This window comes from Vibrio sp. RE88, assembly GCF_013113835.1.
GTDB lineage: Bacteria > Pseudomonadota > Gammaproteobacteria > Enterobacterales > Vibrionaceae > Vibrio.
The window spans coordinates 114,619-172,289 of record NZ_VTYQ01000005.1 but is presented as its reverse complement, the minus strand read 5'-3'; the positions used below and the strand labels follow the sequence as shown (position 1 = coordinate 172,289).

The 57,671-nt window shown below is 45.8% G+C and carries 56 protein-coding genes and 2 tRNA genes (1 of these 58 running past the window's edge); 37 read left to right on the top strand and 21 right to left on the bottom strand.

From position 1 onward, the window contains the following. Positions 1-63 precede the first annotated feature (63 nt). Together F0265_RS13345 and cysS are read right to left on the bottom strand one after the other, a co-directional pair. Positions 64-642: a thymidine kinase gene (locus tag F0265_RS13345; protein WP_171749256.1), complete on the bottom strand. Its 579-nt coding sequence runs from the start codon at positions 640-642 to the stop codon at positions 64-66. Between the two features lie 71 nt (positions 643-713). After that, positions 714-2,096, bottom strand: coding sequence for a cysteine--tRNA ligase (gene cysS / locus F0265_RS13340; RefSeq protein WP_171749255.1), 1,383 nt, complete (start codon positions 2,094-2,096; stop codon positions 714-716). A gap of 203 nt (positions 2,097-2,299) precedes the next feature. On the opposite strand from cysS, the gene F0265_RS13335 reads away from it, so the two are divergent. The 4 genes from F0265_RS13335 to F0265_RS13320 all read left to right on the top strand — a co-directional run bounded on the left by F0265_RS13335 (position 2,300) and on the right by F0265_RS13320 (position 5,392). Beyond that, positions 2,300-2,794, top strand: coding sequence for a peptidylprolyl isomerase (locus F0265_RS13335; protein WP_006962924.1), 495 nt, complete (start codon positions 2,300-2,302; stop codon positions 2,792-2,794). A gap of 56 nt (positions 2,795-2,850) precedes the next feature. Then, on the top strand, positions 2,851-3,597 hold the full coding sequence (lpxH, locus tag F0265_RS13330) for a UDP-2,3-diacylglucosamine diphosphatase (RefSeq protein ID WP_171749254.1): 747 nt from the start codon (positions 2,851-2,853) through the stop codon (positions 3,595-3,597). Positions 3,598-3,661: 64 nt separating this feature from the next. Continuing rightward, positions 3,662-4,879: an EAL and HDOD domain-containing protein gene (locus F0265_RS13325; RefSeq protein WP_171749253.1), complete on the top strand. Its 1,218-nt coding sequence runs from the start codon at positions 3,662-3,664 to the stop codon at positions 4,877-4,879. Positions 4,880-4,894: 15 nt separating this feature from the next. After that, on the top strand, positions 4,895-5,392 hold the full coding sequence (locus F0265_RS13320; protein WP_171749481.1) for a YchJ family metal-binding protein: 498 nt from the start codon (positions 4,895-4,897) through the stop codon (positions 5,390-5,392). Between the two features lie 66 nt (positions 5,393-5,458). Here F0265_RS13320 and F0265_RS13315 read toward each other — a convergent pair whose 3' ends face one another. Next, positions 5,459-5,746: a DUF1315 family protein gene (locus tag F0265_RS13315; RefSeq protein WP_171749252.1), complete on the bottom strand. Its 288-nt coding sequence runs from the start codon at positions 5,744-5,746 to the stop codon at positions 5,459-5,461. Positions 5,747-5,853: 107 nt separating this feature from the next. Here F0265_RS13315 and F0265_RS13310 point away from each other — a divergent pair, with 107 nt between their 5' ends. Continuing rightward, positions 5,854-6,675, top strand: a complete 822-nt coding sequence (locus F0265_RS13310; RefSeq protein ID WP_171749251.1) for a DUF2989 domain-containing protein — start codon at positions 5,854-5,856, stop codon at positions 6,673-6,675. 53 nt (positions 6,676-6,728) lie between these two features. Here the strand turns inward: F0265_RS13310 and msrB are convergent, their stop codons facing one another. Beyond that, entirely contained in the window at positions 6,729-7,133 is a 405-nt protein-coding gene (gene msrB / locus F0265_RS13305; protein WP_171749250.1) for a peptide-methionine (R)-S-oxide reductase MsrB, read from the bottom strand. Between the two features lie 335 nt (positions 7,134-7,468). Between msrB and gap the strand changes: the two genes are divergently transcribed. The 10 genes from gap to F0265_RS13255 all read left to right on the top strand — a co-directional run bounded on the left by gap (position 7,469) and on the right by F0265_RS13255 (position 17,526). Further along, positions 7,469-8,464: a type I glyceraldehyde-3-phosphate dehydrogenase gene (gap, locus tag F0265_RS13300; protein WP_171749249.1), complete on the top strand. Its 996-nt coding sequence runs from the start codon at positions 7,469-7,471 to the stop codon at positions 8,462-8,464. 154 nt (positions 8,465-8,618) lie between these two features. Next, positions 8,619-9,503: a D-hexose-6-phosphate mutarotase gene (locus F0265_RS13295; RefSeq protein WP_171749248.1), complete on the top strand. Its 885-nt coding sequence runs from the start codon at positions 8,619-8,621 to the stop codon at positions 9,501-9,503. 242 nt (positions 9,504-9,745) lie between these two features. Continuing rightward, positions 9,746-11,782, top strand: a complete 2,037-nt coding sequence (locus tag F0265_RS13290) for a methyl-accepting chemotaxis protein (RefSeq protein WP_171749247.1) — start codon at positions 9,746-9,748, stop codon at positions 11,780-11,782. Positions 11,783-11,901: 119 nt separating this feature from the next. Further along, on the top strand, positions 11,902-12,756 hold the full coding sequence (gene rlmA / locus F0265_RS13285) for a 23S rRNA (guanine(745)-N(1))-methyltransferase (protein WP_171749246.1): 855 nt from the start codon (positions 11,902-11,904) through the stop codon (positions 12,754-12,756). A gap of 52 nt (positions 12,757-12,808) precedes the next feature. Continuing rightward, positions 12,809-13,735, top strand: a complete 927-nt coding sequence (locus F0265_RS13280) for a ChaN family lipoprotein (protein WP_171749245.1) — start codon at positions 12,809-12,811, stop codon at positions 13,733-13,735. A gap of 201 nt (positions 13,736-13,936) precedes the next feature. Further along, positions 13,937-14,293, top strand: a complete 357-nt coding sequence (locus tag F0265_RS13275; RefSeq protein WP_171749244.1) for a hypothetical protein — start codon at positions 13,937-13,939, stop codon at positions 14,291-14,293. 420 nt (positions 14,294-14,713) lie between these two features. Next, positions 14,714-16,291: an alkaline phosphatase gene (locus F0265_RS13270; protein ID WP_171749243.1), complete on the top strand. Its 1,578-nt coding sequence runs from the start codon at positions 14,714-14,716 to the stop codon at positions 16,289-16,291. A 126-nt stretch (positions 16,292-16,417) separates the two neighbouring features. Next, positions 16,418-16,723: a ribbon-helix-helix domain-containing protein gene (locus tag F0265_RS13265; RefSeq protein WP_171749242.1), complete on the top strand. Its 306-nt coding sequence runs from the start codon at positions 16,418-16,420 to the stop codon at positions 16,721-16,723. 85 nt (positions 16,724-16,808) lie between these two features. Then, positions 16,809-17,204 (top strand): VOC family protein, encoded by a 396-nt coding sequence (locus F0265_RS13260; protein ID WP_171749241.1) that lies wholly within the window; start codon positions 16,809-16,811, stop codon positions 17,202-17,204. 37 nt (positions 17,205-17,241) lie between these two features. Further along, entirely contained in the window at positions 17,242-17,526 is a 285-nt protein-coding gene (locus tag F0265_RS13255; protein ID WP_171749240.1) for a putative quinol monooxygenase, read from the top strand. Between the two features lie 49 nt (positions 17,527-17,575). On the opposite strand, the gene F0265_RS13250 is transcribed toward F0265_RS13255, so the two are convergent. The 3 genes from F0265_RS13250 to F0265_RS13240 form a co-directional block, all read right to left on the bottom strand. After that, positions 17,576-19,177: a mechanosensitive ion channel domain-containing protein gene (locus F0265_RS13250; protein ID WP_253809474.1), complete on the bottom strand. Its 1,602-nt coding sequence runs from the start codon at positions 19,175-19,177 to the stop codon at positions 17,576-17,578. 220 nt (positions 19,178-19,397) lie between these two features. After that, entirely contained in the window at positions 19,398-19,838 is a 441-nt protein-coding gene (locus tag F0265_RS13245; protein WP_043008763.1) for a YcgN family cysteine cluster protein, read from the bottom strand. A 147-nt stretch (positions 19,839-19,985) separates the two neighbouring features. After that, entirely contained in the window at positions 19,986-20,393 is a 408-nt protein-coding gene (locus tag F0265_RS13240; protein ID WP_171749238.1) for a DUF2850 domain-containing protein, read from the bottom strand. Positions 20,394-20,655: 262 nt separating this feature from the next. On the opposite strand from F0265_RS13240, the gene F0265_RS13235 reads away from it, so the two are divergent. Beyond that, positions 20,656-20,904, top strand: a complete 249-nt coding sequence (locus F0265_RS13235) for a YkgJ family cysteine cluster protein (protein WP_080748865.1) — start codon at positions 20,656-20,658, stop codon at positions 20,902-20,904. A 34-nt stretch (positions 20,905-20,938) separates the two neighbouring features. On the opposite strand, the gene F0265_RS13230 is transcribed toward F0265_RS13235, so the two are convergent. From F0265_RS13230 to F0265_RS13215, 4 genes are all read right to left on the bottom strand, one after another. Then, the gene (locus F0265_RS13230) at positions 20,939-22,138 is read right to left on the bottom strand and encodes a NupC/NupG family nucleoside CNT transporter (RefSeq protein ID WP_171749237.1); all 1,200 of its coding nucleotides are present in this window, start codon (positions 22,136-22,138) and stop codon (positions 20,939-20,941) included. Positions 22,139-22,359: 221 nt separating this feature from the next. After that, positions 22,360-23,307 (bottom strand): LysR substrate-binding domain-containing protein, encoded by a 948-nt coding sequence (locus F0265_RS13225; RefSeq protein ID WP_171749236.1) that lies wholly within the window; start codon positions 23,305-23,307, stop codon positions 22,360-22,362. Between the two features lie 50 nt (positions 23,308-23,357). Next, positions 23,358-24,329, bottom strand: a complete 972-nt coding sequence (locus F0265_RS13220; RefSeq protein ID WP_171749235.1) for a lytic murein transglycosylase — start codon at positions 24,327-24,329, stop codon at positions 23,358-23,360. 61 nt (positions 24,330-24,390) lie between these two features. Then, a complete protein-coding gene (locus tag F0265_RS13215) occupies positions 24,391-24,672 on the bottom strand; it encodes a YcgL domain-containing protein (RefSeq protein ID WP_006962948.1) in 282 nt (93 codons plus the stop codon). A gap of 162 nt (positions 24,673-24,834) precedes the next feature. On the opposite strand from F0265_RS13215, the gene minC reads away from it, so the two are divergent. The 3 genes from minC to minE are packed head-to-tail and all read left to right on the top strand — an operon-like array spanning position 24,835 to position 26,593. Next, positions 24,835-25,497 carry a septum site-determining protein MinC gene (gene minC, locus F0265_RS13210; RefSeq protein ID WP_171749234.1) on the top strand — a complete coding sequence of 221 codons (663 nt, stop codon included), beginning with the start codon at positions 24,835-24,837 and terminating at the stop codon, positions 25,495-25,497. Positions 25,498-25,516: 19 nt separating this feature from the next. Beyond that, the gene (gene minD, locus F0265_RS13205; RefSeq protein WP_043008773.1) at positions 25,517-26,329 is read left to right on the top strand and encodes a septum site-determining protein MinD; all 813 of its coding nucleotides are present in this window, start codon (positions 25,517-25,519) and stop codon (positions 26,327-26,329) included. Beyond that, entirely contained in the window at positions 26,330-26,593 is a 264-nt protein-coding gene (minE, locus tag F0265_RS13200; RefSeq protein WP_006962951.1) for a cell division topological specificity factor MinE, read from the top strand. Positions 26,594-26,796: 203 nt separating this feature from the next. Here the strand turns inward: minE and adhE are convergent, their stop codons facing one another. Further along, positions 26,797-29,499, bottom strand: coding sequence for a bifunctional acetaldehyde-CoA/alcohol dehydrogenase (gene adhE / locus F0265_RS13195; protein ID WP_171749233.1), 2,703 nt, complete (start codon positions 29,497-29,499; stop codon positions 26,797-26,799). Between the two features lie 637 nt (positions 29,500-30,136). Here adhE and F0265_RS13190 point away from each other — a divergent pair. Both F0265_RS13190 and F0265_RS13185 read left to right on the top strand, forming a co-directional pair. Then, a complete protein-coding gene (locus F0265_RS13190; RefSeq protein WP_171749232.1) occupies positions 30,137-30,775 on the top strand; it encodes a YchE family NAAT transporter in 639 nt (212 codons plus the stop codon). A gap of 51 nt (positions 30,776-30,826) precedes the next feature. After that, positions 30,827-31,669 carry an ion transporter gene (locus F0265_RS13185; protein ID WP_171749231.1) on the top strand — a complete coding sequence of 281 codons (843 nt, stop codon included), beginning with the start codon at positions 30,827-30,829 and terminating at the stop codon, positions 31,667-31,669. 96 nt (positions 31,670-31,765) lie between these two features. On the opposite strand, the gene asd is transcribed toward F0265_RS13185, so the two are convergent. Further along, positions 31,766-32,881 carry an aspartate-semialdehyde dehydrogenase gene (gene asd, locus F0265_RS13180; protein ID WP_171749230.1) on the bottom strand — a complete coding sequence of 372 codons (1,116 nt, stop codon included), beginning with the start codon at positions 32,879-32,881 and terminating at the stop codon, positions 31,766-31,768. Positions 32,882-33,329: 448 nt separating this feature from the next. Here asd and nhaC point away from each other — a divergent pair, with 448 nt between their 5' ends. Continuing rightward, entirely contained in the window at positions 33,330-34,763 is a 1,434-nt protein-coding gene (gene nhaC, locus F0265_RS13175) for a Na+/H+ antiporter NhaC (protein ID WP_171749229.1), read from the top strand. A gap of 47 nt (positions 34,764-34,810) precedes the next feature. On the opposite strand, the gene F0265_RS13170 is transcribed toward nhaC, so the two are convergent. Then, positions 34,811-35,239: a VOC family protein gene (locus F0265_RS13170; protein ID WP_171749228.1), complete on the bottom strand. Its 429-nt coding sequence runs from the start codon at positions 35,237-35,239 to the stop codon at positions 34,811-34,813. 295 nt (positions 35,240-35,534) lie between these two features. Here F0265_RS13170 and F0265_RS13165 point away from each other — a divergent pair, with 295 nt between their 5' ends. Continuing rightward, the gene (locus F0265_RS13165; RefSeq protein WP_345775869.1) at positions 35,535-36,059 is read left to right on the top strand and encodes a class I SAM-dependent methyltransferase; all 525 of its coding nucleotides are present in this window, start codon (positions 35,535-35,537) and stop codon (positions 36,057-36,059) included. Between the two features lie 60 nt (positions 36,060-36,119). Here the strand turns inward: F0265_RS13165 and F0265_RS13160 are convergent, their stop codons facing one another. Together F0265_RS13160 and yejK are read right to left on the bottom strand one after the other, a co-directional pair. Further along, positions 36,120-37,352 (bottom strand): Hpt domain-containing protein, encoded by a 1,233-nt coding sequence (locus F0265_RS13160; protein ID WP_171749226.1) that lies wholly within the window; start codon positions 37,350-37,352, stop codon positions 36,120-36,122. Between the two features lie 109 nt (positions 37,353-37,461). After that, positions 37,462-38,463 carry a nucleoid-associated protein YejK gene (gene yejK, locus F0265_RS13155; RefSeq protein ID WP_006962961.1) on the bottom strand — a complete coding sequence of 334 codons (1,002 nt, stop codon included), beginning with the start codon at positions 38,461-38,463 and terminating at the stop codon, positions 37,462-37,464. Between the two features lie 85 nt (positions 38,464-38,548). Here yejK and F0265_RS13150 point away from each other — a divergent pair, with 85 nt between their 5' ends. From F0265_RS13150 to F0265_RS13140, 3 genes are all read left to right on the top strand, one after another. After that, on the top strand, positions 38,549-38,773 hold the full coding sequence (locus tag F0265_RS13150) for a YejL family protein (RefSeq protein ID WP_006962962.1): 225 nt from the start codon (positions 38,549-38,551) through the stop codon (positions 38,771-38,773). Between the two features lie 27 nt (positions 38,774-38,800). Further along, entirely contained in the window at positions 38,801-40,606 is a 1,806-nt protein-coding gene (locus F0265_RS13145; RefSeq protein WP_171749225.1) for a DUF3413 domain-containing protein, read from the top strand. 53 nt (positions 40,607-40,659) lie between these two features. Further along, positions 40,660-40,736: transfer RNA gene (locus tag F0265_RS13140), tRNA-Pro, on the top strand. Between the two features lie 158 nt (positions 40,737-40,894). On the opposite strand, the gene F0265_RS13135 is transcribed toward F0265_RS13140, so the two are convergent. Beyond that, positions 40,895-42,808, bottom strand: a complete 1,914-nt coding sequence (locus F0265_RS13135) for a methyl-accepting chemotaxis protein (protein WP_171749224.1) — start codon at positions 42,806-42,808, stop codon at positions 40,895-40,897. A 425-nt stretch (positions 42,809-43,233) separates the two neighbouring features. On the opposite strand from F0265_RS13135, the gene nrtS reads away from it, so the two are divergent. The 4 genes from nrtS (at position 43,234) to F0265_RS13115 (ending at position 46,082) form a co-directional block, all read left to right on the top strand. After that, positions 43,234-43,479 carry a nitrate/nitrite transporter NrtS gene (gene nrtS / locus F0265_RS13130; protein ID WP_171749480.1) on the top strand — a complete coding sequence of 82 codons (246 nt, stop codon included), beginning with the start codon at positions 43,234-43,236 and terminating at the stop codon, positions 43,477-43,479. Then, positions 43,476-44,405 (top strand): methyl-accepting chemotaxis protein, encoded by a 930-nt coding sequence (locus F0265_RS13125; protein WP_171749223.1) that lies wholly within the window; start codon positions 43,476-43,478, stop codon positions 44,403-44,405. Before nrtS ends, F0265_RS13125 begins: the two co-directional genes overlap by 4 nt. Before the next feature lie 37 nt (positions 44,406-44,442). After that, the gene (locus F0265_RS13120) at positions 44,443-45,162 is read left to right on the top strand and encodes an EAL domain-containing protein (protein WP_171749222.1); all 720 of its coding nucleotides are present in this window, start codon (positions 44,443-44,445) and stop codon (positions 45,160-45,162) included. A 170-nt stretch (positions 45,163-45,332) separates the two neighbouring features. Continuing rightward, positions 45,333-46,082 (top strand): antibiotic biosynthesis monooxygenase, encoded by a 750-nt coding sequence (locus F0265_RS13115; RefSeq protein WP_171749221.1) that lies wholly within the window; start codon positions 45,333-45,335, stop codon positions 46,080-46,082. Between the two features lie 61 nt (positions 46,083-46,143). On the opposite strand, the gene F0265_RS13110 is transcribed toward F0265_RS13115, so the two are convergent. Next, complete coding sequence (locus F0265_RS13110; protein WP_171749220.1) at positions 46,144-48,198, bottom strand: ATP-binding protein; 2,055 nt, start codon at positions 48,196-48,198, stop codon at positions 46,144-46,146. Between the two features lie 166 nt (positions 48,199-48,364). On the opposite strand from F0265_RS13110, the gene F0265_RS13105 reads away from it, so the two are divergent. The 4 genes from F0265_RS13105 (at position 48,365) to F0265_RS13090 (ending at position 53,516) form a co-directional block, all read left to right on the top strand. Then, positions 48,365-49,720 carry a sigma-54 dependent transcriptional regulator gene (locus F0265_RS13105; protein ID WP_171749219.1) on the top strand — a complete coding sequence of 452 codons (1,356 nt, stop codon included), beginning with the start codon at positions 48,365-48,367 and terminating at the stop codon, positions 49,718-49,720. Positions 49,721-50,010: 290 nt separating this feature from the next. After that, a complete protein-coding gene (locus F0265_RS13100; protein WP_171749218.1) occupies positions 50,011-51,021 on the top strand; it encodes a TAXI family TRAP transporter solute-binding subunit in 1,011 nt (336 codons plus the stop codon). Positions 51,022-51,052: 31 nt separating this feature from the next. Beyond that, positions 51,053-53,179, top strand: coding sequence for a TRAP transporter permease (locus F0265_RS13095; protein ID WP_171749217.1), 2,127 nt, complete (start codon positions 51,053-51,055; stop codon positions 53,177-53,179). 246 nt (positions 53,180-53,425) lie between these two features. Next, positions 53,426-53,516 (top strand) — tRNA-Ser (locus F0265_RS13090). 177 nt (positions 53,517-53,693) lie between these two features. Here the strand turns inward: F0265_RS13090 and F0265_RS13085 are convergent. Both F0265_RS13085 and F0265_RS13080 read right to left on the bottom strand, forming a co-directional pair. After that, positions 53,694-54,176 carry an NUDIX domain-containing protein gene (locus F0265_RS13085; protein WP_171749216.1) on the bottom strand — a complete coding sequence of 161 codons (483 nt, stop codon included), beginning with the start codon at positions 54,174-54,176 and terminating at the stop codon, positions 53,694-53,696. Between the two features lie 9 nt (positions 54,177-54,185). Further along, positions 54,186-55,112, bottom strand: a complete 927-nt coding sequence (locus tag F0265_RS13080; protein WP_171749215.1) for a histone deacetylase — start codon at positions 55,110-55,112, stop codon at positions 54,186-54,188. A 258-nt stretch (positions 55,113-55,370) separates the two neighbouring features. Here F0265_RS13080 and F0265_RS13075 point away from each other — a divergent pair, with 258 nt between their 5' ends. The 3 genes from F0265_RS13075 (at position 55,371) to F0265_RS13065 (ending at position 57,506) form a co-directional block, all read left to right on the top strand. Next, entirely contained in the window at positions 55,371-56,051 is a 681-nt protein-coding gene (locus F0265_RS13075) for an SDR family oxidoreductase (RefSeq protein ID WP_171749214.1), read from the top strand. A 121-nt stretch (positions 56,052-56,172) separates the two neighbouring features. Then, positions 56,173-56,706, top strand: a complete 534-nt coding sequence (locus tag F0265_RS13070; RefSeq protein WP_171749213.1) for a YbhB/YbcL family Raf kinase inhibitor-like protein — start codon at positions 56,173-56,175, stop codon at positions 56,704-56,706. Between the two features lie 14 nt (positions 56,707-56,720). Next, positions 56,721-57,506 carry an AraC family transcriptional regulator gene (locus F0265_RS13065; RefSeq protein WP_171340693.1) on the top strand — a complete coding sequence of 262 codons (786 nt, stop codon included), beginning with the start codon at positions 56,721-56,723 and terminating at the stop codon, positions 57,504-57,506. On the opposite strand, the gene F0265_RS13060 is transcribed toward F0265_RS13065, so the two are convergent. Next, positions 57,503-57,671, bottom strand: the end of a protein-coding gene (locus F0265_RS13060; RefSeq protein ID WP_171749212.1) for a DNA topoisomerase III. Its footprint extends 1,796 nt past the window's final position; the window shows 169 of its 1,965 coding nt (coding positions 1,797-1,965); its start codon lies off the right edge, out of view; it ends in the stop codon at positions 57,503-57,505. The two genes, F0265_RS13065 and F0265_RS13060, sit on opposite strands and share 4 nt — an antisense overlap.

Sequence of the window (57,671 nt, the reverse complement as noted above, 5' to 3'; positions counted from 1 at the left end):
TAGTCGAATACAACAAAAAACGGAGCTTGAAGCTCCGTTTTTTGTTGTATTGCGTTTGCGCTCCTATTTACCAAGCGCTTCTTTGTAATGCTGGCGACACACTGATACATAGCGATCGTTACCACCAATCGCAACCTGATCACCTTCAGCAATGGCATTACCGTGCTCATCCGTACGGATAACCATATTCGCCTTGCGTCCACAGTGACAAATGGTTTTTAGCTCAATCAGCTTATCAGCCCAAGACAACAAGTATTTACTGCCTTCAAATAGCTCGCCCAGAAAATCCGTTCTCAAGCCATAACACAGTACTGGAATAGTCAGCTTATCTACTACTTCTGTCAGCTGATAAACCTGCTCTTTAGTCAAAAACTGGCACTCATCAACTAAAATACAGTGGCGCTTTTCCACCTCGTTTAAGGCGGCAATATCCTGATAAAGATCAGAGTCAGGACGGAACAATTGAGCATCCGACTGTAAACCGATACGAGAGCTCACTTTACCGACGCCGTATCTGTCATCCAATGCAGCGGTAAAAATCACGGGCGTCATGCCTCGTTCTTGGTAGTTAAATGAGGATTGAAGAAGAGTGGTGGATTTACCCGCGTTCATCGCAGAGTAATAGAAGTACATCTGAGCCACTGATTGCTACCCGTATAAATATATAAATAAAAAGAAAAAGGGCTGAATCAACAGCCCTCAATAAAATTCAGTTACTTACGGCGCCAAGTCGTCCCTTCTGGGCCATCTTCAAGCACGATTCCCATCTCGGTTAGCTTGTCACGTGCCATATCGGCATTTGCCCAGTCTTTAGACGCACGCGAGTCATTACGCAGTTTGATAAGCGCTTCAATCTCAGCCACTTCATCATCATTACCTGCATCACCTTTTAAGAACGCTTCTGGCTCTTGGTGAAGGATACCAATCACATCCGCCAATTCACGCATTAATGAACCCAACGCACTCGCCTGCTCTAGGTTATCGTTCTTAACGCGGTTGATCTCGCGGGCCATATCAAATAGCACGGAGTAGGCTTCAGGCGTATTGAAGTCATCGTTCATGGCTTCGGTAAAACGCTTAACGTACTCTTCGCCACCAGCAGCAGGCACTGTTAGGTCTAAACCACGTAGCGAGGTGTATAGACGCTCAAGAGACGCACGTGCCTGATTGAGGTTTTCTTCACTGTAGTTCAACTGGCTACGGTAATGCCCTGACATTAGGAAATAGCGAACCGTTTCTGCGTCATAATGACTAAGCACGTCACGAATGGTAAAGAAGTTACCCAGTGACTTCGACATCTTCTCTTTGTCGACCATCACCATGCCACTGTGCATCCAAGTATTCACGTATTGAGTGTCGTGCGCACAGCAAGACTGAGCGATTTCATTTTCGTGATGCGGGAATTGGAGATCCGAGCCACCACCATGAATATCGAAGTGATTACCTAGAATTGATGAGTTCATTGCTGAACACTCAATATGCCAACCTGGACGACCCGCGCCCCATGGCGATTCCCATGTTGGCTCGCCTGGCTTAGACATTTTCCACAGCACAAAGTCTAGCGGACTGCGTTTCGCGCTTTCTACATCGACGCGCGCACCAGCCTGAAGCTGATCTAAATCTTGCTTAGATAACTTACCGTATTCGTCAAACTGGCCAACTTCAAACATGACGTCACCGTTGTCAGCAACGTATGCAAAACCGCGCTCGATCAGTTTTTCCACTAGCTCGATAATTTCAGCAATAAATTCTGTCGCACGTGGCTCAACATCTGGGCGCTTCATATTCAAAGCGTCAAAGTCAGCGTGCATTTCACCAATAAGGCGCTCTGTTAAAGAGTCGCAGCTCTCGCCGTTTTCATTGGCGCGCTTGATGATCTTATCGTCGATATCGGTGATGTTACGAACAAACGTCAGATCATAGCCGAGGTAACGCAGGTAGCGAGACACTACATCGAAAGAAACGAATGTACGACCATGACCGATGTGACAGAGATCGTAGATGGTTACTCCACAGACATACATGCCAACTTTGCCAGCATTGATTGGTTTGAATTCCTCTTTCTGTCTTGTGAGTGTGTTATATATCTTTAACATGATCTCTATCTAATTATTTAGGTGAAACAAAATAGTGGCTCAGTATACCAATATGCTTACCTTCAGGTCATCCCTGAAATGTGCAAAAAGCCACCACCAAACTCATTATTCACCTCTAGAGAGCCACTTTTCACGTATAAAAGTGGCAAAAGTTAATATAGAATTCAGTTTTTAAGTCAAAGTCATAAATAAAGGACATCATCATGATCACCCTTCACACTAATTTTGGTGACATCAAAGTTGAGCTAAACGAAGAGAAAGCACCAGAAACATGCGCGAATTTCCTGCAGTACTGCCGTGATGGTTTCTACGACAACACGCTATTCCACCGTGTTATCGACGGTTTCATGATCCAAGGTGGCGGCATGGAATCTGGTCTGCGTGAAAAAGCAACTCGCGCACCAATCAAAAACGAAGCGAACAATGGCCTGAGCAACAAAGTGGGCACGCTAGCAATGGCACGTACCATGGAACCGCATTCAGCAAGCTCACAGTTCTTCATCAACGTGAACAACAACACTTTCCTAGATTTCCGCAGCGAAAGCCTAGACGGTTGGGGTTACTGTGTATTCGCTGAAGTCGTTGAAGGCATGGATATCGTTAACCAGATTAAAGGTGTAAGCACTGGCTCTCAAGGCATGCACCAAGACGTACCTCTTGAAGACGTTGTCATCACAGGTACCACAATCGAAGAATAATGATTGTTAGGGAGAGCATTTTGCTCTCCCTAGTTGTTTCTTCAGGTTAATAAAATATGACCACATTATTTATTTCAGACCTCCATCTCTCCTCTACCACACCCGACATCACTGATTGCTTTATTCGCTTTATGCGTGAAGAAGCCATTCATGCTGACGCCTTGTACGTTCTCGGCGACCTGTTCGAGTTTTGGATTGGCGATGATGACCGATCAGATTTTGCCAAGCAAATTCGTAACGAATTCAAGCAACTGACCTCGCTTGGCATTCCTTGTTATTTCACACAAGGCAATCGAGATTTTCTCGTCGGTAAGCGCTTTGCCAAACAAACCGGTGTCACCTTACTGGGTGATGAGACAGTGATTGATCTGTACGGGAAAAAAGCCGTGGTTTTGCACGGGGACACACTATGTACTGAAGACGTAAAGTATCTCCAGTATCGAGAGAAAGTGCATCAGCCTTGGTTGCAATGGGTGTTTAATCGCATCCCAATGTTCATAAAAAAGAAGATCGTATCGAAAGTTCAGTCCGATATTAGTACCGATAAACAAACCAAATCACTCGACATCATGGACGTGACACAAACGGAAGTGGAAGCGGTCATGGCACACCATAACGTCGATTTGATGATTCACGGACACACTCATCGCCCTGATGTCCATGTCTTCACCGCGCACAATCGTAAAAAAACCCGAATTGTTTTGGGGGATTGGTACACCCAAGGTTCAGTTCTGGTCTATGCTAAAAATAACTTCGAGTTAGAAGCTAGGCCATTTCAACCTTCTCAAGAAAAGGTTGATTAAACGGTTCAATAATCATTGGATTTTGGCTGGTCCAGAAAAATATAAGAGACGTTGGAACTAGGTTTTGAAAAACTCATATATTGCCAGACAACCGATACTGAACAGTGACAAACAGACTGTTGGCTATGAACTGCTCTTTAGGGATGGTCCTAAAAATACCTTTCCTGAGGTAGATCCGGAACAAGCCACCAGTCGATTATTATCTGATCACTTCCTTAATACGCATTACGAGACGCTCGGGGACAAACTTGGCTTTGTTAACTTCCCGTACCAAAGCCTATTAAATCGAGTGCCAACGTTGTTCCCCTCAGAAAACTTTGTCGTCGAGATTCTAGAAGATTGCCCTCCAACCGAAGAGCTGCTTAGTGCGATCAGAGACATGGCCGCCAAAGGTTATACCATCGCATTAGACGATTTTATTCCTAACAAGGAATGGCGCCCTTTTCTACCCTATGTCGCGTTGATTAAGTTTGATATCCGGTTAGTGCCAATTGAGAAAGCTCATGTCTTCATGAAGCGACTTGAAGGCAGCAACATTCGTTTCCTTGCCGAAAAAGTTGAGACTTATGAAGAATTTGAACAAGCGAAAGAAGCTGGGTTTGAATACTTCCAAGGTTACTTTTTTAGCAAGCCTGAAATGATCAGTAAAAAAGCGTTGGAACCTTCGTTCATGACGGTAATTCAATTGTTGACGGAGATTTCAAAACAGGACATTGACTACAACGCAATTGAATCTTTGATCAGCAAAGATTTGTCGCTTTCCTATAAACTCCTGACTTTTGTCAATTCCTCAGCCATCGTACAGACACAAATTCAGTCTTTCCACCAAGCGTTGGTTTACCTTGGTGAAGACAAGTTGCGTAAATTCATTTCTTTAGTCTCGCTGGCATCGACTCAGGATAGCAAACCCGACTACCTGTACGGGCTGTCTATTCAACGCGCTCGCTTCTGTGAACTGATCGGCGCGAAACTCCAAGTAGAGCTTGAATCCGGACAGGCTTTTCTAACCGGTATGTTCTCACTATTAGACAGCCTTCTAGACAAGCCGTTGGAGCTGATAGTGAATGAAATCCCTGTTGAAGAAGCCGTAAAGCTAGCATTGACACAAAATGAAGGCATACTAGGCAGCATTCTCATGTTAACCGAAGCGTATGAGTTAGCTGAATGGGAAGAGGTATCCAATCAATGCGAGTCTTTAGGCTTGAATCCACAGGATTTGAGTGAATGCTATGACGAGTCCGTTAAGTGGACAGCAGACCTTCTCTCAGTGTCAACGAAATAGCGTTTCATTGGAGCCATCATGCAACACTGCCCTTGTGGTACAGCAAAAAGCTACAGCGAATGCTGTGAGCCAATTCACCTCGATCATTCTAAAGCCACAACGCCTGAAAAGTTAATGCGCTCCCGCTATAGCGCGCACGTTAAACGTCTGGTCGATTATGTCGTGGATACTTACCACCCAAGTTGTCACGCCAGTGAACAACTTGAAGGGATTCAACAGTCGGTTGAAAGCGATTGGTGCAAGCTGGAAGTCATCAGCACTGAAGCAGGCAGCGATGCAGACGAAGGCTTTGTCACCTTCAAGGCCTATTTCAATGAAGAGAGTGAGCAGCACTGTCTCGAAGAGCGCTCACGCTTTGTGAGAGAAAATGGGCTATGGTACTACATTGATGGCACCTTTCCGCAACCAGACATCGATCCACGGCTTAATCAAACGGTAAAAAACCTTAAAGTCGGCCGAAACGATCCTTGCATCTGTGGTAGCGGTAAAAAGTTTAAGAAATGCTGCGGTTGACTACCGCTAGATAGCAAAAAAGCAGGATGAATATCCTGCTTTTTAGTTTCTGAGCTTAATAGAGTACTAAACGTCTTTATTTGGGTTAACTCTCACAATATCTTGTTGATCTTGCTTGAATTGCTTTTTCAGTTCCGCTTTTGACTTAAAACTGATCTCGCCCCCTTGGGCCACTGTCATATGTTGCGCTTCTGCATTATGCTTAGATTGATACAACATCACAGCTTGCATACACGAATCTCGCTGCTCTTGAGAAAGTGGTGTACCCTCAGGCCACTTCCCCGTTTCTACAGCATAGAGTAGACGCTCGTATGCCTCTGGTGTAATGGCATTAATTAACTGCTCTGCGTCCATGGTCTATCCTTAAGTTGTAACTGAGATGGAAAGAACATAACTGGCTGGCATTCTGAGTCAAGATTGCACCTAAGAATAAGTGTAACGGATCACAAGCAAATCAAAATATGAATCATATAAAAGCACTACTAATCTTCAGTCTGGCTATTGCGTTATCAGGGTGTTTCGAAAACCGTCAGAACACCGACAAACTGTGCGCTGATAACCCTAGCTTACAATGTGAACGGCTTAATATGAACGATGGTCAATGCCGAGTTCCTAGAACCGATTTGATTTGGCATCGTTATGAAGTTCTTAAACAGCCGACCGACAGCAATATTATTGATGAATACCACTTTCTAGCCGCCTATAAGAAATGTCTAGAATTGGCATCGCAAATCCAACCGATTGAGCAAGCTGGGCTCAAGGAGCGCCGATTTAACGCCTTGATTAACTCGGGGGAAGATTTAGAAAAGTTAGTTGAGCGGATTCGTCAATCTTCTTCACCAGAATCACTCTATTTCCTATGGAGCCAAACTGGCGATGATGAAGCACAAAGAAGCTTCCTCCAACTCGAAGGCACACCCGCTTTAGACACGCCAGAAATGCAGTATGCACTGGCCACTTTCTATACCAGCCGCGATCTGGAGAAAACCATAAACCTGCTCAACAAATCACTCGAGCTGAGTAAAGGTAAGAACCTCAACACGGAAATTTTCAAAACCCTTGCCAGTATTACCTATCAACTGAATCGCAAAGAACAAGCTTACATCTGGGCAATGGTCGCCAATCACTTTGAAGTACCGATTATTGGCTCAGAGCAGGAAATGCAGATTCTTTATGGCTTCAGTAAGGACAAGTATAAGCAGCTTGATGGTATTGCCGATGATGTCGAAAGCGCACTAGATAGCGGCACTTATCAACGCAACATGGTTCCAAGCTTCAATTAGTGTTGTCAATTTGAAAGGATTAAACAATGAGCGGTGATTTAATCACCGCTTTTTTATGAATTGTTGAAAATTAACGACACAGAATTTACACAAAATCTTTCGCCTGTTGTCTTAGGTCCATCTGGAAAAACGTGACCTAAGTGGCTATCACAAGTTGCACATCTGATCTCTGTTCTCACCATTCCGTGACTTAGATCTTCTAAATAACGAATAGCCTGATCATTGATAGGGGCATCAAAACTCGGCCAACCACAGCCTGAATCATACTTGTTATCTGATTGAAACAGAGGGGCCTGACAGCAAGTACAAGAATATACCCCTGTTTTCTTATTATGCAGTAACTTACCTGTAAACGGAGCTTCTGTTCCCTGCTCTCGACATACTCGATATTCTTCTTCAGACAGTTGTTCACGCCAGTATTCATCTGGTTTGATGACTTTTTTGTTATCCTGTTCCACTTTGTCTTTTTCTCCGAATTAATCACTATTACTGTGACTTTTTTTTCAAAAACTTGCGCAATTTATTGTTTGTAGCACATACTTTGAATCCATAAAAGGACGCTTAAACTTTGATCAAAAGTGAAAGCGTTTGATCTATTTTACGTCAACTGGTTAGACAAAAAACCTATAATCCGTTCAAAAGATAGTCAATTACGACTGATTGTGAAAAAAAGCGACGCTTTTTTTTGACTTTAAACAAGTTAAGTCCGATTATCTGTTGCAGATTTTGACTGGATTCTGTAATTTTACTACCAGTTATCTTTAATCAGAAATTAAGTTGTGGAGCAACTATAATGACTATCAAAGTAGGTATTAACGGTTTTGGCCGTATCGGTCGTTTCGTATTCCGTGCAGCACAAGAGCGTAACGACATCGAAGTTGTAGGTATCAACGACCTGATCGATGTAGAGTACATGGCATACATGCTTAAGTACGACTCAACTCACGGCCGTTTCAACGGTACTGTTGAAGTTGAAGGTGGTAACCTAATCGTTAACGGTAAGACTGTACGTGTTACTGCTGAGCGTAACCCAACTGACCTTAAGTGGGACGAAATCGGTGTTGACGTTGTAGCTGAAGCAACTGGTATCTTCCTAACTGACGAAACTGCACGTCAGCACATCACTGCTGGTGCTAAGAAAGTTGTTCTAACTGGTCCTTCAAAAGACGCAACTCCAATGTTCGTAATGGGTGTTAACGACAGCACTTACGCTGGTCAAGACATCGTTTCTAACGCTTCTTGTACAACTAACTGTCTAGCGCCTATCGCTAAAGTTCTTAACGACAAGTTCGGTATCGAATCTGGTCTTATGACAACAGTTCACGCTACTACAGCAACTCAAAAAACTGTAGACGGTCCTTCTGCTAAAGACTGGCGCGGTGGTCGTGGTGCTTCTCAGAACATCATCCCATCTTCAACTGGTGCTGCTAAAGCTGTAGGCGTTGTTCTTCCAGAACTAAACGGCAAACTAACTGGTATGGCTTTCCGCGTACCAACTGCTAACGTTTCTGTAGTTGACCTAACAGTTAACCTGAAAGAAGGCGCATCTTACGAAGCTATCTGTGCAGCAATGAAAGAAGCTTCTGAAGGCGAGCTAAAAGGCGTTCTAGGTTACACTGAAGACCAAGTTGTTTCTCAAGACTTCATCGGCGAAGTTCAAACTTCAGTATTCGATGCTAAAGCTGGTATCGCGCTAACTGATAACTTCGTTAAAGTTGTATCTTGGTACGACAACGAAATCGGTTACTCAAACAAAGTTCTAGACCTAATCGCTCACATCTCTAAGTAATTAGATAGTTAGCAATTAGCGAATAACTTCGTTAAAGAAAAGGCGGCTCTAGAGTCGCCTTTTTTGTATCTGGAATTTGCGAGAATACAGAATCGATATAGCATCTGTTCTACAAGTATCGACAACGCTCTCCCCCAGCTATAGGAAATAACACATGGATTTAAAAACTCTCCCAGCACTGACCGTGTTATCTGACAACGTCACTATCGTTGAGGTTGAACAGGTTAAAGTCGTCCGCGTGATTCACGACAAAGCAATGGCAGGCATCGCGCTACACGGCGGCCATGTCGTATCGTTTACACCTGCGGGTCAAGAAGACCTGATTTGGATGAGCGACAGCGCCATTTTCGATGGCAAAGCAGCGCTTCGTGGTGGCATTCCAATTTGCTGGCCTTGGTTTGGCCGCATTGCTGCACCTGCACATGGCTTTGCCCGTACCAGTGAGTGGTCATTGCTCCAGCATCGTGAAAATGAACAAGGGGTTGTGATTGAGATCGGCTTGAAGCCTTCAGAGCAAACACTATCGATTTGGCCACATCAATTTGACGCACGCTTAATCATCGAAGTCGGCAGTGAACTTAAAGTAACGCTCGACGTCACCAATACTGATACGACACCCTGGGTATTTTCAGGGGCATTACACTCCTACCTGAATGTGAGTGATATCCGTACCGTCACGACCACAGGCATGGGGCCTGAATACATAGACAGCTTGCAAGACGCAAAACTGTGCCAAGGAGGCGATGTATTAACACTGACGGATACTATTGACCGCGTGTACACCAAACCTGAAGCACAAATTAGGATACAAGATCAAAGCTACCAGCGTTCGTTAACCATTGAGAACCAAGGCCACAACTCCGCCGTGTTGTGGAACCCGTGGGCGCAAGGTGCCGAATCTATGTCCGATATGACCAATGACGGCTATCTGACGATGATGTGTGTAGAGTCAACCCTCCATGCACCAAGTATTGATCTAGGAAAAACACTTCAACCCGGTGAATCACATCAACTTATCACCTCTATTTCCGCTCAATAACACTGATTGACTGCAGGCCTCTGCGCCTGCATTACCCTTCCATCGAAATTATTCTAAGTCGAATCAGGTCTTTTACTCTACACACGCTGTACAAACACATTTTTTGACTTGCTTATTGTTTAAATAATTAATAAGAATCAATTTCACAAAATTGATAAGTCGTTATTATTGCTTTGAATTTACTAATCAGAGCTCTATTTTTCAGCGATAAGACTCGTCTACAAAGACAGGATAATTAAAAAATGTTCGAGAAATTCAAAAATCAAAGCGTTGGCTTTCAATTAAAGTTGGTGATACTGCTTTGCTTGCTGGTCTCATTTGTCGGGACTGCAACCCTCGTTTACCGTAACGCCTCGAAAGTGCTCCTTGATACCACACTAAAAGGACACCAGTCAGAGGTAGAAGCCATGGCAATGACCATTGCTGGGCAATTTAACGCTTACCTTCATACCGCAAAAGTTTTGGAATCCACCTTTAGAAACGGTTATCTGGCTGGCGTTTACGTAGAAGACTATACGGTCGACTTCAATGGTAAACAGGTTCTAAATGTGACTCAATATGGTGAGAGCCTCATCAATGATGAAAAGCTGGTTGATAGTTTTACCCGTGATACAGGGGCAGTAGCCACGCTATTTGCTCCGTTAGATGGCGACTTTATTCGTGTCTCAACCTCACTCAAAGATCCATCAGGTAATCGTGTGGTTGGCACAACATTAGGTAAAAATCATCCGGGCTACAACAAACTTATGAGCGGCCAGCCTTACTACGCTCAAGTTAAGCTTTTTGGCGAAAACTACATTACCTATTACGCCCCCCTCAAAGACTATCAGGGCAAGGTGACCGGCGTGACCTTTATTGGCTTACCAGTCGAACAAGCGACTCAAGATCTATTTGAATCATTACGTTCAATAAAATGGGGCGACACAGGTTATAGCATTGTGGTTGATAACCGAGAGGACAATTTGGGTCGCTACCTATTGCACCCAATTCATGATGAAAACGCACCGCCCATCATCGATGTCGCCGACTACAATGGCAATAAACCTTTTCATCAGATTTTCGAACAAAAAAGTGGCCTGATCCGTTACCCATACGAATATCAGGGCACAGTTGGAGAGAAATATCTAGTCTACACAGAAGTACCTGGTTGGAACTGGAAGCTGCTTGGGGGGACGTTCATCAAAGAAGTCACTAAAGGCAGTGACACCTTGCTCAAGCTGATCATTACCATTGCGACGGTAGTGGCGATTGCCACTTTCATCATTTTGACCATTTTCCTTAACCGTAACCTCAAACCACTAACGGTACTGAACGGCTATATGTCTCGCCTAGCTAAAGGTGAAGTAAGCCTAGATATCCCAGCAACAGGCAAAACATCTAAGAATGAAATCATTAACCTGAATAATGGCGTCGCCAATATGGCAGGGCAATTGAACTCCTTGGTCAGCGAGATCCGTTCTACAAGTGACGCAGTTCAGGACGCGTCGCGTAGTGTCTCGCAGGATGCCAATCAGAATCTCAGCCAGTCGGATCTACAGCAGCAACAGGTTGAGCAAGTCGCAACCGCTATTGAAGAAATGGCCTCTTCGGCACAATCGGTTGCCGAGCAAGTAGAAGCGATTGCTGAAAACGTCCGTCTCACCAACGAAGACAGTCAATCGGGGCTGGAAAAAGTCGAAGGGGTTTGTATTGATGTCGCGCAGCTCAACAATCAGCTAGATAATTCCGCGCAGGCCATTGAGCAGGTCAACAAAGACAGTGAAGCTATCCAGACCGTCACTAAGATGATTGATGAAATCGCCGAGCAAACCAACCTGCTCGCTCTGAATGCTGCGATTGAAGCAGCGCGTGCAGGAGAGCAAGGCCGTGGCTTTGCCGTGGTAGCCGATGAAGTCCGTACCTTAGCGCATCGTACACAGACGTCTGTTCAGGATGTGGTATCGATCATCGAGAAGCTGAAAACCTCTACAGGCAACGCCGTGAATCTGATGACTCAGAGCCAAAGCAATGCCAATCAGGTGTTAGATAAAGCCCAAGAAGCAGGTTCAGCCTTGGAGGCCATCGCGTCACAAGTGCAGTCCATTGCCACTCAGGCTGACACCATAGCCGCTACTTCTGAAGAGCAGGCGAATGTGTCGCAGGAGATTGCTTCTAATGCCAATTCAATCAGTGAATTGAACCGAGAAAGCCGCGCAACCAGTGCTAAGACCACTCAAAGTGCCGAAGAGCTACAAACTCAAGCTGGTTCGTTGAAACAACAAGTCGACTTCTTCCATTAATACGATAAAAACGGGCAGGAATTTTCTGCCCTTTTTACCGCTATGCCGCCTTTCCCATGCTAGTCTGAAAATACGGTTCCTGTTAGAATTCGCGCTCATTTTGTCATCCTGAGATCGTTATGTCTTATACCTGCCCTTTATGTCATCAAAGCCTGTCACTCACAGACCGCACCTATCGCTGTGAGAACAACCATGCTTTTGACTTAGCCAAAGAAGGCTACGTCAACTTGATGCCAGTTCAGCATAAGCGTTCTAAGGATCCGGGTGATAACAAAGAGATGATGCAAGCCCGCCGTCGCTTTTTAGAGAAAGACTACTATCGCCCGATGAAAGAGAAAGTGGCTCAGGTCTGTGCTAAATACCTTGAAGGTACTCAGCACCAGTTACTTGATATTGGCTGTGGTGAGGGATATTACACCACGGAGATCGCGACACAGCTTTCAACACAACACGCAAAAGCGGTGACTTATGGTCTCGACATATCCAAAGTGGCTATTCGCTATGCGTCTAAACGTTATACCAACTGTTCATTTAGCGTAGCATCGAGTACTCGCCTGCCTTTTTCAGGCAACAGCCTTGACGCCGTGCTACGTATCTATGCACCTTGTAAAGCAGAAGAGTTAGCACGAGTCGTGAATGACAATGGTGTGGTCATCACAGTTACACCTGCGGGTCGTCACCTATACCAACTCCGAGAGCGCATCTATCAAGACGTCAGATTACATAGCGAAGAAGCAGAAACCATTGATGGATTTAGTCTTGAAGAAACACTCAAGCTCACCTATACCATGCCTTTGAAAAATGGTGATGCACATGACCTGCTCCAAATGACACCTTTTGCGTGGAAAGCGAATGAGGAACTGCGCGATTGTCTGAAATCAGCTAAGTTATTTGAATGCGAGGCAGATTTCATGATTCGTATCTATCGTAAGCAATCAAATTCGAATATAGATAATAATTCTCATTTAGATTGAGTTATCCTCCTGCCTCCATTAGTATGCTCGCATCATATTTTGGAGGCATTTCATGCGTAAGCTTCTCACTGTATCTTTGGCTTGTCTGACTTTGTCAGCTTGTTCCACTGCTCCTCATCAAGAAGTCACCAGTTTCTACGACTATCAACTCTTCACCCCAGACGCTAAAGCCGTTTCCCTAACCAGTCTTCCTGAAGACATTCAAAATGCTGACGTCATTTTGGTGGGTGAATGGCATACCCATTCCGGTGTTCATCGCTTTCAAGCCGACTTAGTCAAAGCGCTTATTTCACAAGGCCATAATGTGGCTGTCTCTATGGAGCAATTCTCACGTGACAGCCAAGATATCGTCAATCAATACCTGGCTGGTGAAATTGGGGAGCAAACGCTGATTAAAAACGCCAGCGCTTGGCCAAACTACGAAAGTGACTATCGCGCGCTAGTCGAACTAGCCAAAGCCAATCAGATCGATGTTATCGCGGCAAATGCACCGAAACCCATCGTCCGCTGCATTGGGCGGCAAGGGATTGGTTACCTCGATAAACTTGCCCCGGAGCAACGCGCGAATGTTGCCGAGAAAGTGAATGTCGCATCGAGCCCATACAAAGATAAATTCATGGCTTCGATGCACCATGGCAAACCTGAACAGACAGAAAAACAGTTTGCCGCTCAGGTGACTTGGGATGAAACCATGGCAGAAAGTATAACTCGCTATCTGGAGCAGAACCCTGCCAAACAGATCATCCATATCGCCGGTAAGTTTCATATTGAAGACGGATTAGGGACCAAAGCGTCGATTCTCTCTAGAAAGCCGGATTTACGTGTTGTTGTGATTACGCCGACAGGCGATGTTATCTCTGATAGCCGAGATTACCAGCTAGAGGTTCTCGACCCTCCAGTGCGATATGTTCAAATGGAAAACCGAATGAAGGCTTACCACAGTCTGACGAAAAGAAACGAGGGCTTATCTTGCCTCTAAGCCGGCACCCATTTTGCTCACTTTGATAAGACCCATTGAACTAACATCATGTAAATTCAGTAAATAACAGTTTTTGATATGTAATAGATAAATCAGGCACACTTTGTGCTTGAATCTATTTCATACAAAATCGACATATTTTGCACAAGTTTTTCGCTCATTGGTCGATATATTCCATGAGGATGATGTAAGGAGATCGCTATGACACCAGTAGGAATGGAGCCAGCAAAGCTGACACCAGCCCAGCAGGTCAAGCCTCAAGCGAATCAAAGTGAGCCAAATAATGGCCCAGCTCCGCTTAAAGTGGAGCAAAATAAAGTCACGCTTTCCGATGAAGGAAAAGCGTTGCTTGCCGCTTTGCAGGAGATTGATAAGGAAGCGAAAGCCGCAGAGAAGGCGGATAAAACCGTCAGCGATCAAGTAGAATCCTTCACGCATGGTGCGTTAGGCATTGATAAACCTGACGAAATCAAAGAAGAAGACGATGGTGCTTATTCTGCGGGGCAATATCTTTCCGCTGCGGCAACAGTGGGCGGAATACTTCTGGCGCTGATATAGAGTTATTCCGACCAATTGCCCTTTTCCGTCATCAAGCTTCATGGACGCTAAGTTAACTAGTGTCATCTTTCTGCGCCTAGCCTAAACTCCACAAATTGTGCACGTCGTATTTTGGTCGCGCCAGTATGGAACCCTCGCTTTCACTGCTCTATAAACCGACCTTCTTTGGCGTTTACAGAAAAGCGCGCTTCACCACAACACCTGTTTGCCCTGCTTCCAGCCAATTAAGCGTCATTGATTACATTCCAGTAACACCGTTAATCCTTGTTGTTAGATAACTCAATTCACTGGGCTTTATTTCGTGCCAATCAACACAAAAAGCAACCATGCAAACGATTTTATAAATTAATTCATTGATGACACAAATGTGAAATGTAACAGTGATTTAATCAGGACGCTTTTACAAATAAGGACAATTCGATGAAGCACTTAACAAAACCTCTTGTCGCGGCAGTCGCGACTTCTGCGCTCTCTTTTAATGCACTTTCTGCAGAAATTAAAAACGTTATCCTGATGATTGGTGATGGAATGGGCCCACAGCAGGTTGGCCTGCTAGAAACTTATGCCAATCAAGCCCCGAACTCTATTTACCAAGGTCAACCGACGGCACTTTTTAAACTCGCTCAGGAAGGGGTTATTGGTTCCTCACTGACCCACCCTGAAGATGCGATTGTGGTTGACTCAGCATGTTCGGCAACCATGCTTTCAACGGGTATTTATACTGGCTCAGAAGTCATTGGTATCGACTCTCAAGGTAACCATGTTCAGACGGTTTTAGAAAAAGCCAAAAGCATGGGCAAAGCAACCGGGTTGGTTTCTGATACCCGCCTCACTCATGCTACCCCAGCCTCATTTGCCGCGCACCAACCTCACCGCTCTCTAGAGAATGACATTGCATCTGACATGTTGGAAACGGGAGCAGATGTCATGCTATCCGGCGGTCTTCGTCACTGGATTCCAAAGTCGACCAACGACAAAGGTGAGACATACAACCAGCTGAAAACGCTGACTCAGGGCGATGTTTACCTTAAGTCTAAGCGCAAAGATGACCGTAACCTGCTCAATGAAGCGCAACAAGACGGTTACTCGCTTGCCTTTAACCGTGACATGATGACAAAAGCGCAAGGCGATAAGTTGCTTGGTCTGTTCTCCTACTCTGGTATGAACGATGGTATTGCGTATAGCGTGAGTAAAAATGATCCAGAGCGCACGCAACCAAGCCTCAAAGAAATGACGGATAAAGCGCTGGATATCCTTTCGAAGGACGAAGACGGCTTCTTCCTCATGGTTGAAGGCGGCCAAATTGACTGGGCTGGACACAGTAATGATGCCGGTACCATGCTGCATGAAATGATCAAATTTGATGAAGCCGTCAATACCGTTTACCAATGGGCGCAAGGCCGTGAAGATACCATTGTCATCGTTACCGCTGATCATGAAACGGGATCGTTTGGCTTCAGCTACTCCTCTCAGGACCTGCCAAAACCTGAGCAACGTGATGGCGAAGCTTTTGCCGAGCGTAGTTACGCCCCTAACTTTAACTTTGGTGCATTTCAGATCTTAGATGGTCTATACAACCAGAAGAAGAGCTATTACGGCATCGTGAGTGAGTTCCAAAAGCTGGATAAAAATCAGCAAACTGCGGCTAAATTTGCAGAAATGGTGAACAAGAATACCGATTTCCCAATCACTTCCGGTCAAGCAGCGAATGTCCTTGCCAGCAAACCTAACCCATATCGTTTAGCTGGGCATAAGTATTTGTCTGTTGAAGAAGTCCCAGCAATTAACGACTTCGACGCCTTCTTCCCATACAACGATCGCGGTAACCTACTTGCACGTGAGCAAGCCACTGGCCAAAACATCGTATGGGGCACAGGTACGCACACACATACACCAGTGAACGTGTTTGCCTGGGGGCCAGCAGAAGCCATTATTCCTGTGTCTAAAATCATGCATCACTCGGAGCTGGGTGAATACATCAAGACGCAAGTTAAATGAGCAAACCTTGAGACTTCAGCAAAATAAAAACGCCTTTCGGGGCGTTTTTTAGTGACATTGTTTTCTGTTGACTCGTACTGCATGGCAGGTTAGTAATAGCGGTTTATCATTGTTCAGCATCGTATTATGTGTGAAATATTTTCTAATCAACCTCAAGAAAACTATCAGATTATTGCCCGCTCGATCCGAATTGATGGCCACGCGACCAGTATTAAGCTCGAAGCCAGCTTCTGGCAGATCTTAGAGGAAATCGCGCAGCAACAATCAATGACACTGCCCCGCTTTATCAGCGCGATTTACGCTGAAGCATTGAAATACAATGGGGAAATCAAAAACTTCACCTCCCTACTTCGCTGTGCTTGCCTCATCTACCTTCTCCAACCCGATGATGTTATGGCAGCCGTCAAACAGCAGCTCATCGTAAACAGTTAAAATCTTTTCGTTGTCGTACTCCGGTACTACCTTCCGCTAAACATTTCCCCTTATTCTTCTCACCAACAGAGCAAGGGGGAAGATAATGACGAAGCTAATTCACACTATGGTGAGAGTACAAGACCTTACCGCTTCGATTGAGTTTTATCGCACAGCACTTGAACTTGAGGTGAAAGACCAATTCGTTTTTGACGGCTTTACCCTTACTTACCTAGCCAACCGCGAAACTGGTTTTGAGTTAGAGTTGACCCACAATCACGATACGAAAGAACCCTATAGTCACGGAAACGGCTACGGGCATATTGCAGTCTGTGTCGATGACATTCATCAGACGCATCACAAACTCAGCACGCTAGGATTAGCTCCCTCTGAAACGAAAACCATGCAGCACCAAGGTATTGATCTCGCTACTTTCTTTTTCATTACCGATCCCGATGGATACAAAATCGAATTCCTACAACGTCAGGGAAGATACCAATAAACAACAACGAAAAATTCATAAATACAGAGTAAACATAATGATAAATTTAACCGCGACTTTTCACGCAAAAGCTGGCCAAGAAAGCGTACTGCAGTCATTGTTGGTCGCCATGCTAGAACCTACCCGAAATGAGCCAGGATGCCTTCGCTATGACTTGTTAAAGGACAGCAGCAACTCGGCAATATTTATGTTTCAGGAGCAGTTCACTGACAAGCAGGCTTTTGACGAACATTGCCAACAGGCGCACTTTCTCAACCTTTTAGACAGTTTGGAAGGTTTGCTAGAGCAGGAACCGACCATCACCTTTTACGACCAGCTATAAACGCAAAAGAGCGTCATCGGCGCTCTTATTCTTATCTAGTCAAAGTGATTTAATCACCCTGTTTAACCATATGTAAGTGCACATCTTGTTGAGGGAAAGGAATCGATATGCCTTCCTGATCAAATCTCAGTTTCACTTCACGTGTGACATACCAGTACACATCCCAGTAATCATCGGTTTTCACCCAAGGGCGAACGATAAAATCGACCGAAGACGTGTTCAACAAATGTACACGAATATTAGGTTCGGGATTACGTAATACCGCTGGATGAGAGTCGACAATTTCTTTTAGCACTTTCTCTGCTTGAAGAATGTCATCGCTATAACCAATGCCAAACACCATATCAACGCGACGCACTCGTTCATGGGTAACATTCTTAATCACATCCCCCCAGATCTTGCCGTTCGGCACAATAATGATTTGGTTATCGAATGTCTTAATGGTGGTGTTAACCAAGCTCATGTGACTCACCTTGCCATCAACGCCACCAGCAAAGACAAAATCCCCGACATCAAATGGGCGGTAGATGAGCAGCATCATACCTGCTGCAAAGTTGGAAAGCGTATCCTGAAGCGCAAAACCGACAATCACCCCAGCAATACCAAAACCCGTCAACACAGGCGTTAGATTAAGCCCTATTTGAGACAGCCCAATCAGAATACCAATAATCCATACCGCATTGCCTGACATGGCGATAAAGAAATCTTGCATCAGCTGTGACATTTTGAGGTTTTTTGAAACCACCGTTTTGCTGACGACTTTACGCGCCAGCTTAGCAAGCATCTTGGTGACCAGTAGAATCAGAATAAATACGAACAGCTGAAACAAGTGCTGCGGGGCATTGTTGGCAATCCAACTCCAGAAATTGTCCGACCAATGCGTTACCACAGAGAGTGCAACCTGCCAGTCCAACAAATCCTGGGTCACACTGCCTGTAACTTCAAACATCAGACGCTTATACTCTGCGGTCTTAACCGATAGCTGATCGGCAATGGAGACTAGAGAACTCAGGCTATCCCCAGCAATATTGAGCCTTTGCTGGGTCACCAATCGACTGAGTTGTAGGCTGGATTTTTCTGATTCTGGGCTAATGGAAAGCTGCTTATCAACCACATCAATCTGCTGGCTGAAGTACTCCACCGACGCAGAGACCAGACGCAATCGCTTGGTGATAATACTTTTAAATTGCTTTTCTTCTAGAGTCTCATCGACACCCAGCTGCTTGAGCCACTGAATATTCTGCCAACTCGACTCAACCACTGTATCAAGATAGTGCTGTAGCTCCTGATAGTCATTGAGCATCGTCAGACGCTGTTCATCTTTCGCTTCATTGAGCTTCTCGCTGAGTGACTTTATCTTACCTTCAAGATACTCGGACGCCCCTTGGGAATAGGCTTGTTGGGTCGCTACCTGCTCAATCAATGTCTCTTTGGGCAGGCTATTTTGCTCGATGGCGGTGGCCAGGATCGACCTTAGTTCCTCATTTTTTTGGAACAGTTTCAGCTGCAGCGCATCTCTTTCATCACCAATCGCACTCTCAAGTGTCACCGTTAGTTCTTTCAGGTCAGCGTTTATCTTGGTGATCGCCGCTTCAGCCCTTGATAGCGTAGGAGCTTGCGCCAATGCTTGAAAGCTCAGCATCCACGCCATCAGCGCAACAATGAACAGACTGGTAAAAGACCGATTAGTGAATCCAAAGTTGTGGTTCATATACACCTCGAAAGCGGCACCCTTCATGTGCAAGCTTTTGTTTAAACAATGATTACTAAACAGTGTATATCAACAAAGCATATTGGCGAGTCTTTGCCGTGTTAGCGATTGGCAAATACAAAAACAGCCGCAATTAGCGGCTGTTTTTGTATGGAATCTATTATGCTCGATCAGGATGGTTAAGAATGTGGTCCTCCCAGTCCACCACGTCGATCTCGTATACAACTTTGTTACGAACACTTTCGCCTGCCGCATGCATCGCAGACTTAGATCCTGTAATCAGAGGGTGCCATTCAGGAATCGGCTGCTTTTCCGCTAACAAGCGGTAAGCGCAGGTGTGCGGCAACCAAGTGAAGTCATCAATATCATCGCGGGTTAGTTTGGTACATTCCTCACCTGATGTGAATCGGTTCGGGTAGTCTTTGCACGAGCAGGTTTTACTGTTTAACCAACTGCACGCCACATTGGTATAGTAGATTTCGTCCGTGTCTTCATCCATCAGCTTATGCAGGCAACACTTACCACAACCATCACAGAGAGCTTCCCACTCCTGCTCGGTCATTTGTTCTAGTGATTTGCTTTCCCAAAATGGCTGGCTCATAACATTACTTCGGTATCGGACAAGGGGAGCGTTTATACCGCTTAGACGCGTAAAGTTCAAGGGCAATTTTTGTACGGAACAGAGAAGTAAAGGCTGCATTTAAAAGGCTTTCCGAAACTCTCTCAGATAAGCAACAGGTTAGCGAGTTCAACGGCCCCTGGCACGATGACCAAGCGCGTAAGTCTTTGGTGATTGTTTGAGGTATTTTGCTTTGTAATTGCCATTGAGATGCACCAAAGTCCCTCTTAATCTATCGAGATGATAACGCTGCTCACTGCTGCCTAGATTAAACTCTAACGTTTCCCCATCAAACGCAAAGTGTGTGCTGATTAAATCTTCGTTCCAATAGATCCCTTCTTCCGCCACATGCAGCGTATTGGCGGCATAGGTCGCCACATTCGACTCTTCCCACACACCAAGCAATTCCTGGCGAGCCTGCTGGTGTTCGTAATCAATAACAAAATAGATGCCAACACCAACCATAACTGCGCCAGCTATGCCAAGGGCCGTCGCGACTTTACTGGAATGTTTTGTCCAAAAGCTTTTATCGCTCATATGACGAGACACTCCCGATTGTATTTTTCATTTCAAAACGCCTAAAAAGCGTTTCCCCTAACCTTTAAGTCTAGTGGAACACGCTCAAAACTAACAAAAATATAGATTAGAGGGAGGCTGCTTCTACTCACGCTCCTCTCATATAGGCGACCAAGCTATGAATGTCATTAAGTAATCAAATGATGCATTGAGCGAATTTCATACTGCTAACGGCAATCTTTTTTGCTACTATCGCGCCCCTGTTTTTGATGAGGTCATCAATATGGAATGCCGATTAGGCTGTGGAGCGTGTTGTATCGCGCCAAGTATTTCTTCGCCGATTCCGGGCATGCCGAAAGGCAAACCGGCTGGCACAAGATGTATTCAGCTCAATGAAGATAATTTGTGTAAGTTGTTTGGTAAACCAGAAAGACCGAAAGTGTGCCACGAATTTAAACCCTGTCCTGTCGTCTGTGGTAGTACGAACCAGCAAGCGATCGACAACATTACTGAACTTGAAAAACTGACATAAAAAAGCCGCTTTATCATAAAGCGGCTTTTTCGTTTTAGAGGCTGAGTATCACACCAGCGATTGAGGCACTCATTAAGTTGGCCATTACCCCTGCTGCAATGGCACGGAATCCATACTGGGAAATAAAGCTGCGACGCTCAGGTACCAAGCTGCCCAGCCCACCAATCAGCATTGCCATTGTCGAAATATTCGCAAAACCACACAAAGCGAACGTCACAATCGCCTGTGAATGCTCATTAAGCTGAGATTTCACTTCCATTAGCTGAATAAAGGCAACAAATTCATTAACCACCACTTTGTTACCAATCAGAGAACCCGCGGTAATCGCTTCACTCCACGGAACACCCAGCAGCCAAGCCACTGGTGCAAACAAGTAGCCTAAGATGAGCTCAAAACTCAGCTCCATGCCGACCAGACCACCAATCCAGCCCAGCATGCCATTAAGCATGGCAATCACACTGATGAACGCCAGCAAGGTGGCACCAACCGCGACAGCTATTCGTAAGCCGGACATCGCACCATCCGCCATCGCCTCAACGACATTGGTCGCTCGTGGCATATCGACATTGTCCATTTCAACCTGAGCGTCAATTTTTTCCGTTTCAGGGACTAATATTTTTGCCATCAGCAAACCAGCAGGGGCCGACATAAACGCTGCAGCGATCAGGAAATTGAGCTCCACGCCCAGCGACGCGTAACCAACCAGTGTACCACCAGCTACGGAGGCAAGACCGCCTGTCATCACGGCAAAGAACTGAGAATCTGTCATCTGGCGAAGATAGGGCTTCACCACTAGAGGCGCTTCAATCATACCGACGAAAATGTTTGCCGTAGCAGACAGGGATTCTGCACGGCCTATTCCCAGCAGTTTTTGCAATCCGCCGCCGATCACATTGATCACTTTCGGCATTAGGCCAATATGGTACAGACCGGAGATCAGCGCAGAGAAGAAGACAATAATACCCAACACGTTGATGGCAAATGTAAAACCACCGGTTGCCAACCCACCAAACAAAAAGGCAATCCCTTCCTGACCATAGTTGATCAGATTCGACACTGCTCCAGTGACATTGTTCAGCACTTCTTTACCTGCTGGCACATAGAGAACTAACAGCGCAAAGGTAATCTGCAGAGCAAAGGCTAAGGACACCGTTGTCAGGTTAATATTTTTTCTGTTGGTGGAAAGTAGCCATGCCAGTGCAAGAATGGCGATGATTCCGAGGATCGAGTTCATGGAGGTATCCGACTAAAAGGGGATTAAGAATGGCGTCGGATAATATTCCGTTACAAATGAGATGCAAATCCAAGTTGTTAAAATCCGGTTTACTTTCCACAACTCAAACTTTAATCAACGCGTTAAGCTGCTGTTTTCAATCAAGATAAACGTTTGCTTTTCGTTATTTTTTCCATATAGCAAAGATGTTTCCAAAAACAGAAACAATCTCAGGGAGAAAATTAGGCTTTAGGTCGATGGATATAGGGAGACAATCGTTTATCCCAGTAGCAAGGTGAACCAATTTTATTCTTAATGAACTCAATCACTGCCGTTGTCTTTGTCGACAGATAACGACGGCTAGGGTAAACCGCATAAAATGGCATGTTCTGACTGGGTAACCACTCAGGTAAAAGCTGAATCAACTGACCTTGTTTGAACTCGTCACGAATCAGATAAGTAGCGAGGTAGGCGACTCCCCACCCAGCGACAGCGGCATCCCGCACAGCTTCAGCCAGATCGACCGAATAATTTCCCGACACCTTCACATTTAGCTGATCGTCACGATTGGAGAATGCCCAGCTGGTGTAGTCTCGCTCCCAACTTCGATAAATCAGGCAATTATGCTCAGCCAAATCGTTCGGGTGATGAGGGGTATCGTGTTTCATCAGATATTCTGGCGAAGCGACTACCACAAACTGACTGTCCGCTAACCGCTGTGCAACGTATCCTTCAGGCAGCGTCTCGTTGTTGGTGATCCAGAGATCAAGCCCCTCTTGTAACATGTCGACCTTGTAGTCAAACAAATGCATCTCTACTTGCAGATTAGGGTACTGCATTCGCAGCTCATCAATCGCAGGGAGAATATGCAAGGTGCCAAACGACTGCGATAAGCCGATTCGAATCAAACCCGCCACTTCATCTTTTTGGCTTTCAACTTCCAGATGCGCTTCTTCGACACTTCGCACTACTTTTTGGCAATGATAGAAAAACTGCTCCCCTGCCTCAGTCGGCGTAAAAGTCCGTGTGGTGCGTTGGACTAACTTAACCCCTAACGACTCTTCCAACAGCGCCAGTTGCTTACTGACATGCGATACAGAGACCCCTAGACTCTTGGCAGCCTGAGTAAAGTTTTTATGAGTAAGTAAGGCGGCGAACACCACCATTTGAGACGCGCGATCAGACAGCACAAGGACTCCACAAAATAAAAGGAGCTCCGAAGAGCTCCTAATCAAAACGATTAAAGTGCGATTCTATCGGCCAGGTGGCTAACGGCTAAAGCGAAGTAATAAGAGCGATTCCACTTCATCAACACATTGTAGTTATTGTATACCAGATATACGCGGCCATTGGCGTCATCAGGAGCAATCAACCAAGCTTTAATATCTTCATCCAATTGAGGCAGTGGACGTCCGTCATAGCGAGTGACCCCCATTTTGCTCCATTCCTGAAGGTATTTCCCTCTCTCTTCACTGCGACCCTGAATGCTGGTATCAAAACCTTGTGGCAGCTTAACCTGACGCCCCCAAGTATAGGAATCAGTCCAGCCAGACTGGCTCAAGTAATTGGCTGCGGAGGCAAATACATCGGCTTCGTTATCCCAGATGTCTTTCTTGCCGTCACCGCTGCCATCCGCGGCATAAGAAAGAAAAGAGCTTGGCATAAACTGGCACTGGCCCATCGCCCCTGCCCATGACCCCTTCATGTCCTCAGGCTTGATATGCCCTTCATCAAGAATCGTTAATGCTGCCATGGCTTCATTACGGAAAAACGCTTCACGGCGACCGTCATAAGCCATGGTCGACAGCGCATCAATCACGCTGTAATTGCCGGTGAATTTGCCAAAATTACTCTCAACGCCCCAAAGCGCGACAATAAAGCGAGGTTGAACACCGTACTCCTCACCAATACGCTGCAGCTCTTCTTTATGCTTCACGTACAGCTCTTTGGCCTGTTTTACTTTCCAGTCAGGCACTGCACGAGGAATGTATTCATCCAGCGTGAGTTTTTTTTCTGGTTGGTTACGATCGGCTTTCACGGCTCGTGGTTTATACGTCACATCCTCAAAAGCCGCAGAAATTGTTTGCTCAGAGATGCCTTTTTGTCGCGCCTCTTGTTTTAATCCTTCAACGTATTGCTCAAAGCTCAGCTCATTAGCCCAAGCTGAGCTCGCAATCGTCGCACCTAGTATGACTGACAATAATTTTTTCACATTGCCCTCCTTGAGCAACATTATGATTCGCCAACAACTTCCCTATTATAGATGAGAGAAATTATTCTGATTGCTGGCGCGCCTTTTGTTCTTTGTATTCGTCCAACAGGTTCTTTGGCGGTGGCGGTAACTGAAGGAAAAAGCCTTCATCTTTCATCGATTGCTTCACTTTTTCAATGTCGACTTGAGCCAGTTCGCGACCGTCCAAATTCACCATCATGACCATGGTAGGTTTGCCAAACATTTGCATCAATGTGTCAGGAACTTGTGAAAAATCATCCTTTTTCGGGATATATAGGTACGCGCCTTCTTTTTTAGAACTTTTGTAAATTGCACAAAGCATGGGAAGCCTTTTGTCTGTTTAGATTCAGAGAACGTCAATGTTTCGCTATTTTTGAGAGCAAAACACTCAATTGAGCGCAAGATAACTTGCTGTGCTTATTGTGGGAATATAACATGACAACCCTAGTCTCAGGCAACGTCCTTACGAGGTTCCCAAAAAAAGATGTCGAATTCACCGGACCTGAAAGGTAGTAGTTTTACTTTGTCCGTTTTACACCTTTCAAATAACGATGTTGAAAACACACTCCAATTTCTCAGTGAAAAAGTCGAACAAGCGCCGGCTTTCTTCGCTCAAGCCCCTGTTGTCATCAATATTTCAAAAGTTGATGGTGATATTGACTTTACGAGACTAAAGCAAGGGATTTCACACGCTGGGATGATTCCCGTTGGTGTGACTGGCTGTCGTGATAAACGCACTCAGAATCTGGCTTCAGAGGCTGGTTTTGCGGTTATGTCTGCCAGTAAATCCCCTTCTCAGGCTCCAGCAAAAATGGCACCAACCAAGATTATTCGCACTCCGGTACGATCTGGTCAGCAGATCTACGCCAAGGACTGTGATTTGGTGGTGTTAAGCCACGTCAGTGAGGGTGCCGAGGTTATTGCAGATGGTTCTATTCACATTCACGGAACACTTCGTGGTCGTGCGATTGCTGGTGCCAGTGGCAACACAGGTGCAGTGATCATCTGCAATAAGCTTAATGCCGAATTAATGTCAATTGCCGGTCACTATTGGCTCACAGAACAGTTTGCTGATGAATACTGGCAGAAGAAAGTTATGTTCAGTTTGGACAATGACTCGCTCAAGTTCGAGTTGTTAACCGTTTAAAGATAATAAGGAACACATAATGGCACGCATTATTGTTGTCACGTCAGGTAAAGGTGGTGTAGGTAAAACCACGTCAAGTGCCGCTATTGCTTCAGGCCTGGCACTTAAAGGAAAGAAAACCGCAGTGATCGATTTTGATATCGGGCTACGTAACCTCGATTTGATCATGGGTTGTGAACGCCGCGTGGTTTATGACTTCGTTAACGTGATTAATGGCGAAGCAACGCTCAATCAGGCAATGATCAAAGACAAGCGCACAGACAACCTCTTCATTCTGCCAGCCTCTCAGACGCGTGATAAAGATGCACTGACTCGCGATGGGGTTCGCCGCGTATTTGATGAACTGGATGAAATGGGCTTTGATTTCATCATCTGTGATTCTCCGGCAGGCATCGAGCAAGGTGCACTGATGGCGCTATACTTTGCAGATGAAGCTATTGTGACAACGAACCCTGAAGTTTCTTCGGTTCGTGACTCAGACCGTATCTTAGGCATTTTGGATTCGAAGTCTCGCCGTGCTGAAGAAGGTCTAGAACCTGTTAGACAGCACCTGCTACTAACACGTTACAATCCAGCACGCGTGACACAAGGTGAAATGCTGAGCGTCGAAGATGTCGAAGAGATTCTGCATATCTCATTGCTTGGCGTTATCCCTGAAAGTCAGGCGGTTCTGAATGCTTCGAACAAAGGTGTTCCTGTGATCTTCGATAACGAGACAGACGCGGGTATGGCTTACGACGACACTGTCGAGCGCTTATTAGGATCACAAGTGGATTTCCGCTTCCTAACCGAGCAGAAGAAAGGGATCTTCAAACGACTATTCGGAGGCTAAATGTCATTACTTGAATTTTTCCGCCCGCAGAAGAAAACGTCTGCCAATTTAGCCAAAGAGCGTCTGCAAATCATCGTTGCGGAACGTCGTAGTCAGGGTGACCCGTCACCTTCGTACCTACCACAGCTCAAAGAAGACATTCTCAAAGTAATTGGTAAATACGTCGCTGTGGATCCTTCTATGGTTGATCTCTCTTTTGAACACAAAGACGACGATATTTCGGTACTGGAGCTGAATGTCAAACTTCCGGAAGACGAGAAGTAAAAACAGTGGAATAGAATTCAAAAGCCAATGCGAGAGCATTGGCTTTTTTAATGGCTGCAAGCTATGCCGCGCGTCACTTTTAGCGATACACCCTCGCCACTCTCATAACGAAAAAAGCCCCAATCTCTCGATTGGGGCTAAACCTTTTCCCGATAGTTAGGTTTCGTGCTAGCGAAAACCTATCTCAACACTAACGCGCCTACTTATGCGTTAGCTTTTGCTTTTTTTGATTTTGGTGCTGCTTTTGCGGCTATTTGGTCTGCTTTCTTCTTGATAACAGTTGTGCCTTCGAAAGTCTCACCTTCAACGAACGCTTTACCGTAGTAAGACGCTAGTAGAACTTCTTTCAGCTCAGTGATTAGAGGGTAACGAGGGTTAGCACCTGTACACTGGTCATCGAACGCTTCTACCGCTAGTTCATCAAGCTTCGCTACGAAGTCAGCTTCAGAAACACCCGCTTCTTTGATTGACTTAGGAATGTCTAGGTCGCCTTTCAGTTCGTCTAGCCATGCTAGTAGACGTTCGATCTTCTGAGCAGTACGGTCACCAGCTTGGCTTAGGCCTAGATGGTCAGCCACTTCAGCATAACGACGACGTGCTTGTGGACGGTCGTATTGAGAGAACGCAGTTTGCTTAGTTGGGTTGTCGTTCGCGTTGTAACGTACCACGTTAGAGATGAGTAGTGCGTTCGCCAGACCGTGTGGTAGGTGGAACTCAGCACCAATCTTGTGCGCCATAGAGTGACAAACACCTAGGAATGCGTTAGCAAACGCGATACCAGCGATAGTTGCTGCGTTATGCACTTTCTCACGAGCAATTGGGTCAGATGCACCATTTGCGTAGCTTGATGGCAGGTACTCTTTAAGCATCTTAAGTGCTTGTAGAGCCTGACCGTCAGAGTATTCGTTTGCTAGAACCGATACGTAAGCTTCTAGAGCGTGAGTCACGGCATCGTAACCACCGAATGCTGTTAGAGACTTAGGCATGTTCATGACTAGGTTAGCATCTACGATAGCCATGTTTGGCGTGATTTCGTAGTCAGCTAGTGGGTACTTAGCACCAGTCTTGTCGTCAGTAACCACCGCGAATGGTGTAACCTCTGAACCCGTACCTGAAGTTGTCGTAATACAAACAAGCTCAGCTTTTTGGCCCATTTTAGGGAACTTGTAGATACGTTTACGGATGTCCATAAAGCGCATTGCTAGCTCTTCGAAGTGCGTATCTGGGTGCTCATACATTACCCACATGATTTTCGCTGCATCCATCGGAGAACCACCACCTAGCGCGATGATAGTGTCTGGTTGGAAGCTCTTCATCGCTTCAGCACCTTTCTCTACCACAGATAGCGTTGGATCGGCTTCTACGTCGAAGAACGTTTGCACTTCCATGCCTTGAGCTTTAAGCAGGCTAACTACGTCATCAGCGTAACCGTTGTTGAATAGGAAACGGTCAGTAACTAGGAACGCGCGTTTCTTACCTTCTAGATCGCTCAGTGCGATTGGAAGGCTACCACGACGGAAGTAGATAGACTTAGGTAGTTTGTGCCACAACATGTTTTCAGCTCGCTTCGCTACAGTTTTCTTGTTGATCAGGTGCTTAGGACCTACGTTCTCAGAGATAGAGTTACCACCCCATGAACCACAACCTAGAGTTAGAGAAGGTGCAACGTTGAAGTTGTACAGGTCACCGATACCACCGTGAGTCGTCGGGATGTTGATTAAGATACGCGCGGTCTTCATCTTGTCGCCGAAGTAACGGATGCGGTCTGCGTTAACATCTTGATTAGTGTACAGACCAGATGTGTGTCCGATACCGCCAATCTCAACCATAGTCACAGCCTGTGCCACGGCATCTTCGAAGTCATCTGCGCGGAATAGACCTAGAGTTGGAGACAGTTTCTCGTGAGCAAATGCGTCATCATAAGACACTTTGCCTAGGCCTTCACCTACTAGAACTTTAGTGTCTGCCGGCACTGTCACACCAGCCATTTCAGCAATGGCTGGCGCTGGTTGACCAACGATTTTCGCGTTTAGTGCGCCATCGATAAGCAGAACTTTGCGAACTTTCTCAGCTTCAGCTTTAGTCAAAACGTAAGCTTTGTGAGAAGCAAAACGCTCTTTGACTTCGTCGTAAACAGAATCAACTACGATTGCCGCCTGCTCAGAAGCACATACAACGCCGTTATCGAAAGTCTTAGACATTAGGATAGAAGCGACTGCACGTTTGATGTCAGCGGTTTCATCGATAACGACAGGAACGTTACCTGCACCTACACCGATTGCTGGCTTACCAGAAGAGTAAGCGGCTTTCACCATGCCAGGACCACCCGTTGCAAGGATAAGAGCGATATCATCGTGCTTCATTAGCGCGTTAGAAAGCTCTACAGATGGCTGATCAATCCAGCCGATGATGTCTTTTGGAGCACCCGCTGCAACTGCTGCATCTAGAACCAGTTTTGCTGCGTCGTTAGTAGAGTTTTTCGCACGTGGGTGTGGCGAGAAGATGATACCGTTACGGGTCTTCAGAGAGATGAGAGATTTGAAGATTGCAGTAGAAGTTGGGTTAGTCGTTGGTACGATACCGCAGATGATACCGACAGGTTCAGCGATAGTCATAGTACCTAGGTTGTCATCCTCTTCAAGGATGCCACAAGTCTGTTCGTCTTTGTATTTATTGTAGATAAACTCAGAGGCAAAATGGTTCTTGATTACCTTATCTTCAACAATACCCATACCAGACTCTTCAACCGCTTGTTGAGCTAGCGGGATACGTGCTTGGTTAGCTGCAAGAGACGCGGCGCGGAAGATCTTGTCGACTTGCTCCTGAGAGTATGTCGCGAACTCTTCTTGCGCTTTTTTAACGCGTGCAATCATTGCATCTAGTTCAGCCATATTAGTTACAGGCATAGGGAATCTCCTAAAATTAACAAATATTAAAAACTTTTTAGTAAGTAAACTGTGTGCTGGTTGTTAGTTGATTCAACAGTGTTTCTTAGTAAATTGCTTTCAGTGCTGATTATATTATTTCAGGTTGTGAAAAAAATTGACCCAGATCAGTTCTGAAATACTATTTACCCACTTAGTAGTACGCCGCAACTCAAAAACACCCTAACTCACTGTAATTTAATAATTAAATTTAAACCCTCTCGATAGGTAAATTTTCTCTCAATCAGCAATTCGCACTATGAGTTTCTCGAAAACTGTAAAAAAGTTTCATCATTTAGCTACAAACTTACATATACCCCACTATTAATGTGCCACTAAGCTTATATCCAATGACCGATGAGGCACTATAATCTCCCACTTTTTTTATCAAAAATGTGCAAATGTTAACGTTTGTGTCAATCAAACGAAACAGCACACATATTGCGCATAACAAAGTCTGTTATTGGTGTTTACATTTGTGTCAGGAATTAGATTTTCTCAGTAATGAATTCAGATTAGCTTTAGATTTTTTCATTCGTGAGTCAGCAAATTTTCGACTATATTCCGCCTATCACTTTGGTGATCCTGTTCTGGTCTTTACTTTGTGTAGGCAAACGCAATGCAAACGTTCGAAATCGCAATTTTTTTACAGTTCTTTCTAGGCTTGGTCGCCGCTGTTAACCCTGTCGGAATCATGCCCGTATTTGTTTCCTTAACTGGCCATATGACAGCGGAAGAAAAGCATAAGACAGCCACTACCGCTAACCTAGCGGTTGCGGTCATATTGATCGTGTCTTTGTTAGCTGGGCAAATGCTGCTGGACATGTTCAGTATTTCCCTGGATTCATTCCGTGTTGCCGGTGGCTTACTGCTACTTAGCATCGCTTTTTCTATGATGAGTGGTAAGTTAGGTGAAGATAAGCAGAACAAGCAAGAGAAGTCGGAATACGTAAGCCGCGAACAAATTGGCGTGGTTCCTTTGGCAATGCCACTGATGGCCGGACCCGGTGCAATCAGTTCAACCATCGTTTATGGTGCACGTTACCCGACCATGATGGATACCGTCGGTATCATTATTACCGTCAGCTTATTCTGCCTTTGTTCTTGGTTCCTATTCCGTTCAGCGCCGCTGATTGTGCGTTTTCTTGGTCAGACAGGAATTAACGTCATCACACGTATCATGGGCTTGATTTTGGGGGCACTCGGCATTGAATTTATTGCCAATGGCTTACGTAACTTATTCCCTGGATTAGCCTGACAAGAATGTTGCAGGTATGATTAGTGCTATCGATTAAAAGGTAGCACAGTCATGCCACGCAAATCCCTGAAACACCATCTCTATATCATTATTTTTGGCACGCATACGAAGGCCGGTCGTGTCTTTGATATCGCATTAATTATTGCGATTCTTTCATCATTATTGGTGCTGGTTCTGGAATCCATTCCAGCGGTTGCCTCCCAATGGCGAACCGAACTACGTTACTTGGAATACACATTTACCGCGCTCTTCACCATTGAGTACCTGCTGCGCCTGTATTGTTCTCCAAAACCCGTGGCGTATGCAAAAAGCTTCTATGGTGTCGTCGATCTGTTAGCCATTCTGCCAACATACCTAGCCTTTTTCTTCCCGTCTGCGTCATTCATGGGTGTCATCAGGTTACTGCGCGTGATGCGAATCTTCCGCATACTTAAGTTGGTGCGTTACCTGCAGGACTCCAATATTCTGTTGCGTTCATTGCTCATGGCGAGAAGAAAGATTTTCATCTTCTTCAGTACGGTCGCCATCCTTGTCACCATCTTTGGCGCACTGATCTTTGTCATTGAAGGGCCAAAAAACGGCTTTACCAGCATCCCTAAAAGTATCTATTGGGCGATCGTCACCATCACGACGGTCGGATATGGCGATCTTGTTCCTCAAACCAATTTGGGCAAAGCCGTGGCATCCATCACTATGTTGCTTGGTTACTCTATACTGGCCGTACCAACTGGTATCATCACCGCCGAGCTCAATCAAGAAATGCGCACCCACAAGTCTTTGGTCAAATGCCCTAACTGCTCAAAGTCAGGCCACGAATCAGACGCTATGCATTGCAAACATTGCGGGAGTGAGTTGGCCGATCCTGACCAAAGGATAATCGTCGAAGAAGATTAGAAGCTAGGCAACTAAACAAAAGAAAGGGTTGACGTCAAACGTCAACCCTTTCTATTTACATCAAGCTGGAACCTCAAGGTATTCCCGCTTTGATAATTACGCTTTCTCAGCAAGGATGATGCGTAGTGTACGACGCAGTGGCTCTGCCGCCCCCCATAGCAGTTGGTCACCCACAGTAAAGGCATTGAGGAAGTCATCACCCATCGCCATCTTGCGTAGTCGACCGACAGGAATAGACAGCGTGCCCGTCACTTTCGCCGGCGTTAGCTCTGCGGCTGTGATGTCGCGATCATTAGGAATCACTTTCACCCAATCATTATGGGTAGCAATCATCTCTTCGATCTCATCCATCGGTACATTCTGTTTAAGTTTGATCGTCAGTGCTTGAGAGTGACAACGCATCGCACCGATACGTACACAAGTACCATCAATTGGAACAGGCGCATCTTGGAAGCCAAGAATCTTGTTCGCTTCAACGCCCGCTTTCCACTCTTCTTTACTCTGACCATTGTCGCGCTTCACATCGATCCATGGGATGAGAGAGCCTGCCAGAGGTACACCGAACTTGTCCGCTGGGAATGAACCGCTGCGCATGGTGTCAGCCACTTTTTTATCGATATCAAGAATAGAGCTTGATGGGTTTGCTAATTCTGAGCTTACTGAGTCGTTGATAACGCCCATTTGAGAGATCAGCTCACGCATATTTTGCGCACCCGCACCAGATGCGGCTTGGTAAGTCATCGCACTGGTCCATTCAACCAAGCCTTTTTCAAACAGGCCACCCAAGCCCATAAGCATCAAGCTCACAGTACAGTTACCACCAACAAACGTATTGGTGCCGCCATGGATGCCTTGTTGAATCTGAGCCATGTTAACTGGGTCAAGAGTGATGATAGAGTCTTGCGCCATACGCAGCGTGGATGCTGCATCAATCCAGTAACCTTTCCAGCCCGCTTGACGAAGTGCTGGGTAGACTTTCTCTGTATAGCTACCCCCTTGACAGGTAACCACTGCATCAAGCTGTTTTAAACTTTCGATGTCAAATGCATCTTGTAGGAGACCTGCTTCTTTACCAAGGTTTGGAGCAGGGATACCTACCTGAGAAGTGCTGTAAAATACCGGCTCAATAAGGTCGAAGTCTTTTTCTTCTACCATACGCTGCATAAGCACCGAACCTACCATGCCACGCCAACCGACTAAACCTACTCTCATTCTCAACTCTCCGTGTACAATATTTAAAAAAGGAATTCCTCAATATTTCAATTTTCCCAACAAAATCTCAAGGAAAAATTCACTTATTTCTGTAACTTTTGCATCCTTTTTTTAAATATCTCCTCCAAATGGCTTTTTGCCTCTTCTTTGCTCACCCATCCCGAATTACAACAAAACATACGATTTAATGTACACAAGAGATATTTTCGTGCTACAAACTATTCACAAAACAACTCATTTCAAACCATTAAATTTAACCAAATTTAATATATTTAACTACCAATAAATACATCAATAGATTTAAATCACATCGGAGTTGTATTTGTTCGAAATATTATTCTGAGTCATGTAAAGTGCATCGAGTACCCAAATGAGTAAACACTCTCTATATGTTCCTTCCCCATACACATAGGAGCATATGGCATATAACACATATAAGAGGCTCTGCATGACGCAACTCACTCCCCGTTTACCAAGTCTGATGCAAGTTATCGTTGCGCTTGGTTTGTTTTTGCTAATGGCTTTCTCTTTCACAGCCCAATTGGATTTGCCTATTCAGCTGGCTCTCTACATAGGCTGGTTTGTCATCATGATTCTTGGTGTTCGCCTCGGCCACCAATATAAAGATTTAGAAAAAGCAGCACTTAATGGCATTTCTAATGGTCTAGGTGCTGTTTTAATTCTTCTTGCGGTCGGCGCTTTGGTCGGCACCTGGATTTCAGGTGGTATTGTTCCGACCATCATTTACTACGGTCTAAAAGCGATTCATCCGTCTATCTTCCTGTTGGCAACCATGATCATCTGTTCTCTGACCGCGCTTGCAACAGGGACATCGTGGGGCGCAGCGGGTACTGCTGGTATTGCCATGATGGGTATCGGCCAAGGTCTAGGTGTACCTGCACCAATTACAGCAGGTGCTGTCCTGTCAGGTTGTTACTTTGGCGATAAAATGTCTCCACTTTCGGATTCCGTGATTTTGGCATCATCAATGTCTAACGTTGAAGTCGTTGAGCACATCAAGGGCATGTTACCAATCGCTCTGATCAGTTACATCATCACTGGCATCATGTTTACTGCATTTGGCTTCCACTACGCAGGCAATGTTGACATGACACAAGTGCAGTCAGTGATCGATGCTATGGAGAGTCAGTTCTACATCACGCCATACTCGTTTGTCCCTGTCATGATCGTCCTTGGTCTGTTAGCGATGCGTATGCCGTCTTTCCCAGTGATCAGCTTTGGTTCACTACTGGGGATTATCTGGGCAGTGATGATTCAAGATGTTGACTTCCTTCAGGCATTTAACACCGCATGGGCTCCGTTCCATATCGAGTCTGGCGTTGGGTTTATCGACTCTATTCTCAACCGTGGCGGTATGTCTTCTATGCTAGGTTCTGTCGCTGTGATCGTCTTTGGTCTGGGCTTTGGTGGTCTATTGGATAAAGTCGGCGTATTGGAAACCATCGCCAAGCTGTTTGAGCGTCGTGTCCAGAGCTCAGGTTCACTGGCAACCAGTACGATTGGTACCGCTTTCCTCGGCAACGTGTTTGGCTCAGCGATGTATGTTTCCCTGATCCTTACTCCGAAGATCTGTGCGAAAAACTACGATCGTCTTGGCTACAAGCGTAAGAACCTGTCACGAAATGCCGAATTCGGCGGTACGCTGACATCAGGCATGGTCCCGTGGAGCGACAACGGTATCTATATGGCAAGCATCTTAGGTGTTGCCACGCTTTCATACGCGCCATTTATGTGGCTAAGCTTTGTGTGTATTTTGGTGACGATTATTACCTCGTACATGGGCTGGTTTGTCGATAAGTGTGAACCGACTGCTCCTGCAAACACAGAAGAAAGCCCAGAGTTAAGCAAACAAACCGCTTAACAGATAAACCAAAAAAAAAGCGCCTAAACGGCGCTTTTTTATTGACTCTATAAGGAGTAATCATTCTTCTGGTCAGAACGCTCTGATAGGTATTCAATGAACTCAAATTGCAGATTGTGATCATCCATATAATAGGCGTTCTTGCGATGAGGGTGTTCGTCTCCTCGATGATCAACAAAGTAACCTTGCTTAGCTAATCTTGCTTCCATCGCATCTAGATCGGTAACCACGATTCCAACATGCCTAACCCCGGTGAAGCGCGTTTGCCAATCCGGTGCCTCTCCCTTTCCTGTAGAAGAAAGTGCTATGTAAGAGTTTTCATCGCCAACGTGACACCATTGAATAGTCTCACCCTGAGCGTTCTCGTACTCACCTCCACCACGGATCCACCATTCAGGCAAAGCGGTAGTGAGAAATTTCACCGTTTTACTTGGATTAACAACACCAATATTTGCATGCTCAACGTAGCTTTTCATAATTCAGTCCTTTTGAGTAAATAGATAGTTAATATAAGAATCAGCGCCTTATCGCCTAATCTTGTCTCCACTGATTTAACTCTAATTCCTCAAGTTAACTTTAGGTAAAGCACTTTTTTAAGTTTAATTCGATTGGAAGAAGACAGAGAAAATACTCGCTTGCGCCAACACTGAAAACGGGTAATCTGGACCTATCACTCTTTGTTTTCCGACCATTATGCACCTCATCGATCGCTTGAAAATCTACCTATTCCATAAAGAAAGAGTTCGGCGCTGGAAAGGAACGAGCCATAAGGTGCAAGGCTGGTCCAGCCACGAAGAGCAACAAATGCGCTTTGAGACTATGGCCCGAAACGTTGATTTCAAAGGTAAGCGCGTTTTGGATCTCGGTTGTGGGCTGGGAGAGTTGTATGACTATCTGTCAGAGCGTCAACGTCCTGGGTTTTATCTCGGTCTCGATCAGCACTGGTCATTTCTCCGCCAAGCCAGAAAAAGGATAGGCTCACCACAATGTCGATTTCAGTTCGGCGACATCAGTCAAACCACTTTGCCGGAGATGGACATCATCGTCGCCAGTGGCTCACTGAATTACCGAACGAAAAACCCAGACTACCTGAATGAGATGGTCATACGTATGTACTCTGCTTGCAGAGAAGTGACCGTCTTTAATCTTCTCAATATTGAAGCTTTTCCTGAACAAGAGGTATTGCAAGCCTATGACAAGCTTGAGGTGTTGCAGTTTTGCCAAACAGTGACACCTAATGTCACTTTGATTGACGACTACTCTGAAGCTGACTTTACTCTGGTACTTAGAAAATAAAACAGAGAGCACTGGGCTCTCTGTTTTGGTTATACGCAACTTAAGCTAACTGTGGACCAATCAACCGTTGGCATTTTGTTCCTTAAGAAACGTCTGCGCTTCGAGAATGGCTTTATCTAAACGTACTTTCAGTTCATCAAGCAGATCGGCAACAGAATTGATGTCATCTTTGATCGCCTGCTCGACCTTACCTGCTGATTCACGAAGCTTTAGTGCTCCTAAATTACCGCCCACTCCCTTTAGGCTGTGAGCCTTGCGCAGCGCCTCTTCTGGGGATTCATTAAGTAACTTAATGATACTCTCAGCATCACCAGTATGATCATCAACAAATACCTGTAGCAGCATACAAACTGATTCGTAATCATTACCTAACGATTCCAGCATCCCATCCAAATCAATTTCTGGCCCATCATCCAATGCGGCCACACCGGTAACTAAGGGCGCCGATTCTTTAGTTGTTTCAACTATAGATTGAACTTCTCTATGAGAGTTGTCTGCAACTTTTTCTGAACGTTCAACCATACGTTGGACTCCTGTAAATCGATAAACAATAAGTATCATCGCTAGCAAACAAACCCCACTAAAGATGACACCGATAATGACAAGGTTACGCTGCTGTGACTGGTATTGCATTTCTACGACATTGATTTGCGTGTGGATGGTATGTGTCATCATTTTTTCGATGACATAGCTTCCTTGCGCATAGCCACCCAACACAGCTGACGTTTGTGACAACAACTGCTGAAGGTCTTGCTTTTGCAGCGCTGGAAGCGCTTCAGATTCCACGTACAGCTGATCAAGCTCACGGAATACCTGAGGATTAGATTTGTTGGAACTGAACAAGGCTTCTAAGACATTCGCACTCAAGTGATAATAATGTGCCATCAAGTCCTTGTTATCTTGGTATTTTGCGCGAACAAACTGAACTTGATCCACCAATGAAATTAAGGCGAGTTCGTTATCAAGGAAAACTTTGGTCTGCTCTATAAATCGATCAGTGGTGTAAAGCAGTTGGTTGATATCTGGCGTCAGCCAGCTCTGCTCGTAAGTCGCTTCTATTTGGAGGCGCAGGGCGTAGATAAGCTGTAAGTTGAGAGACTGGTCATCCGTCAACTCAGCCCTGTAGGCAGGCTCCTGAAACAAAGAATACTTGAGTTCATCTATGCTATTACTCAATTCCCCAACCTGACTCATTGTCGCTATGTTTGAGCGATAGCTCAAAGACAAGACCGTTGTCCCTATCATCCAGACAACAATAATCAGCCAGCTCAGCTTGAGCGCTTTGCGTTCCATGTCATGCTCGTATTTGAATAAATTCCATAATTACAAGCATATACGCAAAGTTTAAGATTAGTAGGACTAAGTGCATATTTCTTCGACTTAGTCCTGATTTAGTGAGGAATTAGCGGTTACGTGTTAACTGATCACGTAGGTTTGGTGGCGTACCTTTGATCGTCAGGGTGTCGGTTTCCGGATCATAGAAAATACGCTCGCCAAGCAACAGGCTATCAAAGTTAATCGTTAAGCCACCGCCTGCACCAACATATTTAGTCAGTTTGCGTACAGCTGTTCTGTCACCAGGGAAGCTCTCTTCTAACTCGTAGCCTTGCTCCTGAGTGTAATCAAGGAAGCTAGTGCCATCTTGAGAAGGAGGCAACTCACCCGATAGCTCACGAACCTGAACTTCATCACCACTTTTGATCTGCTCGTTACAGTAGTCCGCGACCTGCTTTTTGTAACTGATGGCTTCATCTTTCTCTAACTTAGAGTCTGTACAAAAGTCTTCAACCGCCTGCATCAGAACTTGGTTCTGTTGCTTGGTATCCAGCCCAACTTCGGCCTGCAAGAAATCAAGGAAAAAGTCAGCGACTTTGCGCCCTACTCGACCTTTAATATAGGCAAGGTAGCGATTTGACTCTTTGTCCGTCTCGTAACTGGTCAGGTCGATACGCGCTGCGATATCCATTTTGCTCAGGTCAAGATAATCGGTCGCACTAATTTCGAGACCTTCTGTCACTTTTAGGCTTTCATTTGAAGGAATGATGGCAACAAACAGGTAATCTGTCGCCAGAGACTGATACTCTGCAATGACCAGAATACCTTCATCAGCAAACGGGTACTTACTTAACTCATCTTTCAGACGGTTTGCACTTTCTTGTGAGAAATCATAGAAACTTCTCTCACCTTTACGAAGTTCATGCAACCAGTTCTGGAATTCGCTGTCAGATTTGAATGAGCCAAACCCTTTGCCAGCTTTAGAATTAAAGACACGATGAAGCTCAGCCACTAGGTTTTCAGTCGATGCGTCATTAGCCAGAGAGTCAGCTCGGAAGTTAACAACAAGTTCGTCTGAATCGTTTTTTCGTAGCTGGTGTAAGATAACGTTTGAAAGATGAAGACTCATGATGAATTTTTATCGTCGTGTAGGTTTCAGTTGCGACGCATTGTAGGTTATCATAAGCCGCTTTACTATCACCATTAGAGTCTTTATGCCGATTACATCTAAATACAGCGACGACAAAGTTGAAGCTATTCTATCAGAAGTGGCTGCAGTGTTAGACAAACACGGTGCGGGTCCTGAATTATCTTTGATGATTGCGGGAAATATCGCTACCAATGTCTTAAATCAAAACGTTAATGCTTCACAACGTAAAGCACTTGCTGAAAAATTTGCTCAGGCGCTGTTGTCTTCTATTGAAGAAAACACTCACTAGAAAAATAAACGGACAATAGAACAATACATGGTAGATAACGGAAATACATACGGCGAGCGCGTATCGCGTTTAGTGGGTTGGGGGCATTGGTTTGCCTTTTTCAACATCATAGCGGCCATGTTAATTGGTACCCGTTATATCACTCAGTCTCCCTGGCCCGACACCCTTTTAGGACAATTCTACCTGGCCGTTTCTTGGGTTGGGCATTTCGGTTTCCTCGTTTTTGCACTCTACCTGCTGGTTCTGTTTCCGCTAACCTTCTTGATACCGTCACGCAAGCTGTTTCGCTTAGTGGCGGTTTGCTTTGCCACCGTCGGATTGACGGTGCTTCTGATTGATACTCAAGCCTATCAAAAAATTAACCTCCACCTCACGCCTGTTGTGTGGGAAGTGTTGTTCAGTGAGGAAGGCAGTTCGATCAGCATAGATCTACAGCACCTGTTTGTTGTACTTCCACTGATATTCCTATTGCAACTGGCGCTATCAGAGTGGGTGTGGCGTAAGCAACGTCGTCTGTCTCACAAACATGTCGGTCGTCCAATCGCCGCGTTATTCTTTGTCAGCTTTATTACCAGCCATTTGATTTACGTCTGGGCTGATGCTTATTTCTACAACCCAATTACGGCGCAAAAAGCCAACTTCCCTCTTTCGTACCCAATGACGGCGAAGTCCTTTATGGAGCGTCATGGTTTATTGGATAGAGAAGAATACCTTCAACGTCTGAAAGAGAGTGAAGCTAACACAGATTTGGTTCGCTACCCTCTTGAAAAGCTTGAATTCAACCGTCGAGCGAACCCACTCAATGTTCTGGTTGTCAGCGTCAATAACCTACGTGGTGATGTCCTGACGCCTCAGTTGATGCCAAATGCAGCCGAGTTTGCCTCACAAAACCTCAACTTTGCGAATCACTACAGTTCGAGCAACGATACTTTTGGTGTATTTGGTTTGTTCTATGGCCTGCCAAGTAGCTATGTCAGCAGCATCAAAACTCAGGGTTCTCGTCCAATTTTGCTCGATACTCTGCTCGATAAAGACTACAATTTTGGCCTGTTCAGTGGCGATAACTTCGACGATACGCTTTATGGTGAAACCGTCTTCCGTGGTCTGAACTTTACTGGTATTGCCTTTAATGACAGCACATCGCCTGATACTCAAGCCATTAATGCTTGGGCAACGTGGGTGTCTCAGCAGAAGAAGCAACCTTGGTTTAGCTTTATTGAACTCACGACAGTCGATAACTTTAGCGCCTATAACGACGCAGGCGACAACACGTCTACGTTAGAAACCTTGAAACAGGGCTACCACACGTCTGTGAACAACGCCGATGAAGAACTAGGCGTGCTGTTCGAGAAGATCAAAGAACTGGATATTGGTGACTCAACAGTTGTTGTCATCACGTCAAACCACGGTACTGAGTTTAACGAAACTAAGACCAATAGCTGGGGCTCAAACAGTAACTACAGCCGTTACCAACTTGAAGTGCCAATGATTATCCACTGGCCAGGCAAAGTTGCCGGAAAATACGATCACCGCACTAGCCACCTTGATTTATCTGTGACTCTTCTGCAAGACCTGCTGGGTGTATCTTCTAACCCATCAGATTTCAGCAGCGGTCAAAACCTGTTTGATGAACGCTCTAGAAAGTGGATACTTGCAGGCGACACAAGAGAGCTGGCATTAATCACAAATAAAGACACCACAGTGATCGATAAGTTTGGTAACTACAAATTGTACGACAGTAATTACCAGCGTCTAAAAGACGAAAACCCGACATTGCCAGTTTTAATGCAAGGTCTGACAGAGCTACAGCGTTTTTACGTAAAAAGTAACTAAATCAGAGCCTTAGTAATTGACCTCGTCGTAAATTATGGTTAGATTATTGGCATCGGACTGTAGCGCAGCTTGGTAGCGCACCGTCATGGGGTGTCGGGGGTCGCTGGTTCAAATCCAGTCAGTCCGACCATTACACCTAGAAAAAGAGAGCTTCGGCTCTCTTTTTTGTTTTTGGCTATTTGTATCCCTTATCGTGTTACGCCTCGTTAGCTCAACTCACCATAGGCTAACAATAAAAAAGCCGCCTCAGTGGCGGCTTTAGAATAATAGAACTGGGCTTAACCAGTACTAGCGCAGTTTAAACTGACCGACTATCTGTGAAAGCTGTTGGTTGTTGTTAGCCAAGCCAGTGGTGCTGTCCATCGTTTGTGAGCCATTACTAGTCAGCTCGTCAACCATGCTTTGAATCGTCGTCATATTGCGGCTGACTTCTTCTGTCACTGCATTTTGCTGGCTTGCTGCTGTCGCGATTTCAAGTCCAAGATCATTTATACGCACGATAGAGTTAACCATACGATCCAGACTCTCATTGACATTTTCTGTCGTCTCAGCGGTTTCCTGACAACGCTGCTTAGTGTCATCCATCGCTTTAACAACCGTTCTGGTGCCCTCGTTAAGGTTATCCAGCATATTGTTGATTTCAGAGGTGCTTTGTTGAGTGCGGGCTGCCAAAGCGCGAACCTCGTCCGCAACCACTGCGAATCCACGCCCTTGCTCACCTGCTCGCGCCGCTTCAATCGCCGCGTTCAGTGCTAATAGATTGGTTTGATCAGCAATCTCACCGATCACCATTAACACAGAGCCTATCTTCTGCGAATCTTCGTTCATAGCTTGAATACTTTTCGCCATCGACTCAACTTCATCGATCAAGTCAGCAACACTGCGAACGGCACTGGCGACGACCAGTTTCGACTGCTCGGCTTCATCATTGGTGACGCGTGTAAATTCTGCGGTTTGAGATGCACTTTGTGCAACACTTTCGGCTGTTGAGCTCATTTCATTCATCGCCGTTACCACTTGGGTAGTTTCCATCGCATGAGATGTCAGCACTTGAGCATTGCTGTCGGTCTGCGATTTTAACAGCTCAATGTTGTCTGAAATTTGATTGGACGATTTCGACACTTCCAGCATCATCGACTGCAGGTTACCAATGAAGGTATTCACTGCCTGAGCTATCTGGCCTAAGTCATCGTCGGTTTTGACTTCAAGGCGACGTGTTAAGTCACCATTCCCCTGTGACAAATCGAGGACAGTACTCTTCAACGCCAGAATTGGACGATAGGCATAATTGAGAATGACGAACAAGATGATAAAAGCGACAACAAGTAACACCAGTGCTGTGTAGAGTGAATTTTGCAGTGCGTCATCAACTTGGGCATAAGCAATGGATTTGTTCACCCCGACCAACAAATGCCAGCTGTTGTTCTCATCCAATTGAATTGTCTGGAAGAAAGCCACCTTCTCAATGCCTCCTAAACTGTAATCCATCATCCCAGTGGGCTGAGACAACAAGGCATCAGTTAATGGATTTAATTCCGCAAAATCATACAGTTTCGTTTCACCGGGAACATCTACTTCGCCGTTAGATGCAATTGTCAGGCTGTTGTGGTCATATAGACCCATCATCGCACCTGGGAAAGGCGCTTTTCTGACCAGCTCATCCAATAAACTCAATTCGATATCGGCCAGCAAGACCCCTTTAAGCTGACCTTGCGCGTAAAAAGGTTCTGCAACACTCACCATCAGACTCTTGGTCAAAGCATCACTGTAGATTTCCGTGACAATCGTACCGCGCTTCCGCTTCGCAAGTTGGTACCAGTCACGTGTACGCGGGTCATACTTGGCTAAATCTCGCTTACCACTGTTATTGCCATAAGAACGACCATCTTCGTAGCCAACCAGAATATCCGATGCAGGAGAGGTGTTTGCGATCTGTCTGATCATCAATAAGATTTGGTCATCGTCGTAGTCTGGAACAAAATCAGGCGCATTCGCCACCAGCCCGGACTTTATCGAGTCAATCCAAGTTAAGATCGTATCGCTGGTTGTGCTGATTTTTAGCATCGAGTATTCATTAACTCGCTCGTGAATAGACGAAGAAATTTGCCTGTAAGAAAGGAAGCTAGAAACCGTAAGTGATGTTGTCAGTAAGAGAATGACAACAGCAACGATCCTGCCCTTAAAACTGTTTAAAACACTCATATCCTTTACCACTGTTTCATAATTGCGACGAATGTATCATCGTAATTGCATAATGCTCCTTATTTACACTCAAATTTTTATACCGATCACACTATTAATAAAGTTAACAACACCTTCCTAAGTCATTGTAAGTATTCATAGTTAGCAAAAATTTAATCGTATTTAAGCCTGAAAAAATACCGTTGATCGTTCCTCCATCTTTCACGATACCGTCGTCAGCTTGATGAGGGTTAAGGGCTTTCAATTACCGATATCAAACAGTCAGTTCGACAAACTATTTCAACGCTACATAGAACCTTTAGCTATTGAATATGCAGCAATTAGCTTTGCGTAAGTTGTCGTTGATCACTACTATCAATTTGAACGATCGTTCAACAAGGTATATGATTCATCAGGACAATAATTCATCCAAACAGAGGTTGCAGATGTATCTAGCTCAGTTCATTAAAACCGCAGGCGAACCCACGATACTAAAACGCTCGCTAAAGGTTTCTCTTATAGTTGGCACTATTCTTATGTTCATCAATCACGGTGACAAACTGCTCTCTAGCAACGTTGACGCAACACTGATCATCAAGATCTTAATGACTTACTGCGTACCATTTTGTGTGTCGACCCAAGCAAGTGTTTCTGCAACGCTTCAATCTCGAAAAAAGGCTGCCCAATCATGAAATTTTCCTTTAAAAAACCGTCACCGGATATTGTCGAGGTTCAAACTAACCATCTTGCAGAACTGGAGAAAATCTCTGAAAAGTACTCTCTGTTCAAACAAAATGATCCCACTGACTATGCCAAGAAAATTCACGTCAATGCGGCCAATGTCCATAAAGCGTCACGAAGTCGCGCTGAATCTATTGAGCAAAGCTACGAATTGGTCAATCACTTTATCGAGCAATCAGAAAGCATCAATAAACTGTCCTGTGAGAGCCACCAGTATTCCAGCCAAACAGCGGAAACCGCCGCCAATACCATCGATAAGCTAGAGGTTTTGGAAGAGCAGGTGCTGGTTTCTAAGGAAAAAATCTGTCAGTTCAGTGACCTTCTTGAATCATTAGATGAAATCAACAAGAACGTTACCCAATTGGTGGATTCCATCAAAGGCATCGCTGCACAGACGAACCTGTTAGCGCTTAATGCCGCGATTGAAGCCGCTAGAGCTGGGGAGCACGGTCGTGGTTTTGCGGTAGTAGCAGACGAAGTCCGTCAGTTAGCGAATACGGCGAATCAGTCCGCCGAGAGTATTGATACTGAAATGGCGTCGATTTCGAAGATATCAGACAGCATTTTCAACAAACAAAAAGAGGTCGAGGACGTCATTATTCTCAGCTCAGAAGTCACCAAAGACACCATGCATAAAATGCAGAATCTGATGGATATGTCGCTTGAAAGTAAAACTTCCTCCAAAACCATCATGGATGCCATTGAAGCTCAGCTATCCGATTCCAATACAGTTAAACAAAACATGGAAGCCCTAGTTGAAGACACCAAACTCTCAATCAGCCTTTCAGGTAATAACCATGAACTTGCGGAACAAATCGTCAACTCTTTATCTTATTTGGAACTGAGTGGTCACACAGACCGGAAGGGAAGTGCTTAACGCCGTTAGCGTGTGAGCAAACAAGGAGAAGCGCCACATGAATCAAATTGATACGAGTGTTTCTGTCTCACTGAGTGACATCATAAGTGAGCGTTCACTATCATCATATGTTCAATCTATTAGAGATCTTAAGAACCAAACTATCTATGGACATGAAGCTTTGGTTCGTGGTCCTTCAGACTCCTTGTGGCATCGCCCCGATCAATTGTTTGCTGCGGCTCAATCACAGAAACTCAGCAAGCAATTGGAAATTGTCATCCTCGACGTTCATCTTGAAAACATTGCTTCCCACGCTCCGAGAGGGTGTTTCACCGTTAACCTCGCTCCCAATTTATTGTTAGATGAGGCCGTATTTCAGATACTCAGCCACTACCCGCTCGCCGAAAAAATTAAGATCGAGCTCACCGAACACTTACCGATACAGGACTGGCAGCCAATAAAACAACGAATGGCTCAATTGAGAAAGCGGGGCTATCAGTTCTGGCTTGACGACGTTGGCTGCGGATTCTTTGATTTGGCGCTGATCGATGAAGTTAAGCCAGAGGTGGTTAAACTGTGCATCAAAATCGTCAGCAGGCTTACGTTTGATTCTACTCTGGTTGATGAGATTAAAACCGTCGTCACAGCGGTTCATGATTACGGCGGCGCGGTTTTGGCAGAGGGGATTGAAGAACCAGCGCAACTCGATATGGCGCAGCAGCTTAACATCGACCTCGCACAAGGCTATCTTTTTGATAAGCCACAGCCACTCATCTGAAGAGCCAAACTCCAACTATCAACAAAAGATGTATCCTTGGGGTTTTCTTGTTCTTATTGTTCTGTTAGTTGAGACTATAAATCAGTTTTGACTGCATTTATCCAAAAATACTGACAAGTATACTTTGCTTCAAGTCGAACAAATCCACCTAACTTGAAGAGGTCTATCAAATGTTAAAACCACTCAATACAATCAGCCGTGTTTGCTCTGCCCTTTCGATTCTAGCAGTAACCATGGGAGCAAACGCTGCAACCACGGAACACACTCATACAAGAGCAAGTGTTATCGAGCTTACAGCTCAAAAGGGACAAAACACCGCCCTTGCTGACTTCCTTTCGGTTGGTGCACAGCTTGTTAAGGACAACGAACCTGACACACTGTTCTGGTCTGCACTTCAAACCGAAGATAAAAACACCTTTGTCATCTTCGACGCCTTTGGCTCTCAAGCCGCTCAGGATGCGCATTTCGCTGGGAAAATTCCGAAAGCACTGAGTGAAAGTGCTGCGACACTAGTTAAAGGTGGATGGAACGACGGTGTGCTACCTAACATCCACAATGCCGATATTATTGCTTCAAAAGTCGGCAAAAATAGGCAGGAAAGTATCAAGATTGCCACTTTTATCCCCTTGAAGGCAAAGCCAGGTCAAGAACAAAAGCTCGCGGAATTACTCAAGCAAGGCGCTCATATCGTAACAACGCAAGAACCCGGCACACTCCATTGGTTTGCCTTACATTTTGGCGATGATCGCTTCGGCATCGTAGACTTCTTCGCTGATCAAGCTGGAGTTGATGCGCACTTTAATGGTGGCGTTGCTGCTGCGATGAAACAACATGCCTCAACTCTGGTGGAAGGGGGTTGGGAGCAAGGCGTACTCGCAGGTATCCAAACTTACCAAGTCATTGAGTTGCTCCAACGCTGATCAACGAGACCACACCTTCAACAAGCCTGCTGACTGAGCAGGCTTGGTATTACCCCTCCAGTCAGCAAACTTTTCGTAAAACCAGCGTAAACGTCATCCCGCTTGTGGCATTGTTTATCCCAGTTAACCTTCCCTGCATGTCACGGACATTGTTCGCTGCAATTGCTAATCCAAGCCCCAGTCCTTCACCGATTTTTTTGCTGGTGTAGAAAGGCTCAAACATGCGCTCTAGGTTATCTTGTTCCACACCACAGCCGTTGTCGATGATTCTGATTTCTACTTCACTCGATGAGCATTTCACCTCAATGTCTAGTTGAGGAAAGTTAGTATCCACCATGGCATCCAGAGCATTGCCAACCAAGTTTCCTAGTACGTGGCGCAGCCTAGCCTCTTCGCCAAGCACAATCAGCTCTCCGCTCTCGGTACGAAGTTCGAAGTCCACCTTGTCCAAGCGCGCTTGATGAACTTGCAGCACTTCATCTAACGCTTCCTTGAGTGACACAGGCTGTGGAGCCTCAAGTCGCTGAAATGCAAACGACTTGAGCTGACGCGTCATCAACGCCATACGTTCAAATAACGTCATTGCCAATGACATATTGTCTTTCAGTAACTCTGTTTCACCTCTCTCAAGCAACAATTGGTTACTCGAAAATAGCGTTCTGAGCCCTGTCAGTGGTTGATTAAGTTCATGCACAATGGCACTGGACATTCTTCCAAGCGCGACCATTTTGCTCGACTCAATCAACTCTTGCTGAGCATTGTCGAGTGCTTTCGTCCGCTCTTCAACTCGCACCTGCAACATCTGGTTTGACTGTTTCAAAGCCATTTCAGCGCGTTTTCGCTTGCTAATATCAATCACAGTACACAGGTAATAGCCCCTTTCATGCCAAGGTAAGGCGCTGAGTGAGAGCATCACGGGAAAACAGCTACCGTCGCTGCGCTGACCTAAAATTTCTACTTCCGTCATTTCAGCCAAATAGGTGTGCTTATCGAAGTTTCTTAGCAGTTCTAACGTGGGTGAATCCGAACGGCTGCTGTCAAACAACTGCCATACCTTGATATGACGAGTCATCGAATCTGACAAGCTAAAATACTTCTTCGCCATCGGGTTAATGTCTTGGATATGGCCACTTTCATCAATCAATATCAACCCGACATGAGTTTTACTGAGCATCACATTCAGCCTTTTCTCAGAAGCCTCCACCAGCTTTTGTATACGTTGTTGGCTACGCACTTTCTGATGTCGTTGATATCTGATCACCATCAGTAGCATGATGATCAAACACCCAACCACAACACTCGCGCTAATCCAGCGTGTAGTGCGTAACATCGACTGCAAAGGAGTGAGGTACACCAGTCTCCAATTGAGATCATCTAAGGTAACCGACTGCACTAAATATCTTTTTTCCTTTAATTGCCAGGTTTCAACACGCGTTCCATCATACAGGGTACGATACTCCATCATTTCCCCACTATCGAAGTGCTGATTAAACCAAGTGGATGAAAAGAAAGGGTTACTGGAGAGAAAAAACTGGCTATCAGGATGGTGCGCCAAAATCGCCTCCCCTTGTGAAAACCATTGATCGATTAGAAGAGTCAGATCTATCTGGACCGCGATAATACCGATGATAGTCACGCCATCGTACAGGGGGGCGGCAATAAAATAATCCGAGCTGTTTGGGCGGGTGGTCACATGAGAAATCACGCCACGATGTTGCTGAATTTTGGCCGCGATCTCCTTGGCGCTGTCACCAGCGAGCTGCCTAGATTGAACACTTGAAATCTTAAGCGTGCCTTTGTCGGTAAGTACATACCAACCTCTGGTGTTAGCCGCCTTGTCCAGCTGGAGCAGTTGCTGCTGAATCTTTCGATAAAGCTGTTGCTCACCACGTAAAAAACGCACACTCGCTTCATCTTTAGTGACTAAGAAAGGCAAGTAGTCAAAACGACGTAATGTGCGGCGAACTTCTTCGATATAACCGAGAAAACGCTCTTCTGCGTGACGTTGTTTGCTTTCCAGTTTCCACTGCTTAACCACTTCTTCACTCACGACCTGAATCAAGCCTATCAGCAAAAGGGCAACGGCAAACAAGCCATATCGTTGTGGAGCCACCATAGCAATTTCATCCTTTATCACTTATTGAGGCCACACATATTAGGTTTTGACGACTTACACTGCTTGGTTTTAAAAGGGGTAGATTAGTTGCATAAAGTGAGAGCTAGCTCCTTTTCGCCTGAGGACAATTTCCTTAACGTGACGAAAAAAGACAACGACGTTAGATATGGAACAAGTAACTAAACACTCTATAGCGCTGATCGAGGACGACCCAATCGTTCGCCAGACGACCGCTCAATGGCTGCAACTGGCTGGCTTTGATATCACCACCTTTGACAATGGTCAGGCGGCGCTGGCCGAAATTACTCAGCATAAGTTCATGGCGATCATCAGCGATGTTCGTTTACCGGGAATCAACGGCTTGGAATTGCTACAGCAGGTGAAGCAGCAAGCTCCGGGCATTCCGGTGATCCTCATTACCGGACATGGTGATGTCGATATGGCGGTCAAAGCTCTTCAGCAAGGTGCCTACGATTTCATCGAAAAACCATTTGAGCCTGAACGCTTAGCGCAAACCATCAACCAAGCCATCCTGCCTTATATCGAATCTCAGAAGTGGCAATCACGGCAGGCTTATCTCCAGAGGCTTGAAGGTATTGAGCAAATATTGATTGGCCGCAGTCAAGTCATGTGCGAGCTGCGTGAGCAGGTGCAGAAAGTCGCCGACATTGACACCAACGTCATCATTTATGGCGACACTGGGTGCGGAAAGGAGCTGGTTGCCTACTGCCTGCATCACTTTAGCACCCGACAATCGCATCCATTTGTACCGCTCAATTGCGGCGCAATACCAGATAACTTGTTTGAAAGTGAATTGTTTGGTCATGAAGCCGGGGCTTTTACAGGCGCCGGCAAGCGACGTATTGGCAAGATAGAATTTGCCGACCAAGGCACCTTATTCCTTGATGAAATAGAAAGTTTACCCTTAGCAATGCAGGTCAAGCTGTTGCGCGCTCTGCAAGAAAGTACCGTCGAACGTGTGGGCAGTAATCACGCTAAGCAGGTCAACTTGCGCGTCATCTCAGCCGCTAAGTGTGACTTGCTCAATCACTCTGATTTTCGCCCAGATCTGTTTTACCGTTTGAACATCGCCCAGCTGCATCTACCTGCCCTGAAAGACCGAGAAGAAGACGCCTTACTGCTGTTTGAACATTTTACTCAGGAAGCCAACCCCAACACGCGACGTGCCAGCCCAGCCGATCAACAAGCGTTGCTCAACTACCCTTGGCCGGGCAATGTTCGTGAGTTGCGTAATGTCGCGATTCGCTTTGCACTGGATGATTCACTGACTGTTGGTGACATTCTCTCTTGCCGTCCACAGGCTACCACAGCGGGTATCAAGCAAGGTTTACCACTCGCCGTTCAGATGCAGAGCTTCGAGAGAAAGATTCTCCACGACGCGTTGAGGCGCCACCAAGGATGCATCAATGATGTGATGGAAGAGCTGGATTTACCGCGACGAACACTCAACCAAAAGATGGTCAAGTACGCGCTAAACCGAAGCGACTATGTCTCCTCTTAGCTTGTTCAGCCGATAGGCAAAAATCCGCTTATCTGAATGTTGCACGTCTCGGCGCCATTTACCGACTAGCAATAATCGCGCTATTTAGGGGCTGATACGTCGTTCGCTGCACTCCCTTCTTGATGAGCCATTTTTTGCTTACGGCAATCGCTACAAATAAGCAACTTAATGCTTATTTAGAGCGTGACTTAATAAAAACACCTTTCATTACAATAACTTAACCTTTGGCATTCTGCTTGCTCTATGTGGTTTTCCAATTTTAATAACATCTAATGATATGGAGCATCATCATGACGTTAAAACAGATATTCACAACCACAGTACTCACACTCAGCGCGCTGGCATTTGCTCATTCAACTCTCGCTAGCGATCGCAGCTATATTCTCGCAACCGCTTCAACTGGTGGAACTTACTACCCGGTAGGCGTAGCACTGGCAACGTTAAGTAAGGTGAAGCTCGCCCCTAAGCAGCACTTCTCATTGGCCGCCATCAGCTCTGCAGGATCGGGAGAGAACATTAAGCTTCTTAATGACAATCAGGCGCAGTTTGCGATTTTGCAGGGGCTGTATGGCGCTTGGGCATGGCAAGGAGCGGGGCCTTATCAGAAGGCAGGCAGTCAAACTCAGCTGCGTTCAGTCTCCATGCTGTGGCAAAACGTGGAGCATTTTATTGTCCGTTCAAACTTAGCGCAGACAGGAACCGTAAGTGACCTTGAAAAACTAGAAGGCAAAAAGTTTTCTATTGGTAAGAAAAGCTCTGGTACAGAGAACTCAGGGCGTCAGATACTGCGCAGCCTCTCTATTAATCCGGAAGATTTCAAACTGGCCTTTATGGGCTATGGTGGTAGCGCCAGCGCACTGCAAAACGGCACCATTGATGGTATGAACACACCAGCGGGCGTGCCTGTTGGTGCGGTTACTCAGGCGTTTGCCGCGCTTGGCAGTGACATTCAAATCCTCTCTTTCACCGATGAGCAAATCAAACAGGCAAATCAGGAATATGACATCTGGACCAAATATGAGATACCAGCCAACACCTACCCAGGCGTAGACAAACCCATCACTACAATTGCTCAGCCAAACTTCCTTGCGGTGCGCGACGATATTCCAGAGGAAGACGTTTATCAGCTGACGAAAGCAATCTACGAAAACTTATCCTTCCTGCAAGGCATCCACAAAGCCACCAAGGCGATGGCGTTGGAAAAAGGCACCTCCGGCCTGCCCGTACCACTGCACCCAGGTGCTGCTCGCTATTACCGAGAAATGGGTATCGATCTTCCACCTGAGTTGATTGTGCGTTAATCCGTTCTGACCTGCACGCATGGAGTTTGTTATGAAGGATTCGCTTCAGCAAGAACTGCAAAAGTTTGAACTGCCCACACGTACTGACTTTCCCTTGGTTGGGAAAGTCATTACAACACTCGGCGTGGTTCTCTCTCTATTACATATCTGGTTTAACACCATAGCGACACTGCCTGAGTTATGGATTTCTGCCATTCACTTTGCTGGTTTCGCCATCATATGTGCACTCTGGTACCCAGCACACGGGTCTTTAAAGGGAAATCGAACGGCACTTATTGCGGATGTTGGACTCGTCATCGCCATCCTAGCTTGTGTCGTCTACCTCCCGTTTGCTGAAGATGCACTCTACGAGCGAGGCATGAGCTTTATCGCCAGCGACTGGTTCTTTTCCGTACTGGCGATCGCCATCGTCATAGAACTCATACGCCGCACCATGGGCTGGTTCATTCCGGTCCTGATCCTTGTCTGCCTCAGTTACGTGGTACTGTGGGGTAAATGGACAACCGGCTTATTCCACTTTCCCGGGTTGAGCTTTGAGACTCTGCTCTATCGAAGCTTCTACTCATCAGAAGGGATGTTCGGCCCTATTTCGCGCATAAGCTGGACGTTTGTCTTCATGTTCATTCTGTTTGGCGCCTTTTTGGTCCGTTCAGGCGTTGGTGACTATATTCTTGCCGTAGCAAAAGCTGCGGCTGGAAAAATCATAGGTGGGCCCGGTTTTATCGCCGTCATAGGCTCGGGTTTAATGGGGTCGGTATCTGGTTCAAGTGTCGCCAATACAGTTTCCACGGGCGTGATCAGCATTCCTCTGATGCAAAAAGCAGGCTTTCCACCTCGCTTTGCAGCCGGCGTCGAAGCGGCTGCGTCAACCGGAGGACAGCTCATGCCGCCTGTCATGGGCGCAGGTGCATTTATCATGGCCTCTTACACGCAAATCCCCTATGTCGACATCATCTTAGTGTCTCTGCTACCTGCGTTGATTTACTTTCTCTCTGTGGCTTTCTTTGTGCGGATTGAAGCCAAACGTAGCGGGGTACAGAAGGTGTCAACTGGCGGCGAATCATTGCTCCGTGTGTTGTTGTCCGGCTGGCATAACCTGATTCCATTAGCAGTATTAGTGACGCTGTTGGTGCAAGGATTTACACCTACTTATGCCGCAGGGCTGTCCATTTTGTCTGTTGTGGTCGCGTCGTGGTTTTCGAAACAGCACAGAATGGGCCCACGCGCTATTTTTGAAGCATTGGCACAAGGCGCAAAAAACATGGCCACCACCGCCGTGCTTTTGGTCGGGATTGGTTTAGTGGTGAATGTCATCAGTACCACAGGTATTGGCAACACCTTTTCACTCATGATTCATCACTGGGCAAACGGACAACTGCTGCTGATGATCCTGTTTGTTGCCCTAGCCTCTTTGATACTGGGAATGGGCTTGCCTGTCACCGCGTCTTACATTGTGCTAGGCACGCTGTCTGCGCCTGCTCTGTACGAATTGCTGGCAGAGAAACAGCTACTCGACCTCATGGTGTCGGGTCAACTGCCACAAGAGGCGATGTCTATCTTTATGCTCACCGCACCGGATCAACTCAGCACACTTGCCGCCCCGATGTCATTGGAAACGGCTCAGCAACTGCTCTCCCAAGTACCTGCTGATTTTATGCAGACATTACTTGAACAAAGCTTGGGACTGGAAACCGTCAGTCTGGCTTTGCTGTCCGCGCATCTGATCATTTTCTGGTTATCGCAAGACAGCAATGTCACGCCGCCAGTGTGTTTAACAGCCTTTGCCGCCGCGACCATTGCCCGCACTCCACCGATGCGGACCGGCTTTACAGCGTGGAAAATAGCCAAGGGTTTGTATCTGGTTCCGCTGCTGATCGCCTACAGTGGTATAGTCAGCTGGGATACGATGTCAGTACTGGAAGCAGGGGTGTTCGCTATTTTGGGCACTTATGCATTTGTTGGCGCGATGGAAGGTTATCTGGAAGGGAAAATTCATCTGGTAATGCGTATCTTACTTGTCGCTATCGGTTGTGCTCTCGTCTGGCCTGAAACTGCCTTGATTGTGCGCTTAGCATGCTGTGCAATATTGATTGCTTTCGTGTGGTACAGTCGAAAACATTATCAGCCTACGCCGTTACAACAACCTGTTTCCTCTTAGCCGACGGGATGATTACCTAAAGAGACCTATACTTCTGAGCGCTGTGATTATCACAGCGCTCTTTCTACTCTCTATAAACCTATTTTTTACCGGTCACTACCGAATAACTCTCTGTTTATTCGTCATATTTGGTCTAAAAACACGCACTTGATCTAGTTTTCCTCTTCAAGTGCTCACAATTAAAGCAATCAGTAAAATTAGGGGTTTACAAGAAAAACCAACCTATATATTATTCGCCTCAACAACGGAGAGATGGCTGAGTGGTTGAAAGCACCGGTCTTGAAAACCGGCATACGTTAATAGCGTATCTAGGGTTCAAATCCCTATCTCTCCGCCACATTCAGTAAAAAGCCGCTAAGCAATTAGCGGCTTTTTTCATTTTTGTTGTTCGGAAACGGAAGTTGTCTAATCACCGAGTTGAGTGCAACCCACTTCTCTATAAAAAGCCCACTCTTATCTGAGCGGACTTTTTACTCTCATGTCGCCTTCTCTCATTGGCAAAATTTCACTCAGCCTATAACTGATTGATATCTTCCTGATCGCCTTGCGCGTAGCTACCAAGATGAGTAGAAAAGCTTTCGGTCTTAATCAGTTCCAGTACTTTATCTTTAAGCTCTTTCGGATACATACGCTTGTCGTTCAGTTCAGTCAAAGGCACCCATTCCACAGACTGGATGTATTCTTCGTCGTTAAGCCCAGCGAGGTTCTCGATATGAGGTTCACCATGATAGCGGGAGACGCGATAGAAGAATTCTGAGTGATAGCGGTTTCTGTGCGTTTCAAGAAACTCGCGCACACATATCAGTTCCCCTGCTTCAATATCCAGCCCGGCCTCTTCTTTAAACTCCCTCACAACACAATCTTTGGAGCTTCTGTCGCCTTCTTCCATGCCACCACCCGGTGGGATCCAATACTCTCCCGTAAAGTCTCTGACTTTCAAAAGCAGTATCGCGTCATTGTCGATGAGTATACCTGCAGCCCGAATTCTCTGTTCCATTGTTAACCTTTATTGATTGCCATAGACCTGAAAGGCCGCATTAAGTAACTGCATGTGGATTGGTACCAATTCACTGTGGTCAGTACGGTAGCCGCCTCCAACAACACAGCCTATCGGAAGTGCATTTGTTTTTGCCAGCTCAAACATGGCAACGTCTCGTTGGTAAATCGCTTGAGTAGAAACATTGAAGTAACCGAGCTCGTCATCTTGATGAATGTCCACGCCCGCATCATAAAGGACCAAATCCGGTTGATGCAGATTAATCGCCATTTCGACAACTGAGGCAAACGAGCTAAGAAACTCTTCATCGCTGGTTTCACGTGGTAAAGCCACATCCATATCTGAGTCAGGCTTACGTGCAGGAAAGTTTTTATCGCAATGAAAGGATAGCGTCACTATGTCATCCTGATCTGCACATAGCGTTGCCGTCCCATCGCCATGGTGGACGTCACTATCAACAATCAGCACTTTTTCGATGCCTTCATATGTTAGTGCACGTTTCGCCGCCAAAACCAAATCATTGAGTAAACAGAACCCACTGCCAAAATCATAATGTGCATGGTGGTATCCGCCACTCAAGTGGATAGCCACACCATGTTCAATCGCTTTTTCAGCCGTCAGACAGGTTCCACCAGCCGACGTCAACGTGCGTTCAATAAGGCATTCACTCCATGGGAAACCAATGCGTCGCATCCGCGCCGCGGGCAAACGACCAGAAAACAGTTCAGACACGTACTGTTCACAGTGCGTCTTCATCACTTCATCTGATGTCAAAGCTTGAGGTTCGCAGTAATGGAAAAACGTCCGCCACTGCTCGTCGCGAAAGCGCGCTTTTTCGATCTCATTGAATAACAGTCGATACTTATGGATCGGGTATCGGTGGCATTGCGGTAACGGCAGCTCTGAATAGATGGAATGATAAATCAGTGGGATCATTGATATCAGTCGATATTTGAGTTTTGAGTATGGTAACAAGTTGCATCACGGTTGCAAAACAACTTAAATGGTAATAATTATCATTTAAGTTGTTTAATCTTATGCATCATCCAAAACTGTTTTTACTGCTAGGAATCATAGTCGGTTCAGTTGGCGCTATATCTTTGTTTTCCCTGATGCTGGTCTCTGCATGGTGGCTAGTTGATTTTACGTTGACCACTTAGCAAAATAGCCCAAATACTTTAACAGGGGTTCACCATGAAAACTGTTCTAATCACCGGAGCTAACCGTGGTATCGGGCTGAGCTTAGTCAAAAACTATCTTGCTCAAGGCTGGCAGGTTCACGCAACCTATCGCTCAGAGAAGAGCTCGCAGGATCTCCTTGAACTGGAAGGTGACAACCTGACGTGTCATCCGCTCGACGTGACGGATTATCAAGGGCTGAGTGAGTTCGCCAATGCTCTGCCAGCGCTTGATGTGCTGATCAATAATGCTGGCTATTACGGGCCAAAAGGCTACGGCTTTGGTCATACCGATATCGACGAGTGGCGAAAAGTACTTGAAATTAACACCATCGCGCCACTAAAACTCGTTGAAGCGCTGTTCCCCAATCTACAAAGAGGTCAGCTTAAAAAGATCGCCTGCCTCTCTTCTAAAGTGGGTAGCATGACGGAAAACACGTCTGGTGGCGGTTATATTTATCGCTCGTCCAAAGCCGCGCTTAACTCAGTAGTAAAAAGCCTGAGTAACGACCTTTCCAGTCAAGGTTTCACCGTGTTAGCGCTTCACCCAGGTTGGGTACAAACAGAAATGGGCGGGCCAAATGCGTTAATTGATACGCAAACATCCGCGGCGGGACTTGTTGAAATGATCGAGAGCGCCGATATCAGCCGCTCTGGTGAATTTATCAACTACGATGGCACCGCACTTCCTTGGTAATATCAAAATCAACAAAAAGTATCACTTTTAACTAACATTAGATTGAATGTGATACTTTTAGATCCATAGAAACAGATTGAGCTCGGTAAACTGACACTAAATCAGACACAAGGAGCTCAACATGAAAGCAACCAAATTAGCACTAATGACAGCAGGCCTGATGCTGTCAGGCAACACATTCGCCTTTGATCTAACCAGTCAGGATATTCAGGAAGGTCATCCAATGGAGAAGACCTTCGAGTTTGCTGGCTGGGGATGCTCAGGCGATAATTTGTCGCCGCAGTTAAGCTGGGACAACGCACCAAAGGGCACCAAGAGCTTCGCCATTACGGCTTACGACCCAGATGCGCCGACCGAAAGTGGCTTCTGGCATTGGATTGCACTCGATATTCCTGCCAGCGTGAGTCAACTTCCTAGAGGGGCAGATATCAGCAAGCTGGGTGGCTTAGAAACCCGTATTGACTATGGCACCAAAGGCTTTGGTGGAGCTTGTCCACCCGTGGGTGATGGTATGCATCGTTATCAGTTCACGGTTTGGGCACTACCAAAAGCGAAGCTGGAGTTGGGTGAGGATACACCGGCGGCTGTGGTTGGCTTTACCCTTAACAGCATCGCATTAGCGAAAACGACGTTGACAGCAACCTATACCCGTTAATTGAAGGAGGAGTGATGACTCACCAATTTCAGATCACTGAGTTTCGTGCCCAGCACTTGCAAGCTTTGAGAAATGTGACGATTCACTCCCCTAGCATCATCCAGATTTTATCCGGCAACAAACGACTGTTCTGGCAGGAAGAGTCTGTCACGCTAACACCTGACTCGCTCATATTGTGCAGCGCAGCCAGCTCATGGAACTTTGCCAATCTTCCAGAAAAAGGGCCGTTCCTATCACGAGTGTTTAGCTTCCACTATTTACCTAGTCAGGAAATGCTCGACTTGAGCGAAAGTGCCGTCCACTCATCGAGTCCCTCTTACTACTTAGTCGACAAACCAGTCAGAGACACACTCAATACGCTTGCAACAGTTAACTTAAAGGCGATCAGTCCCCACACTCAGCAGTATTGGTTGATGCCGCTTTATCAGCAGTTGGCAGAACAAGGCGCTCTGCATAAGATTTTTCGCTCTTCCAAAGCATCACTGACTCAAACTATCACCCAGTACCTTTCCATCGCACCAGCGGACGAACACTCTCTTGAAGGCGTTGCTGATCATTTTGGTATGAGCCGGGCAACGCTGATCCGAAAGCTTAAACTGGAAGGTAGTCAATATCGGCAATTACTAGCACAGGTGCGCCTCAGCCATGCATTGCAATTGATGCAAAAACATCAATACGATGGCTACCAGTTAGCGCAAATGTGCGGTTATCAGTCAGAAGAACGCTTTCGTCAGCGTTTTAGAGAAAGGTTTGGCGTCACGCCAAGAGAGTATCAACGAACTATTGGCAATGAACATTAACTGCTCTTACGGCGCGTGGTCGCACGTTTCTGACCACCAGTTTTCGCACTGCTTCTCCGCTTACGCTTAAAGGCAGGACGTTCCACCTTAGGTAGATGACGCAGCGACTCAGGCACTTCGCCGCCTTTCACTTGCTGCATTAAACCATCAATACGCGTTTGCAAT

Bases quoted from the DNA above. Each gene is read 5' to 3' on its own strand.
- cysS (WP_171749255.1), bottom strand. From the start codon at position 2,096: ATGTTAAAGATATATAACACACTCACAAGACAGAAAGAGGAATTCAAA.
- F0265_RS13335 (WP_006962924.1), top strand. From the start codon at position 2,300: ATGATCACCCTTCACACTAATTTTGGTGACATCAAAGTTGAGCTAAAC.
- lpxH (WP_171749254.1), top strand. From the start codon at position 2,851: ATGACCACATTATTTATTTCAGACCTCCATCTCTCCTCTACCACACCC.
- F0265_RS13315 (WP_171749252.1), bottom strand. From the start codon at position 5,746: ATGGACGCAGAGCAGTTAATTAATGCCATTACACCAGAGGCATACGAG.
- F0265_RS13310 (WP_171749251.1), top strand. From the start codon at position 5,854: ATGAATCATATAAAAGCACTACTAATCTTCAGTCTGGCTATTGCGTTA.
- gap (WP_171749249.1), top strand. From the start codon at position 7,469: ATGACTATCAAAGTAGGTATTAACGGTTTTGGCCGTATCGGTCGTTTC.
- F0265_RS13295 (WP_171749248.1), top strand. From the start codon at position 8,619: ATGGATTTAAAAACTCTCCCAGCACTGACCGTGTTATCTGACAACGTC.
- F0265_RS13290 (WP_171749247.1), top strand. From the start codon at position 9,746: ATGTTCGAGAAATTCAAAAATCAAAGCGTTGGCTTTCAATTAAAGTTG.
- rlmA (WP_171749246.1), top strand. From the start codon at position 11,902: ATGTCTTATACCTGCCCTTTATGTCATCAAAGCCTGTCACTCACAGAC.
- F0265_RS13280 (WP_171749245.1), top strand. From the start codon at position 12,809: ATGCGTAAGCTTCTCACTGTATCTTTGGCTTGTCTGACTTTGTCAGCT.
- F0265_RS13275 (WP_171749244.1), top strand. From the start codon at position 13,937: ATGACACCAGTAGGAATGGAGCCAGCAAAGCTGACACCAGCCCAGCAG.
- F0265_RS13270 (WP_171749243.1), top strand. From the start codon at position 14,714: ATGAAGCACTTAACAAAACCTCTTGTCGCGGCAGTCGCGACTTCTGCG.
- F0265_RS13265 (WP_171749242.1), top strand. From the start codon at position 16,418: ATGTGTGAAATATTTTCTAATCAACCTCAAGAAAACTATCAGATTATT.
- F0265_RS13260 (WP_171749241.1), top strand. From the start codon at position 16,809: ATGACGAAGCTAATTCACACTATGGTGAGAGTACAAGACCTTACCGCT.
- F0265_RS13255 (WP_171749240.1), top strand. From the start codon at position 17,242: ATGATAAATTTAACCGCGACTTTTCACGCAAAAGCTGGCCAAGAAAGC.
- F0265_RS13250 (WP_253809474.1), bottom strand. From the start codon at position 19,177: ATGGCGTGGATGCTGAGCTTTCAAGCATTGGCGCAAGCTCCTACGCTA.
- F0265_RS13245 (WP_043008763.1), bottom strand. From the start codon at position 19,838: ATGAGCCAGCCATTTTGGGAAAGCAAATCACTAGAACAAATGACCGAG.
- F0265_RS13240 (WP_171749238.1), bottom strand. From the start codon at position 20,393: ATGAGCGATAAAAGCTTTTGGACAAAACATTCCAGTAAAGTCGCGACG.
- F0265_RS13235 (WP_080748865.1), top strand. From the start codon at position 20,656: ATGGAATGCCGATTAGGCTGTGGAGCGTGTTGTATCGCGCCAAGTATT.
- F0265_RS13230 (WP_171749237.1), bottom strand. From the start codon at position 22,138: ATGAACTCGATCCTCGGAATCATCGCCATTCTTGCACTGGCATGGCTA.
- F0265_RS13215 (WP_006962948.1), bottom strand. From the start codon at position 24,672: ATGCTTTGTGCAATTTACAAAAGTTCTAAAAAAGAAGGCGCGTACCTA.
- minC (WP_171749234.1), top strand. From the start codon at position 24,835: ATGTCGAATTCACCGGACCTGAAAGGTAGTAGTTTTACTTTGTCCGTT.
- minD (WP_043008773.1), top strand. From the start codon at position 25,517: ATGGCACGCATTATTGTTGTCACGTCAGGTAAAGGTGGTGTAGGTAAA.
- minE (WP_006962951.1), top strand. From the start codon at position 26,330: ATGTCATTACTTGAATTTTTCCGCCCGCAGAAGAAAACGTCTGCCAAT.
- adhE (WP_171749233.1), bottom strand. From the start codon at position 29,499: ATGCCTGTAACTAATATGGCTGAACTAGATGCAATGATTGCACGCGTT.
- F0265_RS13190 (WP_171749232.1), top strand. From the start codon at position 30,137: ATGCAAACGTTCGAAATCGCAATTTTTTTACAGTTCTTTCTAGGCTTG.
- F0265_RS13185 (WP_171749231.1), top strand. From the start codon at position 30,827: ATGCCACGCAAATCCCTGAAACACCATCTCTATATCATTATTTTTGGC.
- asd (WP_171749230.1), bottom strand. From the start codon at position 32,881: ATGAGAGTAGGTTTAGTCGGTTGGCGTGGCATGGTAGGTTCGGTGCTT.
- nhaC (WP_171749229.1), top strand. From the start codon at position 33,330: ATGACGCAACTCACTCCCCGTTTACCAAGTCTGATGCAAGTTATCGTT.
- F0265_RS13170 (WP_171749228.1), bottom strand. From the start codon at position 35,239: ATGAAAAGCTACGTTGAGCATGCAAATATTGGTGTTGTTAATCCAAGT.
- F0265_RS13160 (WP_171749226.1), bottom strand. From the start codon at position 37,352: ATGGAACGCAAAGCGCTCAAGCTGAGCTGGCTGATTATTGTTGTCTGG.
- yejK (WP_006962961.1), bottom strand. From the start codon at position 38,463: ATGAGTCTTCATCTTTCAAACGTTATCTTACACCAGCTACGAAAAAAC.
- F0265_RS13150 (WP_006962962.1), top strand. From the start codon at position 38,549: ATGCCGATTACATCTAAATACAGCGACGACAAAGTTGAAGCTATTCTA.
- F0265_RS13145 (WP_171749225.1), top strand. From the start codon at position 38,801: ATGGTAGATAACGGAAATACATACGGCGAGCGCGTATCGCGTTTAGTG.
- F0265_RS13135 (WP_171749224.1), bottom strand. From the start codon at position 42,808: ATGAGTGTTTTAAACAGTTTTAAGGGCAGGATCGTTGCTGTTGTCATT.
- nrtS (WP_171749480.1), top strand. From the start codon at position 43,234: ATGTATCTAGCTCAGTTCATTAAAACCGCAGGCGAACCCACGATACTA.
- F0265_RS13125 (WP_171749223.1), top strand. From the start codon at position 43,476: ATGAAATTTTCCTTTAAAAAACCGTCACCGGATATTGTCGAGGTTCAA.
- F0265_RS13120 (WP_171749222.1), top strand. From the start codon at position 44,443: ATGAATCAAATTGATACGAGTGTTTCTGTCTCACTGAGTGACATCATA.
- F0265_RS13115 (WP_171749221.1), top strand. From the start codon at position 45,333: ATGTTAAAACCACTCAATACAATCAGCCGTGTTTGCTCTGCCCTTTCG.
- F0265_RS13110 (WP_171749220.1), bottom strand. From the start codon at position 48,198: ATGGTGGCTCCACAACGATATGGCTTGTTTGCCGTTGCCCTTTTGCTG.
- F0265_RS13105 (WP_171749219.1), top strand. From the start codon at position 48,365: ATGGAACAAGTAACTAAACACTCTATAGCGCTGATCGAGGACGACCCA.
- F0265_RS13100 (WP_171749218.1), top strand. From the start codon at position 50,011: ATGACGTTAAAACAGATATTCACAACCACAGTACTCACACTCAGCGCG.
- F0265_RS13095 (WP_171749217.1), top strand. From the start codon at position 51,053: ATGAAGGATTCGCTTCAGCAAGAACTGCAAAAGTTTGAACTGCCCACA.
- F0265_RS13085 (WP_171749216.1), bottom strand. From the start codon at position 54,176: ATGGAACAGAGAATTCGGGCTGCAGGTATACTCATCGACAATGACGCG.
- F0265_RS13080 (WP_171749215.1), bottom strand. From the start codon at position 55,112: ATGATCCCACTGATTTATCATTCCATCTATTCAGAGCTGCCGTTACCG.
- F0265_RS13075 (WP_171749214.1), top strand. From the start codon at position 55,371: ATGAAAACTGTTCTAATCACCGGAGCTAACCGTGGTATCGGGCTGAGC.
- F0265_RS13070 (WP_171749213.1), top strand. From the start codon at position 56,173: ATGAAAGCAACCAAATTAGCACTAATGACAGCAGGCCTGATGCTGTCA.
- F0265_RS13065 (WP_171340693.1), top strand. From the start codon at position 56,721: ATGACTCACCAATTTCAGATCACTGAGTTTCGTGCCCAGCACTTGCAA.